We start from the raw sequence: 50,435 nt of genomic DNA, 5'->3' as shown, positions 1-50,435 counted from the left end.
CCGCCTCAATCACGCCACGGCGCATCAAGGCCACCGGCAGGTAGGCGTGGTCCGAGCCGATATCGGCCAGCCGCGCGCCCCTCGGCACCTGCGCGGCCACGCGCTCCAGGCGCATGGACAAGGTGTGTTCGTTCAACCTGTGTTCCTTTTTATTCGCCGGAAAATCGATCCCGGCTGTTGGTCAGATGCAACACCATCGCCGCCCTTGCGGCATCCGGGTCCTGGCGCTTGATCGCGTTGAAGATCGCCTCATGCTCCAGGTTCGCCAGTTGCCCGAGCTTGGCAAAGTCCGCCCCGCCGCGCTCGTCACCCTTCACCTGGGTACGCGGAATCATCGCATTGCCCAGGTGCTGCATGATCTCGGTGAAGAACGTGTTGCCGGTGGCTTCGGCGATCAACTGGTGAAAACGCTTGTCCTCTTCCACGCAGCTGTCGTTGTTGGCCAGCGAGGCCTGATAGTCGTCGAGAGCGGCGCGCATGTGGGCCAGCTGCGTGTCGGACCTGCGCACGGCGGCCAGCGCCACCGCCTGCACTTCCAGGCCCAGGCGCAGCTCGAGCATGTTGCGCACGCTGGCGACGGTGTCCACATGCAGGCGCAAGCCTTGCTGGGCCCGTTGCGCCAGCACAAAGGTGCCGATGCCATGGCGCGTCTCCACCAGCCCCGAGGCTTGCAGCTTGGACAGGGCCTCGCGCACCACGGTACGGCTCACCCCATGCTCGAGCACGATGGTGGATTCGGAAGGCAGTTTTTCACCGGGCTTCAACTGCCCAAGCAGGATGCGCTGGGTCAGGGCGTCGAGCACGCCTTGGGCCAGGTTGTTGGAGCGTCTACGGACGGGAGGTCCGCTTTCAATGGGCATAGTTACGAATCCACGGGGTTGGGCAGGAGCGAGCTTAACATCCCGCCCCACGGCGTAACCCCACTGTAGGAGCGAGCTTGCTCGCGAAAAACCTGAGGGCGCCGCGTTTATCCAGGATGCCCGCATTATCGTTGACGTTTTTCGCGAGCAAGCTCGCTCCTACAGGTTAGGGCGCGAGTGAAAAAAGCGCCAAACTTGTATGACAACTAATATTTATGGCCGCCAGCCCCACCCTTTCCAGAAGCCTCCTCAACCTTCTTAAAAACCCACAAAGACCCGCAAAATAACCAGATCATCACTAAAACCTGGCCCTTACAAACACAAAAACATCATCACCGCATTGCGAATCTAAGAAACTCACTTGTATGATGTCTATCAACAAAACACGCAAACCCGCATAAAAACAATCAGGGGGAGTTTTGAATTGTGAACAATTCAAGCCATGCATCTGCCGCACCAGAAAGTGATCCGGTCCTCGCGCGCGCCGTGAGCAAAGTGAAGGGCCATGTGCTCCCACTGTTCGTGATCATGTTCATCCTCAACTACATCGACCGGGTCAATATCGGCTTTGTGCGCACGCACATGGAACATGACCTGGGCATCGGCGCCGCGGCCTATGGCTTCGGTGCCGGGCTGTTCTTCATCGGCTACGCGCTCTTTGAAGTGCCCTCCAACATGCTGCTGCAAAAGGTCGGCGCGCGCATCTGGCTGACCCGCATCATGTTCACCTGGGGCATCGTCGCCACGCTGATGGCGTTCATCCAGAACGAAACCCACTTCTACATCCTGCGCTTCCTGCTGGGCGTGGCCGAAGCCGGGTTCTTCCCTGGGGTGATCTACTACTTCACGCGCTGGCTGCCGGGGGTTGAGCGCGGCAAGGCCATTGCGATTTTCCTCAGCGGCTCGGCGGTGGCCTCGCTGATCTCCGGCCCGCTGTCAGGCGCGCTGCTGCAGATCGAAGGGTTTGGCTTCCACGGCTGGCAATGGATGTTCGCCATCGAAGGCCTGGCCTCGGTAGTGATCGGTTTCTTTGTGTGGTTCTGGCTCGATTCCAAGCCCCACGACGCCAAATGGATGACCCGCGAAGAACAGGATGCGCTGGTCAACGCCATCGACCAGGAACAGCGCGAGCGTGAAGCCCTGACCAGCGTCAAGCCGACCCTCGGCAAGCTGCTCAGGGACCGTCAGATCCTGCTGTTCTGCGCCCTGTACTTCTGCATTCAATTGACGATCTACGCGGCGACGTTCTGGCTGCCCAGCATCATCAAGAAGATGGGTGACCTGAGCGATGTGCAGGTGGGTTTCTTCAACTCGATCCCATGGCTGATCTCGATCATCGCCATGTACGCCTTCGCGACGCTGTCGGGCAAATTCAAGTTCCAGCAGGCCTGGGTTGCGGCTGCGCTGTTGATTGCCGCAGCAGGCATGTTCATGTCCACCACCGGCGGGCCGATCTTCGCGTTCGTGGCGATCTGCTTTGCGGCCATTGGGTTCAAGTCGGCGTCTTCGCTGTTCTGGCCCATCCCACAGGGCTACCTGGACGTGCGCATCGCCGCAGCCGTGATTGCCTTGATCAACTCCATCGGCAACCTGGGTGGCTTCGTTGCACCGACCACCTTCGGCTTTCTGGAGCAGACCACCGGCTCGATCCAGGGCGGCCTCTACGGCTTGGCCGGCACCTCGGTGCTCGCCGCTATCCTGGTGTTCTTCGCCAAGACCTCGCCCGCTGCCGTATTGGCCTCGCCGGGCGCCGTGCCCACCGGCGCTGCCATCAGCAAATCTCTCTGAGCCTCTTTAGGAATTAGCCATGAATACTCCCGTCATCACCCACTTCCAGGTCATCCCGGTGGCCGGTCACGACAGCATGCTGCTCAACCTCAGCGGCGCCCACGGCCCTTACTTCACGCGCAATATCGTGATTCTCAAGGACAGCAGCGGCAACACCGGCGTCGGTGAAGTGCCCGGCGGCGAACGCATCCGCGAAACCCTGGAAGACGCGCGCAGCCTGGTGATCGGCCAACCCATCGGCCAGTACCAGCGCGTCCTCAACCAGATGCGCAGCGCCTTTGCCTCACGGGATTCGGCGGGCCGTGGCCTGCAAACCTTTGACCTGCGCATCACCATCCATGCCGTCACCGCCATGGAAGCCGCCCTGCTCGACCTGCTGGGCCAGTTCCTCGAAGTGCCGGTGGCCGCCCTGCTCGGCGAAGGCCAACAGCGTGATGCAGTGAAAATGCTCGGCTACCTGTTCTATGTCGGCGACCGCAGCGCCACCGACCTGGCTTACCGCAACGAAGCCGACAGCGACGACGCGTGGTTCCGGCTGCGCCATGAACCCGCCCTGACCAGCGAGGCCGTGGTGCGCCTGGCCGAAGCCGCCAACGCCAAATACGGCTTCAACGACTTCAAGCTCAAGGGCGGCGTATTGAGCGGCGACGCAGAGATCGAAGCCGTCACCGCCCTGGCTGAACGCTTCCCCGATGCGCGCATCACCCTCGACCCGAACGGGGCCTGGTCATTGAAAGAAGCCATCCGCCTGTGCCGCGACCAGCACCACGTGCTCGCCTACGCCGAAGACCCATGCGGCGCCGAAAACGGTTACTCGGGGCGCGAAGTCATGGCCGAATTCCGCCGCGCCACGGGCCTGAAAACCGCCACCAACATGATCGCCACCGACTGGCGCGAAATGGGCCACGCGATCCAACTGCAATCGGTGGACATCCCCCTGGCCGACCCGCACTTCTGGACCCTGCAAGGCTCGGTGCGCGTGGCGCAGATGTGCCATGAGTGGGGGCTGACCTGGGGCTCGCACTCCAACAACCACTTCGATATTTCCCTGGCCATGTTCACCCAAGTGGCCGCCGCCGCCCCGGGCGACATCACCGCCATCGACACCCACTGGATCTGGCAGGACGGCCAACGCCTGACCCGCGAACCGCTGAAAATCGAAGGCGGCTATGTGAAAGTGCCGGCCAAGCCCGGCCTGGGCGTGGACATCGACATGGACGCCGTGGCCAAGGCCCACGAACTGTACAAAGGCATGGGCCTCGGCGCACGGGATGACAGCGTGGCGATGCAGTTCCTGATTCCGGGGTGGCGTTATAACAACAAGCAGCCTTGCCTGGTGCGCTGAAGCGCTGGGTTCTGGGGGCGGCTCGGTCTCCAGAACACTATCAATCCAATGTGGGAGGGGGCTTGCTCCCGATTGCGGTGTGTCAGCCAGCCATGTATCGACTGACACTCCGCCATCGGGGCAAGCCCCCTCCCACATGGGTCCTCGGTGTTTTACAAGGGTTGTGGTCGCTCGCTAAACCGCGCGTCAGGGTTTACCGGCCAAAGCCCGCTTTGCTCTTGCAGTTTTCTTGACTGCCACCGCCGCAATCGGCTGCACAGTCAGTTCCACGCCTAACGCCAGCATCAACTTCTGAATCGTCTCATAGCGCGTTTTAGAACCGCCTTTCAGCGTCTTATACAGGCTCTCGCGATTAACCCCCGCAGACTCCGCCACCTTGTTCACGCCCTGGGCCTTGGCGACCTCGGCAAGCGCTTTCATGAGCACCTGCGGGTCTTGAGATTTCATGCTCTGCGCCAGATAAGCGCTGATGGTTTCCGGGCTATCGAGGAAGCGCGACGCTTCATAGACGCTGGTACCGGAGGTATCAAGATCGAGGATCGGCATGTCCTCTGGTTTGAATTTCGATTCGCTCATTTCATCTACCTCTCAGGGCATCAAGGATCTCTTTTGCCCGTTTGATTCCTCTGTTCTGGTCGGTTTTATCACTGCCCCAGAGCATCAGGTAAGCAGTGATGCCCGTACGCACAAAGTAAATTCTGTAGCCGGGCCCGACAAACACACGCATTTCACTCACCCCATCGCCTACGGGTGCACAATCGCCGAAATTGTTTTCCTCGGCTCGGTCTAACCGTGTGAGAACAGCGGTTTTTCCATAAATATCGCTCATGCCGTCGAGCCATGTATCGAACTCCGGCGTCCTGCCGATCAGATTGGTCACAGAATTTTTTGTAGCCTACTGGCTACTCCTTGTCGATGCCAGTGAATTTTGAGTCCGGAATACTCCGGAAGAAAAATCCTAGTCCAGCGCTCGCATGAGCAGCCGATCGATACTATTAGCGCCTGTGTCTAACCTTCACCACACCTCAGCACCTGCGCATTCGCCCGCTATCACGGTGGCTGACACTCCGCCATCGGCGGCAAACTGAGGCGGCAAATGATAGAGATGAAGCCCAAAGAAAACGTCCTGCACAGCCGCTTCACTTTGCGTAAAATGCGAGCCGTTCTCGATCAGGAAAACTCAACCCAGGAAGGGTAACTCGATGCTTGCCTTGAAGTATTCCGAGACGCAGGAAGGCGTTTACTGCCCCAAGAAACGTATGTTCACCCCATTCCATCGGTGCGATTCAGAGCGGATCACGCTCACCACACTGGATGGAGGCACACGCTTCACAGGCCCCTATTTCAAGCTGAAAGCGCTGTCGGCCACGCAACTTGCTGATGCGCCCGAAGCGCAAGAAACCGACCTCACGCCACCAACGGTGCACGTCTGATCAATTACGCGGGTTCCTGCCTCGGTATCGGAACGCACCACTGAGTCCGTGAGGCCGTCGCGCCGCCACTGCGGACCTCAAACGCAAGGAAACCAGGACATGGCAACAGCAAAAACCAAAAAGGCGTTTGTGTATTCGGCATGGGGGCTACTGTTTTTGAGCCTGGTCGGGGTTTTAGTCATACAGGCCTTCCAGGAAACACCCCAGCCCAGTAAAACCACCTTCCTCAGCGACCTCATCATCGTGACCGCGCGAACGACGCCCGGGAATCGAAAGATCGACGAGCATCTAACCTTCGTTCGCGCGGAAGCGGCCAACAGTCACGCCCTCAAGTTCTATTACACGTTGGTCGATTACGATACCCATCCCGAGGACGTTGACTTGGGCGTGATGAAATCAAGCATCACCAAGGCTGTCTGCGCCGCGCAAATGCCAAGGGACCAGTCCATCATTTCATTGGGTGGCACCTTCATTTACATATTCGGCAGCAAAAACGTAAAAGAGGTTGGGCGGTTCGAAATCAACAAGCAGAGCTGTAATGGCTAATGAGCTGGCCCCCTTCAACCAACTCGCTCGAACCGCCGCCGCTTCAGGAACAACCCCACCCCCAACGCCACCGCAAAGATCGACAGCAACCCCAGGTCAGCCCCCCATGGACGGACCTGGCTCGCCGCCACGCAGCCAACCACCCCCGCCACCACCAGCAGCCCCCCCAGCCACGTGCGAAGCAGGTACGGTTTAACAAACCGATCGAGCAGAAAAAACAGCGCCAGGGCCAGGACCAGCTGGGTAATGTCAGACATATGCTTCTCCCGTCAGGTCTTGATGATCAGTGTCGAGGCGCTGCGTTGCGGGCCGATGCCGCCGTTGACCTGCGCTTCGATGCTGACCAGTACGTCGCCGGCATGATAGGTGGGCAGGATTTCATTGGCATACATGCGCACACCCGCGCCAACAGGAACACCCACGTAAGGGGAAGCCACAGCAGAAGTGGCGCCAGCGAAGGCACTGGCGGCCAGGTTAGCGATCCTGGTGCGCTGGGCATTGAGGGCGTCGCCCTGTTGCCGCGTCAGTGGCTTGGAGATGCCGATCATCATCACGCACGGCAGGCTCTTGGCCAACATCTTGTCGTACACCTCGACGACCTTGCTGTTGACCTCGTAGTGGGCACTTTTCGCCTCGCCAAAATGCAGCTCGCGCAGGCGTCCGCGTTCACTATCGGTAAGGGTGATCTGCGAAACGTTGAACACGATCCCGTGATTGCCCATGTATTGGAACGTCCCTTCGAACTTCATCGCACGCATCCTTTCGAGCCAAAGGCGGGGATTCTCTAGAAGGCGGGCAGTGGATTCAAGGCAAAAGAAACGAAATGAGGAAATGGGGGGCAGGCCGACCTCCCCTGTCGCGACCTTTCCCCCCGCCGCTACTCACGCTCACGCCCGCGTGGGCAACTTCCAATTCGGCCGGATGAAGTGGCAGGTATACCCGTTCGGTATCCGCTCCAGATAATCCTGATGCTCCGGCTCCGCCTGCCAAAACTCCCTGGCGGGCTCAATTTCCGTGACCACAGGCCCCGGCCACAGGTTGGAGGCATCCACGTCAGCCGCGGTAGCTTCGGCAATCTCCCGTTGCTGTTCGCTCAGGTAGTAAATCGCCGAACGATAGCTTGGCCCCAGATCATTGCCCTGCCGGTTCGGCGTGCTCGGATCATGGATCTGGAAAAAGAACTCAAGGATCTGCCGGTAGGAAATCACCGCCGGGTCAAACACGATCTCAATCGCTTCAGCATGGTTGCCATGGTTGCGGTAGGTGGCATTCGGCACATCGCCACCGGTATAGCCGACGCGCGTGTGCAGCACGCCGGGGTAGCGTCGCAGCAGGTCCTGCATGCCCCAGAAGCAGCCGCCGGCGAGGATGGCGGTTTCGGTTGGGTTGGTCATGGTCTGTCCTTGCGGTTAATGGAGACAGGGATAGTTATGGGGCAATGCTGGGCAATACCAAGTTCAATCAAAGAAAAACTGCCCCCCTATCGACTCAAGGTTTATTCCTGGAACGAAACGCCGCCACCTTCATCCGGTTACCGCACGTCGCCATGCTGCACCAGCGGCGGCGGTGTGATTTGCTCAGGTCATGGAACAGCAGCACGCAGTCGTGGGCCTCGCACTGGCGGACGAATTCAAACTTATCGTTCGTGACCAAGCCCACCAGCGACTCGGCCACCGGCCCAAGCAGGCTGGCCGGGCTGCTGTCCCGAGGATGCGTGGCAAGCCGAAATGCCTTCGTCTCCTGCGCCCATTCCAGCCTGCTCACCGGGCGCCCCGCTTCAAGCACCTGGTTGATCACCGCGAGATCGACGGGAACGCCTGTCATTGCCGCATTCACCACCGCCCTTGAACTCGCACGAAGCGTACGAGCGAGGGCCAGCAGCCCACTCGGCGCCTTCGGGTCAAGCTGCTCGGGCAACAGGCCCGCCTGGGTCAGCCAGCTCATCACGCTGTGATCATCGGTGAAGCAGTCATGGCGCTGATCCCCCACCCCGTACTCGGAGTTGATGAAATCAAGGGCCAGGTTGTCGGCTAGAAAAAGTGCGCCTGCGGCAGTGCTGTTCGGATTCATGGGCGGTCAGTAACCAATAAAATATGTTTGACAGGTTACCAAACCCAGGCATAACCTTCAAACACCAACTTTAACGGTTACACAGGAAGCCACATCATGACCACGTCCAACGCCACGGCCGCTGCCGGACTCACCGCCGCCTTGCTGATCAGCAGCGCGGCCCATGCAGACAACACAGTGCATTACCGCTACGAGCAGGTCGGCGACGTAAAGGTGTTCTATCGCGAGGCGGGCGACCCCAGCGCGCCGACCGTGTTGCTGCTGCACGGCTTCGCCGCCTCATCCTTTATGTTCCGCGAACTCATGCCCGAGCTTGCCGACCGCTACCACGTCATCGCGCCGGACCTGCCGGCATTTGGCTTCACCGAAGCCCCACCACGCGGCGAATACGCCTACACCTTCAGCCAACTGGCGAAGACCATCGGGCAGTTCACCGAACAGCTCAAACTCGATAAATACGCACTGATGGTCCACGACTACGGCGCCCCCGTAGGCTGGCGCATGGCCGTCGCCCATCCGGAGCGAGTGACCGCGATCATTTCCCAAAACGGCAACGCCTACGAAGAAGGCCTGGGCGCCGGCTGGGCCCCTATCCAACGCTACTGGCACGCCCCGACCCAACAAAACCGCGACGCCCTGCACGGCTTCCCCACCCCCGCCTCGATCAAGTGGCAGTACCTGGAAGGCGTGGCCGACAAAAGCTCGGTGTCACCCGATGGCTACACGCTGGAAGGGCTGCAAATATCCCGGCCAGGCAATGCCGACATCCAGCTCGACCTGGTGCTGGACTACGCCTCCAACGTCGCGATGTACCCGGCCTTCCAGTCCTACTTCCGCCAGTACCAGCCACCGCTGCTCGCAGTGTGGGGAAAGAACGACCCGTTCTTCCTGCCGGCCGGCGCCGAGGCGTGGAAGCGCGATATTCCCAAGGCGGATATTCGTTTTTATGACACCGGGCACTTTGCGCTGGAAACCCATGGGAAGGCGATCATCCCGGTTATACGGGCGTTCCTGGACAAGAACCTCCAGTAATCGACGCAACCCTATGTAGGAGCGAGCTCGCTCGCGAAAAACGTCAACGATAACGCCGCGACTCCGGTTTCACGCAGCGCTCCAAGACTCTTCGCGAACAAGCTCACGCCTACCTGTAGACAGGTCCTACAGCAAGCTTCACCACCTTGCTCCGTTACCTACAGTTGCGTCAGAATCCGCCGGCTTGTGCGCTTGAGTGGGCGTCTCTAAGGTGGCCCGGTCGCTGACAACTCAGTGATCGGGTTTAGTAGCCCGAGGGTCAATTACACTTAGTGCATGAGCTTCATCTATCAGACGTTCCTGTCTGTACCTGATGGTGGCTGTGCGTAGGGCGCCTTCGGGTGCGCCGGCTTTGTGTAATTCCCCGGTCTACTAACCTGCGTACAGCTGCCACCCTTCTTGTGTAGTAGCGAAAGGGTGTCAGCCTCATTCAGGAATTACACCATGTCCAAAATAACGCCTAATCCTCCGAACGGCCCCGACCTGAAACTGAATCAGGCGGCGCATCGTGCGATTGATCACTACCTCAACGCGGGCGCCGAACCGCCCGGGCCGCCTCCTCCACCTTCGACTACGCTGTTCAGCGTTGCGGACGATGTCAGCAGTGAAGTGCTGATTGCCAATAGCTATGAGACTTTTTCTTCGGTGACTGCGTTGTTGCTGGACCTGTCGGATGAGCTGACGGGGAAGCAGCGGGATGTGGCGTTGGCGATTCATCAACTGAGTGAGTTGGGGGTTTTGTTGGTGGATAAGTTGATGGAGCGGGAGGGGGCTGGAGCTGGTATTTAACCTTCCAGCGCTTTCCCTTGATAGATCGCCGGTCGTTGTAACCCCCTAACGACGAACCGGTGATTTATAGCATAGATGTTTTGTAGCGACGAATATACAAATATATGCTATTCCGAGCGGAGTATTCATACACATGAAAAAAGTAGTCTCTTGAAGGACTGCTGTCCGCAGCGAAAATCCATATACCGACCAACAATAGATACTTTATAAAACAATAACCCAACAGAGGTTATGACCCATTAACCAAATTGCGCTTATTATTTAATACGCGAATAGTACTTACCACTAAGTACGTCTCGTACTTGCCGGTCATTAGCCCCAACCAAATTTGCTATAAGATCAGAGTCAAACCCCCAATCAGCACCGTACTTACGGATAGAACGTATCTGCTCTCGATTTAAGGTGTTACTGCGTTTGAATATGACCTGCTCGTAAAATTCATCATTCATCCACTTTTCTTTTATCCATGGAGCGAAGCGTGGCCCTGCAGCTTTGTCGAGTAGATAATTCGACGCAGCCTTATCCCGCTCGTCTATCGAGACCTTTTTGCGACTAAGAAAACCAAGCTTATGAAGGAATTGAAGTCCCGCAAACCCGCCCGGAATCATGTTCAGGCCTTTTGGATAAAGAGTACGCTCGACCATCTTCTCTTCGATCTGCATAGCTTCCTCGTAGGACAGATTTACATACTGCAACTCTGAAAGAAAGACCGCCCCCTTCCTAACCAACTCAAAATTTCCGAGCCCGGCCTGTATAAAACTATCGCAGTTAAAAATTTTACGCAGAGAAGTATGAAATATCAGTTCACTGCCGGTTAACGCATCACGCTGATGCTCCTTATATCTTGTTTGCCAGTTACGGGAAGTAAGACCTACGTAGCTAGCTGCCTCGAACTGCTGCTCAGAAAAGTCCATGGCCGAAATATTGTGTTCATAAATCATATGACCACTCTCAACATTTCCCCATCCGTTCAAAACGCACTGCACCGGCACAGAAAAGATCCGCCGCGACTGAACATATACTCCCGGAGGTGCACCAAAACCACTTAAAGGTGGCTTACCGGTGACCCGATCAAAATAGCACATTAACATTGGTGCTTGCGGGGTACCGTGTGTACTTGCTTCCCAAGAGTAGAAGCATTGGTCAGGGTCTTCTTGTTCATCGAAAATCATGAATCGAAAAATAATCAATAGATCATGCTTTCTACCGGCCCTTAATCGTCCCCAAGCCTTATGATTATGTCTAGTTCTCTTATTGATTTTAATCAGGTCGACAAGGCAGTCTTTGGCTCCGCCGTGCATACCAGCATTCATCTCTCTGAATGATGCCTCAAGTTGATAACTACTATTCCTCGGAATGGGCAGTAGCGCCAATGTGTTCCGCTCATCCAAGAATTTGAAACTCATAAACGGCTCGCTACCTAAAACATCATAGATCGGACCCGACGACGATTTTGCCAATGCTCAACCGTGGTCTTCCCCAAGCTTTGGCAATAATTACTCGTCTTCAGCAAAACTTATGAAAACCCGTACTGAGCATGAAATTGTATTACTGAACTAGAGGATAAATACCGTACCATGCACTTGCGACCCACATTGCTCCTGATATAAGGCCCGTAACGCCAGCCGTCACCCTAGTGAATTTATCAGGCGCTCGTATATTGTCTCCTGCTTTCGGGGGCGAAAAATATTCACCAGCAACACATGTAATAGCAGAAATCGCTAATAGTCCCGCACCGAGATTTAGCCAACCTGATGTTGTGTTTGTTTCAGGGAAAGACTTCACGCACGCCCCGACAAAGGCTAAAGACGATAGAGCGATTGAAAGCAACGCTATTTTTTTTGAGTTCTTCACGAACGATCCTTACGACATAAACAACTGCATTACCTGCCTATCATCAAAGGCAAATTGCAGAAACCGGGAAGCAACGCGACTTAAACCAAAACTTAAAAAATATTCAAAAATAGCTAATTCCAATTCTGCTTCGTTAATTTAGTCATTCAGTTTACCCAGGGCGACTAGTGGATATTTAAAAACTTACGATACGATGGATGCAAAGACCACTTTACGTTATTTCTGCGATTTTCCGTCGAACGATATAAATCAGGATCATCGGTAAAGTGAGTAAATTCCTTCCCATCCAGATGGATGTGAGAGACCAAGCCTAACTTATATAAAAAATCTGCAAGATCCTCCACACCCGCGTAGGGTTTCCCGTCGACGGTAGAAATATCATCCTTAGTTCGGCCGCGTAGAAAATTAAGCTCTAAGGCCTCTTCTAAGTCAGAGCATGAAAATTCTTTTTTTGTAGCCCTCAATGCGTCAATAAGATGATTAAGCTCATCAAATTGGTGAACATGCTCCTTAATCAAATCATCTCTGCGGTTTGCCCCAAAGTCAGACAATATGTAGTTGATGTGTTCAAGAGTTATTTTTCGAGTTAAGGGCTTTTCCTTAGCTTTCTTTGCTGCCATACGGCACAACTGCCCCATCCAACGAGGCCGTCTATTAGAGAATGCAGATATGGCATCGAATAACTTGGCCTCTTTATTGTTGGCCCATTCGATTGGAGATGTAAACACCATATCTAATATTTTATTGTAGTCCGTAGCCAGCTTGAGTTTGGCCTCTGGCGAGTTGGGATGATTATTGACAATATAAACAAGGACTTTCTGTGCAAGCATGTCGCGCATCTGACGCTTAGTCCAAAAAATATTGATTATGTACTGTTGTAGTTTGTCTAGATCTTCGAGATGCCTCAGGCACGACCATACATCGCTTCGAACTGTTGTGCGTATATTCAGCCCTTTATAGTCAAATGCAAGAGAGCGAATCGCACTAAAAAACGACCCTACTCGCGCTTGGCTTTCGGAGTTATTCTGAAACTTTGCATCAATGTCATCTATAAGGAGCCATACGTGCTTTCTTTCCTCAGACTCCTGATAGCGCTTCAGCAAACTCTCACTATTAGCAGGAAGAGATTTTTTTAGCTCAACACCCAATAATGGTATTTTTCCTAAAGTCCTAGATACTAGCGCACCTATAATATTTTTGCTCTTTAATCCGTCTAACTCCGCAAGCTCAACCATTGACATAGTATCATCGGTTAATGCCAAATTTATACGCACGCCAATCTCCATAAGAATTTTCTTACAGATTATTTGCTTCCAATAGTTCTCTAAAAACGAATGATCGCAACCACTAAAGTTACCTAACCCGAGCAATTCATTTCCTTTAACTCTAATTATTATTGGATCACCGTACAAATCATCATTATTCAATTTATAATAAAGTCTCGACAAGAGCGCAGACTTACCCATCCCCTTTCTAGCACTTACAATAGACAGCTTTTCCTCAGCATCATAAAACTCATCAAAATCATTATTTTCAATGTAGTACGCATTCAGATGATCAAGGTCTTCATCCTCACCAGCTTCATTTCCAAATAATTTTTTATCACGAAGATTTATTGAAATCATTTTTATAATACCCGCACACCCAATGAATTAGTCAGCACCTAAACTATCGGCGAGACCAAATCCCAAATTTGTAACTTCATAAATTTCACCTTTAGAACCTCGGACTGTGACCAGCCCAAACTCCAACAACTCTTCCAGTGCTGACTCCCATTTTGCAACATCTCTACGATCACTAGAACCTATGAGATTTCTTCCATTCGTTTGTATATCAGTTCCACCAATATAGCGTATATGCATTATTGTGCCGTGCGAGTCTTTTGATGCTTCTCTTAATAATGTTACTGCTTCATAAGATAAGTCTGGAATATTTTTTTTAGCGAGTGAAACCTCTTTAAAAACAACGGCATCGTCGACTTTAAATATCTCGCTTTCATTAATAGTAATTTGCAACTGCCGTGAAAACTTATTGCGGAAATCTGATAAATCTTCGTATCCTTCGTACAAACTGCGCTGCTGACAAGTTCTCTTAAATTCTGTCAAAAGTTTGTACTGATCATGATCCACTGTATCTAAAGCAGCAGGTTGGTTAGAGAAATACAACATGGCCGGCCTGCCGGCATCTACGTGTTTTTCAATTTCCTCTACCGTGCCACTCGCGTACTCAGTAGTAGCAGTTCCGACTCTCGTCCAAAAAACGCCAATCAACAAATCACATTTTTCTAGAATTTGTCTGTTTATAATTTCCTGTGGTCCCGATCCCATTTCAGGAGCAGAGTGCGTTTCCCATCCAGTGGGTAGAAGAACAATCTTCCGAGACCTAGAGTGTACGGCGTTCCACTCATGAATCACCTCTCTGACCTGCGTTCGCTCCGCTTTAACATCACCGGGGGAAGCAATCATGACATTAAAAACTTCTGCTTCGTAACTCATGGTCAGTCCTTAGTCCAGTGCAAATTAGATAGCAACATGACATCAAAGGTGTCACAAAGTCTTGCCGTCGTCCAGCATTCCAGAGGAATGCGTATTGGCACTTGTGTCCCGAAACTCTTTGCTCATCGAATTAACAGTTGGTAAATCATTAGGCTCTGAGAAGTTTTAGCGGTGTCTCCTTCCTAGGCTGCGCGACTCGCTGTGACTTTTTCACCTAGATTCAACTACCGCTATAGGTCGCAATCACTAAGCTGTGGCAGCTCTTGCCCCAAACGAGTCCATCTGTCGCCCTCCCCCTCCAGCCCCCACCCAACCTGCCGATAACCCTACTAATCACATGCCTACCCCCGCATCCCCACCCGACCGAGCCCACCCCATGAATCCACTCTCCCTCCTGAAAAAATCCCGGCCCGCTCGCCAAGGCACCACCACCCTCACCAGCACCGCCAACAATCTGGACGCCGCCCTCACCGCCCTACGCATCAACCCCTCCCTGATCACCGGCTTCATCTCCCCCCACCTGGACATCGACGCCATCGCCGCCAAGCTCAAGCGCCGTTTCCCCCAGTCCACCCTCAGCCTGTGCACCACCTCCGGCGAGCTCTGCAATGCGCCCGGTTCGCTGTATTGCGCCACGGGCGAGCGCTGGGACCGGGTGGTGTTGCAGTTGTTCGACGACAGTCTGATCGCCTCGGCCGAGGTGGTGATGGTGCCACTGGAGTGTGAGGACATTCGCGGTGGCGGCACTCGCCTGGGGATGCAGGAGCGGATTGCCAAGTTGGTGGCGAATATCAAGCGGGTGCAGGTACGTACGTCGATCGATCATCGCGATACCTTGGCGTATGTGGTGTTCGATGGGTTGTCGGCGTCGGAGTCGTTTTTCATGGAGGCGCTGTATGAGTCGGGGCGGTTTCCGTGTTTGTTTGTAGGGGGATCGGCCGGGGGTAAGTCGGATTTCCAGAAGACGCTGATTCATGACGGCCAGCGCAGTTATCAGAACCATGCGCAGATTGTGTTCCTGAAGACGGCGGCCCATGTGCGGTTTGGGGTGTTCAAGAGCCAGAACTTTAAACCGGCGGATTTGACCTTCAGTGTGCTGACGGCGTCGGTGGAGGACCGCACCATTGACCAGGTGATCGACAGCAGCGGCAATATCAAGAGCATGGTGCAGGCGCTGTGTGATGCGTTCAGTTGCGCGCCACAGGCGTTGGAGTCGAAGCTGGCGGATTATTCGTTTGCGATTCGGGTGGGCAGTGAGTTGTTTGTGCGGTCTATCGCGCGTATCGATTATGAGCAGCAGATCGTGCAGTTGTTTTGCGACGTGGCGCCGGGCGAGGAGTTGGTGATGGTGCGGCGGACGCCATTGCGGGAGGCGACGCGCCTGGATTATGAGCAGTTCCTGCGCGGCAAGGGTGGCCAGCCGGTGGCGGGGATTTTGAATGACTGCATTCTGCGCCGGCTGAACAACGGCTCCGAGCTGGGCAGCATGGCCGGCATTTTTGGAGATGTGCCGTTGGCGGGGTTTTCGACCTTCGGGGAGATTTTGGGCCTGAACCTGAACCAGACGCTGACGGCGATTTTCTTCTTTCGGGTGGCCAAGGGTGCGAGTTTCAGTGATGAGTACGTGGACAATTTCATCGCCCATTACGGCGAGTTCAAGGCGTTTTTCCTACGGCGTCAGGTGAAGAAGCTGGCGGGGTTGAACCATGTGGTGGTCAAGCAGATTACCGCGTTCAAGAACAATGACTTCACCGACACCTTGAATACCCGAGGCCTGGACCGCAATATCCTGCCAGTCTTCGAAGGCCTGGCCGACTTGGGCCTGGTGTTGGCCCAGGCCGAGCGTCAGCAGGAGGACATCGCTTCGCAGCTCAAGCATTACTCCGGCGAGTTGCACGCCTCGATGGATGAACTGGTGGGCACGATTGGCCAGCAGAACAGCGTGTCTGCCCAGGCCGGGGCCACGGTGGAGGGGCTGTCGAGCCAGGCGGATGTCGCGGTGCAGGGCGCACGTACGCTGGCGGGGTCGAGTTTGCGTATTCAGTCGATTGTGCAGGTGATCCAGCAGATCGCCGGGCAAACCAATTTGCTGGCGCTCAACGCGGCCATTGAAGCCGCGCGCGCCGGCGACCTCGGCCGCGGCTTTGCGGTGGTGGCAGACGAGGTGCGCAAGCTGGCGGAAATCACGCGCAAGAATGCGGCGGAAATTGGTGTGGATATCGACTTGTTGTCGAGTGAGATCCAGCGGGTGGCCCAGCAGATTGAAGACCAGTCCACCGGGGTGGGTGCGCTGCGGGAGATGCTGGATGTGCTGGAGGCGTCGAGCCGCGCCACCGAAGGCACGGCGCAACGGACCAAGACCATTGCCGATACGTTGACCGGGCTCACCCATGCGTAGGCGCTAGCAGCAGGTAAAAAAACGGCGCGGGGCTCATGGCACTGAACGGGGAATTCAGTGCATGATGCGTCGCTCATATCAAGGACGATAACAACCGTGAAAAGCGCCCTCGCCGCCCTGCTATTGCTGTGCCTGACCGCTCCCGCCTTCGCCGCCGAAAACCCCGTCGGCTTCAAGACCGTCACCCTGCCCGATACGCAAGAAAACCGACCACTCGAACTGGTCGTCTGGTACCCCGCCACCACCACCGCCAAACCCACCCTGATCGCCGACAACGCGGTGTTCATCGGTGCCCTCGCCGTACCCGACGCCCCGCCGGCTGCCGGTGAGCATCCGCTGGTGGTGCTCTCCCACGGGTATGGCGGTAACTGGGGCAAGCAGGTGTGGCTGGCCAGTGCGTTGGCGCATCAGGGCTACATCGTGGCGGCGGTCAACCACCCCGGCACCACCACCAAGGATCGCAACCTGCAAACCGCCGCGCAGTTATGGCAACGCCCGGCCGACCTGAGCCGCGTGATCGACGCGGTATTGGCCCAGCCGAAGCCATTTGGCGCGGTCGCGAATGGCCAGATTGCCGCCGTGGGCCATTCCCTTGGCGGCTGGACCGTGCTGGAAATCGCCGGGGCGCGCTTCGACCCCGAGCTGTTCAGCCGCGACTGCAGCGCCCACCCCAAGCTCGGCGGCTGCATCGGCTATCAGGAGATGAATCCCGCTGGCACGCCAGAAGGTAAAGCGCGCTTGGCGGCGGATTTGAGCGACAAGCGCGTCACCGCCATCGTGTCCCTGGACCTGGGCCTGTCGCGCGGCTTCACCGACGCCAGCCTGGCTGCGCTGCCGGTACCGGCGCTGGTGATTGCGGGGGGTGTGCCGTCGGAAGATATGGACCCGCAGTTGGAGTCCGCTGATATGGTCAAGCGCCTGCCTGAAGCAACGACGAAGTATGTGGAGATCAGCGACGCCACCCACTTCAGCTTTATGTCGATCTGCAAGCCGGGCGGCATGGCGTTGATTGAGGAGAGTTCGCCAGGCGACGGCATGATTTGCCGCGATGGTGAGGGGGCTCGGCCACGGGCGGTGATTCAGCAGCAGGTGGTGGGGCTGATCAGTGAGTTTTTGGGGCGCAAAGCGCCTAACTAAAGAAAAGGCTATTCAAGAAAAAACGAATCAAATACGATGCAGAAGTGTATTAACCCTCACAAATGCATTGTATAGGATGCAAACACTGTGGACGATTTAGGTTTCCTGATCAAAAACCTGCGAAAGGCAGCTGGCCTTTCCCAAAGCCAGCTCGCACTTCGGCACGGTATGAGTCGTGCAACCATCTCCGGAATCGAGAACAACACCATCCCCGAAGTGGGAATTCGCAAGGTGGCTGCGATCCTTGAAGGGTTAGGGTACGAGTTAACCGCGACACCTAAGCGTCGACGCAAAACGCTGGATGAACTGAAAGCAGAAAACGTCCATGACTAGACCAAGCGATCGGCTGCACATCGGCACCAGCGGAGTGCCTGCCGGAATACTCGGGCGCGGCGAAGAAAACCAGCGCGATTCGGTGTTTTCGTATAACCCGGCAGTCACCGAAAAGAACGCGGTTTCCCTGACCATGCCGGTGCGCCTGGAGAGCTACATCTGGGCGTATGGCATCCATCCCCTGTTTGAGATGCATCTCCCCGAAGGCCACCTGAAAGCGGAGCTTGTGCGACGTTTCAGCAAGTCAGTGCAAGGCTTTGATGACTTCACATTGCTGGGTATCGTCGGCCCCCATCAACTGGGCCGCATCAGCGTCGCCCGAGCCACTGCGGATGAATTACTACCTGAAATAAAACTCTCCGAGCTGCTCGTGTATGACGGGGCGAAAGATCTGTTCGACGACCTGATGAAAACCTACGCAGCCTACTCAGGCGTTTCGGGCGTTCAGCCGAAGGTACTGGTGCGCAACGTTGACGATACGAATCCTGACGTTGCGCGTCTCACCCATCGTGGCGCTACGCACTTGGTGAAGGCCTTCAATGATTCAGACTTCGCGCAACTGGCCGCCAATGAGTTTTTCTGCATGCGCGCGGCATTTCATACAGGCCTTGAAGTGCCTGAATGCCAGTTGAGTCAGCAGGGTAAGTTTCTGGTGGTCAAACGGTTCGACATCGGTGAAAGCGCCTACCTTGGTTTTGAAGATATGTGCGTTTTATCCGGATGGGGGACAGATAAAAAGTACGACGGTAGCTACCAGGGTTGCGCGAAGTTGATCAAGACTTACGTCTCTCCTTCTCTTGTGACCAAGGCACTTGAGGACTTTTTTATGATGGTGGCGCTCTGCGCCGGCATACAAAATGGAGACGGGCACTTGAAGAATTTCGGCCTGCTCTATGAGAACTGCGCAGAAGACGCCGATATTTGGCTCGCGCCAGCTTACGACCTTGTGACGACCACGGTGTATCAAGTCAACGACATTATGGGTCTGTTGCTCGGCGGTTCAAAGGCTTGGCCAAAACGTAAGATGCTGGTCCAGTTCGGGCGCAGTTCGTGCAGTTTGACAGAAGCCCGTTGCAATGAATTGCTCGCCAGAGTCCACAGCGGTATGAGCCGTGCAATGGTGGAGCTTTCGGAGTATCGAAGCACCCATCCGGAGTTTGATGTTGTTGGGGAAAAGATGACCGCTGCATGGGCAACAGGGCTGGCGAGGAGTATTGAACCGGCGTGATTGTGCTTGCTTGGTATAGGGCGGTGATTCAGCAGCACGGCTGACTATTTATCGTTTTAACTTTATTGAACGGCGGAGCGAACATGCAAGAAAGTAAACCACTGAAGGGACTGGGCGGTTGGCTGATCGTGGTTGGGTTGGGCCTGTTTATAGCCTTGGCGCGTCTGGGTTATGCCCTTATCGCGGTGTATTACCCGATATTCGCAGATGGCGCGTTTAGTACCCTCACCTCATCCGGCCCGACGATGACTAACGCCCTGTGGGGCGCGATCCTGATTTCAGAAACCCTCGTCAATGCAGTCTTTATCGCGGCCTTTGGTTATTTGGTTTACCTGTTCTTCTGCGAACATTATTTATTCCCCAAGGTTTATATCGTCACGCTCATTGCCTCGGCTGTTTACGTTCCACTTGATGCATGGTTCAGCTCGCTTGTTCTGGTGGATGAACCCATATTCGACTACAACACGACCAAGGAAACCGTCCGCGGATTGGTGTCCACCTCGATCTGGGTCCCCTACATACTGTTCTCCAAAAGGGTCAAGGCAACGTTTGTCCAACGCCGGCCGGTTGCGGCGCAAGCGCCTGGCCCCGTCAGCCTTTGACGCGGTGAGCATCGAGCGCCTGCCCGATGACCGGCTGGCGCTCACCGGCAAAGAAAAACGCCACCACCAGCCACACCCTGCCAGGCAGGCTGCCCCCATCACATCGATAGCACTGATGATTACTATCGAACCTCTCGCCTAGCGTTGCCGAGCCCGATTCCTATAATAACCTTCTAATTTTTCACCCTCGCCTGGCCTCAGGCGACATCCCCCCTTGGAACCCAGCATCATGCCAAGCGCCCTCCAGGCCCCCAGCGGCCGTCCCGAACATAATCAACAAAGCGTCAAACAGCAGTGGCTGGCGATTCTCTCGGTCGCGGTGGGCGCCTTCGCCCTGGTGACCAGTGAATTCCTGCCGGTGGGTGTACTCAACGACGTCGCCGCCGACCTCGGTATCAGTGCCGGTCGCGCCGGGCTGATGGTGACGCTGCCGGGCATCATGGCTGCCCTCGCCGCGCCGTTCCTGTCGGTGAGCATTGGCGCCATGGACCGTCGTTACCTGCTGATCGGCCTGACGCTGATCATGATCATCGCCAACTCGGTCGTGGCCTTTGCCAGTGACTTCAACCTGCTGCTGTTCGGCCGCGTATTGCTGGGCATCAGCATCGGCGGGTTCTGGGCCACGGCCATTGCCCTCAGTGGGCGGTTGGCGCCCAAGGGCGTGGGCGTCGCGAAGGCCACCTCGATCATCATGATGGGCGTGACCCTGGCCACCGTGCTCGGCGTGCCCGTCGGTACCTGGCTCAGCGGCCTGATGGGCTGGCGCATGACGTTCCTGGTCACTGCGTTGCTGGGCGTGCCGGTGCTGCTGGCGCAGGTGTTCCTGCTGCCGCGGCTCACCCCGGAGAAGGCCATTCGCATCAGTGACCTGCCGGCGTTGTTTATCAACCCACAGGCGCGGATCGGGTTGATCGCGGTGCTGTTGATCGGCCTGGCGCACTTTGCGGCCTATACCTATGTCGCGCCGTTCTTCAAATACAGTTCCGGCTTCGACGGGCCGACGATTGGTTCGCTGTTGCTGCTCTTCGGCGTGGCCGGGGTGTTCGGCAATATCTTTGCCGGTTTCGCCGCCAACCGCAGCGTGCGTCACACCCTGTTGCTGGTGGCGCTGATGATCGGCACCAGCACCGCGCTGTTCCCCCACTTCGCCACCGGCATGACCGGCGCAGCGATGCTGATCGGGCTGTGGGGCTTCGCCTTCGGCGCCTTCCCGGCCTGTGCCAGTATCTGGATGTTTGTGGTGGCGCCCAAGGATGTCGAACGCGGCATGCCGCTGTTTGTGGCCTTGTTCCAAGTAATCATTGCCTTGGGCTCGTTCTTCGGTGGGCGGATCGTCGACCAGTTGGGCAGCTCGGTGCTGTTGAGCCTGGCCACGGCGCTGCTGGGCTGCGGTTTTGTCACCGTGCTGGTGTTGGGGCGCAACGTCAGTAATAGCCTGGCGACCCAGCCTGGCTAGGCCTGTGCGGCGGCTACGTGGGGAGCTGTCGCCATTTTTAAGCTGGTATCATCGCGGCCTGTCCAACCCGGGTACAACCTATGAATCGCCAGAAAAAACTGCAACAGCTGTTCAAGGCCAAAGCCAAAAAGGCCAGCGCCAAATTGGCACCGAAATCCAAGGATAAGTACATCAGCAAGGCCGAGCGGGAAAAGCTGGCGGCTGAGGCCGCCCAGGCGCCAGACATGTCCCCCGAGGGTTAACTCAGCAACCGCTCAGCGCTTCGGGCCGGCGCTCACCGGCAAAGAAAAACGGCCGCAGGCGCACGCCCACGCCGTTGCCGATAAACGCCGCCACCAGCCACACCCAGCCATGCAGGCTGCCCGAGGCGATGCCGCTGAAGTACGCGCCGATGTTGCAGCCGTAGGCCAGGCGCGAGCCGTAGCCGAGCAGCAGGCCGCCGATCACTGCGGCCAGCAGCGAGCGGGCCGGGATCTTCAGGCTGGGGGCAAAGCGTCCGGCCAGGCCGGCGGCCAACAGCGCACCGAGGACGATACCGATGTCCATGACGCTGGTGATGTCTTCCCACACCGGCGCAGCCAGGGCCTTGGCGTTGCCCGGCATTTGCCAGAACGTCCAGCTGGCCACGTCCACACCCAACCCGTTTGCCACCTTGGCGCCCCACAGCGCGAAGGCCGAGGTAATCCCCCACGGCCGCCCGGCCAGCGCCAGGGTGGCGTAGTTGAGCAACGCCAAACCAATCGCGCCCCATACCAACGGCCATGGCCCACGCAGGAATCGGCGCAGGCCTTGGTGTTCGCTGGTCACGCCTTCTTCAAGCTGGCCGTGGCGGCGCTTTTCCAGGCTCACGGTGACGGCCGCGATGAGCGCAAACATGGCCAGGCTGGCAAGCAACGCGGGCACTACGCCGAAGCTCTTGACGATGGACACCGCCGGGAACGCCGGCAATGCAAACCACCAGTCCACATGGTGGGTGGCGATCAGCGAGCCGCAGATAAAGAACAACAGCGTCACCAGCATGCGCGCATTACCGCCGCCCACCGTGAACAGCGTGCCCGAGGCACACCCGCCGCCCAACTGCATGCCGATGCCGAAAATAAACGCGCCGAACACCACCGACACCCCGGCCGGCGCCACCAGCCCGACCACCGGTTGCCCGAACAACGTGCCCGCCCCCAGCGCCGGGAAAAACAGCAGCACCGCCAGCGCGAGCATCACCATCTGCGCCCGCAGGCCAGCGCCACGGCGATCATTGATAAACACGCGCCAGGCAGAGGTGAAGCCGAAGGCAGCGTGGTAAAGGGTCAAGCCCAGCGCGGCGCCAACCACCAGCAACAGCACCTGGCGCGAACCGACGCTGTTTTGCAGGAACAGGGCGCCCAGCACCAGGATGACAAAGGCCACCAGCGGCGCGACAGGCTTGCGCGCAGGGGTGAGGGAAAGAGAGGTGCTCATGGGGTATCTCGGTTTGATTTGAAGGGGTGATTGCGAAGGGGCGAGTATAACCTGTGGGCGTTGTCGATCTTCAGCGAGGCTGCGATAGCGATGTGTCAGGCAACGTAGATGCAAGCGATGCCACCGCCAGCGCAGCCTCGCCAGGGCTCGATAACCCATCTAAAATTCAACATAACCAATTGATTTTTAAGGATTAAAACTTAACAAAAAAGTCTTGAGTCTTGCATAAACAATTTCAGGCTGACCGAATTCCTGTGGTGAGCGGGCTTGTCCCGCGTTGGGGTGCGAAGCGCCCCTGATGAAGATGAATGTGGTGTATCAGGTACTCCTCCGCGCCTGGTTTTGGGGCTGCTGCGCAGCCCAACGCGGGACAAGCCCGCTCACCACAGGGTCCCAGTTGGCTACACAACAGCCTCTCGCTGCGGTCACCTTGTATAGGGGGGTGGGGTATGACACACTCCGCCGCACTATAGGTAGGGGGGGTATACCGTGGGCCATATCGCAGCCAACAAAGACAGCCTGATAAAACGGGTCAAGCGCATCGCCGGGCAGATTCAGGCGGTGGAAAAAGCCCTGGCGTCGGACGCCGACTGCGCCAAGACCCTGCACCTGGTGGCCGCTACGCGCGGCGCCATCAACGGCTTGATGGAAGAAATCATCGAAGAACACGCCAGGGCGCACGTGGCCGATCCCTCCCTCAGCGAGGAAGAACGCAGCAAGGGCGTCGAAGAACTGCTCGAAGCCATCCGGCGCTACGCCAAATGACGCCCACGACCCACCACGCCCACGACCATGTGTTCCTCGGCGCCGCCCACGACGAGAACGCCAGGCGCACCCTGTGGGTGGTGATGCTGACGGTGGTGATGATGGTGGCGGAAATTGCCGCCGGCTACCTCACCGGCTCCATGGCCCTGCTGGCCGACGGTTTTCATATGGCGACCCATGCCGGTGCCTTGGGCATTGCCGCCGCAGCCTATGCCTATGCCAAACGCCATGCGCGCAGCCCGCGCTACAGCTTCGGCACCGGCAAGGTGGGCGACCTGGGTGGCTTCGCCTCGGCGCTGATCCTGGCGCTGGTGGCCCTGGGCATTGGCGTCGAGTCGGTGATCCGCCTGCTGAAACCCACCGAGGTGCAGTTCGGTACCGCCACCCTGATTGCCGTCGTGGGCCTGGTGGTGAATATCGTCAGTGCGCTGTTGCTGGGCCACGGTCACAGCCATGAGCACGATCACGAGCACCACCACGGCAGCGACAACAACCTCAAATCCGCCTATGTGCATGTGCTCGCCGATGCGCTGACCTCGGTCCTCGCCATCGCCGCCTTGCTGGCCGGGCGTTACCTGGGCTGGGTGTGGCTGGACCCGGTGATGGGTATCGTCGGTGCCATCGTGATCGCGCGCTGGGCCTGGAGCCTGATGGGGGTGACCGCCGGTGTGCTGTTGGATCAAACCGATGAGCACGTCGCCGCCGAGATCCGCGAGTTGGTCGAGCAACCCGGCGACGCCAGGATTACCGACCTGCACGTGTGGCGCGTGGGCCCCGACGCCCACGCAGCGATCGTGAGTGTGCTCGGCCAGGCGACCACGGATGCCGACACCCTTCGCGAGCGTCTCAAGGCGGTGCATGAAGTGAGCCACCTCACCATTGAGTTTCGTTCGGCGTAAGCCTTTACCCCCCCCAGGTGACCCCTTGGCTAAAGACATCGAAAACCCCTGCGTCTCCACCTGCCAGCTCAGCGGCGACCTGTGCGTCAGCTGTGGCCGCAGCAAGGACGAGATCCGCAAGTGGAAACGCATGAAACGCCCCGAGAAAATGGCCGCCGTGCAACGTGCAACCCAACGCTTGAAAGCGTTGAAAAAAGCCAGGTAAGCCGCTTGATCAGGAGCGCCCCACCGACCCCGATACCGGAAGGTTACCCAGCAATTTGAGCCCGGTGCTTTTCACGAAGGTGTCGTAGTCCATCGGCTTCTGGATACGCGTTTCGGCGTTGGGCAGCACGTAGGCCCAGGCGCGCTGGCTGGAGGCGTCGTACACCAGCTTGAACAGGCGCGTCGGCACCCAGATCTTGTTGGCGCCGATGGTGCTGTAGCCCGGGTCGAACAGCGGCCCGGTGAACACATACACGTCACCGCCCGCGCGCACCGCGAACTTGCGCACGTCGGCCTCGACCTTACTCCAGATCTTGCGGTTGTTGGTGGGGTCCTGAGGCACCATGTTCGACAGCGCAAACGACTGGGCCATGGCCTTGGCATCGGGGGCATCGGCGGCCGGGGATTGATGGCCGCGATCCATGGCCGGTTGCTGGCCATGGTAGTCGCTCAACTCGGCCCGCGCGCCCTTGGGAATGCGCGGGTCCGCGTAGAAATGGTTGGTCCGTTCCTCGCCTTTGGCGTCCTTGAGCTGGCGGGCGTTGAGGCGCTCGACCACCACCAGCGGCGTCTTGCTGGTTTGCGAATACAGCACGGCGAAATGGTCGGAGCACAGCGCCAGGGGTTTCATGCTGGCGGGGATGGTTGCGGTTTTGATCGGCGTCGCGCCAGGGAATACATCGGCACAGCTGTCGAACGACAACTGCCGTTCCTGAGTGGAATAAAGGTCTATCGCACCACGGGCATGTGCCCCGGCCGAAAACAGGATAAAGGCCGATAGCCCAACTGCAATGTTGCGTAGGTACATGGATTGAATCTTCGAAGGAAAGTGAAGCGGCAGGCTCCGCGTACGGAGCCAAGTGAATGATATTTCGAGGATTATGGACTAGCAGATGTCAGATTAGTGCCCGAGCGACGCCGGCTTTCCCGCACCCCGCGCGCCCGGCTTGAAGCCATGGGCGCTGGCCACCCAGGCAATGGCAAACGACACGGCCACCAACAGCAGCATCGCCCACGCAAATGCGCCCACGCCCCAGGTGTCCAGCAGCACGCCACCGACCACGCCGCTGCCGGCAATCGCGCTGTTCCACGCCACCACGTTCAGCGACAGCGCCACATCCGCGCCCTCTCCCGCCGCATCCGCCAGGGCGGTTTGCAGCAAGGTCGCGGCGCCGCCGAAGCTCAGGCCCCAGACCGCCACGCCGAGGTAAATCACCTGCGGCATCGTTCCCAGTAAGCCGAACACCAGGCTGATGAGCGCAAAGCTCGCCAGGCTTGCCAGCACGGTGTTGCGCAATAACGGCTCAACCAGCCTGGCCGTGAGCCAAATCCCCGCCAGCGCAGCGATCCCGAAGACCAGCAACACCAGGTCCACGCGCTCGGCCAAACCGGCCGGCGCCACGAACGGTGCGATGTAGGTGTACAGAATGTTGTGCGCCAGCATCCAACTGATCACCACCGCCAGCACAGGGCGCACGCCCGGCGTGGTCAGCACCTTGCCCAGCGACAGGCGTTGATGGGCGGGCTGCGGCGCGTAGTCCGGGACTTTTACCAGCACCCAGGCGATCAGTATCAGGCTCACCGCCGACATCAGGCCGAAGGTGGTGCGCCAGCCCACCAGGCCACCGACCCAGGTGCCCAGCGGCACTCCCAACGACAGCGCAATCGGCGTGCCGACCATCGCCAGCGCCAGTGCCTTGCCCTGTTGGTGGGGCGCAACCATGCGCCGGGCGTAACCGGCCAGCAGGCTCCAGGCCAACCCCGCCGCCACCCCGGCAAAGAAGCGTGCCACCAGCGTCACGCCATAGTGGGACGACAACGCAGTGATCGAGTTGAACAGCAGGAAACCGACGATGGTCAGCAGCAGCACATTGCGCCGGCGCCAGCCACGGGTGGCGATGGTCATGGGGATCACCGCCAGCACCGAGCCCAGCGCATACGCGGTGACCATCTGCCCGGCCATCGACGGCGAAATCGCCAGGCCATCGCTGATCAACGGCAACAGGCCGGCGGGCAGGGTTTCGGTGACGATACAGATGAAGCCCGTCATCGCCAGGGCGAGCAAGGCACCAATGGGCAGGCGCTCGGAGGCGGCCGATAAAGTGAGTGAGGGGGTCACGGGAAACTCCTTGGGCAAGACTTAGATACTGATCGATATAAATGTTGCGGGCGATTGGTGCGCGTTGTCAACGACTTATGTATCGACTAGTATTTATCTCGCTTTCCCACCGGAGACCTGACATGGCACAAATGGGCCGCCCCCGCACCTTCGACCGCGAACACGCCGTGGAACAGGCCATGCACCTGTTTTGGCAGCATGGCTACGACGCCACTTCCCTGGCTCAACTCAAGGCGGGCTTGGGTGGCGGGATCTCCGCGCCGAGTTTCTACGCGGCGTTCGGCTCCAAGGAGGCGTTGTTCGACGAGTGTGTGCAGCGCTACCTGGCGACCTACGCCCAGGTCACCGAATGCCTGTGGGACGACACCCTGCCCCCGCGCCAGGCCGTCGAAACCGCGCTGCGCCAGTCGGCGCGCATGCAATGCGAAGACGGGCACCCCAAAGGCTGCATGGTGGCGCTGGGCGTGATGAGTGCGCCCAGCCCGGAAAATGCGCGGGTGGCCGACGGGTTGACCCAGTCGCGCCTGCGTACGCGGGCGGGGATTGTGGCGTGCGTGGAGCGCGCGGTTCGGTTGGGCCAGTTGCCGCAACAGACCCAGCCCGCCGTGATGGCGAGTGTGTTTGACAGTTTTTTGCAGGGGGTGTCGATCTTGGCGCGGGACAACGTGCCCCATGCCACCCTCGACGCGGCGATCAGCCAGTTGCTGATGAGCTGGGATGTTGCCGCGTCAACGGTACCTCCCCGTAGCACACCTTCGAAATAACCGCCTTCCATGGGGGGGATAACCCAGCGGATGTTCAGCCCCGGCGATATAAATACGGCGCTCCCTGCGGGCCACGCTTGCTTTCGCTGATGGCACACCGCTAATCTTGCGAATAATTCTTATCCGCAGACGTATCCTTCCATGTCGGCAAGCAACCTTCCCTTGAACCAGGCTGTCCATGCGCTCTACACCGAGCACCATGGCTGGCTGTTCGGCTGGCTGCGCAAAAAGCTGGGTTGCCCCCATAACGCCGCGGATCTTTCCCACGATACGTTTGTGCGAATCCTCGCCTCCCGCGATGCCCTCGGTGGCATGCGCGAGCCCCGGGCGTTTCTCACCACAACGGCGCGCCACCTGATTATCGACCGCGCACGCCGCCGCCGGTTGGAAGAGGCCTACCTGCGGGAACTGGCGCAGACCGTCGAGATGATGGAGCAATGCCAACAGTCGCCGGAACAGATCCTCGTCACCCTGGAAGCGCTGGAGCAGATCGCCTTCGTGCTCGACGGCCTGGCCCTGAATGCGCGGCAGGCGTTCCTGCTGTACTTCCTCGAAGGCCTGCGCCAAAGCGACATCGCCAGCCGCCTGGGGATTTCCGAGCGCATGGTGCGCAAGCATTTGATGAACGCACTGATGCACTGCAACCACGCGTTGGACGTATGAGCAGCGACCTCGACCAGCAGGCCGCCAACTGGGTGATTCGCCTGAATGAAGGCAACCTCAGCGAGCGCGAGCAACAGCAATTCGAACGCTGGAAGGCCGCCGACCCACGGCACGTGGCGGCGTTTGAGCGCTTGCAGGGTTTTGTCGGGCGTTTGCAGGCGTTGCGCCCGCAACAGGCGCCGGTGCAGGCCGCGCTGGAAGCGGCACGGGTACGTCGGCGCAACCCGGCCGGCCGCGTGCTGCTGGGCCTGTTGCTGGCGTTGCCGGTGGCCCTGGCACTGCGAACCTACCCGCCCGGTTACTGGCTGGCCGACCAGCGCACCGCCCCGGCGCAATGGCAGCGGGTCGACCTGGAAGATGGCTCGCAATTGACCCTCGGCGGCAACAGCGCCGTCGACCTGACTTTCAACGGCCAGCAGCGCCAGGTGCGCTTGCTGCGTGGCGAAATCCTCGTGCAAGTGGCCCATGATGCGACGCGGCCGTTTACGGTGGTGACCGACGACGGCCAGATGCGTGCCCTCGGCACGCGCTTCACGGTCAAGCGCGAAGCACCGGGCACACTGCTGGGTATGCTCGAATCCACCGTCGCCGCCACCGACGCCAGCCGGCATGACGCCGTCCAGGTCAGCGCCGGCGAACAGGCACGCATCACCCCGGACGCGGTCACGCTGTTGGGCAAGATCGACCCACGCGCCACGGACGACGCCTGGAAACACCATCAATTGGTGGTGCAGGACCGGCCGTTACCGGAGGTACTCGACGAACTCGCGCGCCAGTACGGCGGCCACGTGCAGTTCGATCGCCAGCAGTTGGCCGACCTGCGCGTGTCCGCGGTGTTGCCGCTGGATAACCCGCGGCGCGCCCTGCAATTGATTGCCGACGGCCTGCCGGTGCGTATCCGCGCATTCAGCCCGTTGTGGTTGCAGGTCGAACGCCTGGAAAAATAGTTTCGCCTGCCGGGTTCCGCTTTTCACGCCTGCCCCGTCAAGGAAGAAAGCACCTCAATAACAGGAATTTCTTCCATGCCCCGCCACCTCAAGCGTTCTCCCATACCCCTCGCCCTGGCGATCAACCTGGCCAGCCTGGCTGCGCTGAGCTTAGGCGTGTGCAGCCCGGTGGCGGCGCAGGAGGCGGCGCGTTATGCCATTGCCGCCGGCCCCCTGGGACCTGCGCTGAATCTGTTCGCCCAGCAGGCCCATGTGGCGCTGTTGTTTGACAGCACAACTGTCGCCGGCCTCAACACCACCGGCCTGCAAGGCGACTTCCCGGTGGCCCAGGGTTTTGCCCAGTTGCTGCGCGGCAGTGGCTTGCGGGCGGTGCAAGGCGCCAATGGCTACGTGCTGGTGCCGATCGACACCACAGGCTCCTTGGAACTGGGGCCCACGTCGATCACCGGACGGATCGAAGAGAGCAGCACCGATCACGTCCAGGGCTATGTCGCCACGCGCAACCTCAGCGCCACCAAGACCGACACGCCGATCATCGAAACCCCACAATCGCTGTCGGTGGTCACCAGCGACGAGATCCGCGACCGCCAATCGGAAACCCTGTCGCAGACCCTCGACCTGACCCCGGGCTTCACCAGCCAGCCCACCAGCTTCAACCGCACCTCGGACCGCTTCCGCATTCGCGGCTTCGATGTGGAATCGGCCACCGGCGGCTCCCTGCGCGACGGCCTGCGCTTGCAGAACAACTCCTACGACGGCGTGCAGGAACCCTATGGCCTGGAACGTGCGGAAGTGATTCGCGGCGCGGCGTCGGTGCTGTATGGCCAGCTGTCGCCGGGCGGCCTGATCAATACCGTGAGCAAGCGCCCCAGCCAGACGCCCTACCACGAGATCAACCTGCAAGCCGGGCAGAACGACCGCAAGCAACTGTCCGCGGACTTCACCGGCCCGTTGGGCGACAGCGACACCTTGAGCTACCGCCTGACCCTGCTCGATCGCAAGAGCGACACCGCCGCCGACCATATCAACAACGATAAGATCTACGTGGCCCCGGCCCTGACCTGGCGGCCCGACGACGACACTTCGCTGACCCTGCTGTCGTTCTACCAGAAGACCGAAACCGGCTTCTCCGCGCCCCTGCCCTATCAGTTGACCAAAGGCGTCGGCGAAGGCCGGTTCCAGATCGGCCGCCACGACTTTATCGGCGAGCCGGACTACGACGAAATGAACGGCGAGATGTCGGCGCTGGGCTATGAGTTCGAACATCGCTTCGATGAACACACGCGCATCAGCAACAAGCTGCGTTACTACCAGTCGGATGTGACCTGGCGTTACCTGCAAGTCAACATCGCCGGCACCAACATCGGCACCGCACAAACCACCGGCCTGCTGCGACGCCAATACAGCGACCGCCAGGAACGCTCGCGAGGCCTGGCCAGCGACACCAATATCGAGAGCAAATGGCAGTTCGGCGACTGGCAGCACACCTTCCTGCTGGGTTTCGATGGCTACGACACCAGTTACGATTCGCACAACTTCCGTGGCAACGCACCGTCGCTGAACCTGGCGACCTACAACTACGGCCAGCCGGTGGTGGTCAATAAAAACCCCGCGACCGACCGTGGCTCGCAGATCGATACTCTGCAAAAAGGCATCTACTTCCAGGACCAGATCAAGTTCGACGAACGTTGGATACTGCTGCTCGGTGGCCGTCATGATTGGGCGGACCAGCACACCGAACTGTTCCGCAATGGCGCCGACAGCGGCAAAAGCGATGAAGCCACCACCTGGCGCGCGGGCCTGGTGTACAAGGCCGACAACGGCCTGGCGCCCTACATCAGCTACAGCGAATCGTTCTTCCCGGTGGCCGGCGCCAACAAGGCAGAGCAAAGCTTTGTGCCCACCGAGGGCAAGCAATATGAGATCGGTATCCGCTATCAACCCGAAGGCAGCGCCACGCTGCTGAGTGCGGCGGTGTACCAGTTGGAACAGCGCAACGTGTTGAGCCAGGACCGCACCGACCTCAATTTCTCGGTACAGGTCGGCGAAGTGCGCTCCCGTGGTTTCGAGTTGGAAGCCAAGACCGAAGTCACCCCCAACCTCAGCCTGATCTCGTCCTACGCCTACATCGACGCACGCATCACCAAAAGCGATATCGCCAGCGAAATCGGCCAGCGCAGCGAAGACACCCCCTACCACCAGGCCGCCCTCTGGGCCGATTACCGCCTGGCGGCGCTCGGCATCCCGCAACTGCGCATCGGCGGCGGCGCCCGCTACAAAGGCACTACCCAGGCCTCCGGCGTGCCGTCATCGATGCCCGCTTATACCCTGTACGACGCCCGCGCCAGCTACGAGATCGACCCGCATTGGGAAGTCGCGCTGAACGCCAATAACGTCACCAACAAGCGCTACACCTACTGCGAATTCGCGATTTGCCGCTATGGCGATGAGCGACAGTTGGTCAGTTCGTTGACGTATCGCTGGTAAGGCGCACCGGCAGCGGCTCGGCAATGTTCAGCCTGGGTCCGCAGCCAGGCTGAGCGCGTGGATCTTGTCGACAATCTGCCGTGAAGCCTTACGGATCGCCGTCGTCGTGCTGCCGGCGATATGCGGTGTCAGTTGGGCGTTGCCGATGCCTGCCAGTGGCGAATCAAAGCGGTCTTTTTCGTGGACAAAGGTATCGATGGCAACCGCTTTTATATGCCTGGGAAACGCGGTCATGAAGCTTGCCAACTGGGCTTCGTCGACGATGCCGCCGCGAGCGGTATTGATCAGTATCGAGCCTTGGCGCATCTGCCTGAACTGGGCAAGGCCGAACAGGCCTTGGGTCAGCGGTGTCAGCGGTACGTGGATAGACACCACGTCGGCCTCCCCCAGCAATTGCTCGAGGGTTTGCCGTCGCTCAAGCCCAAGGCTGTGCGCGACCTGCTGCGTAAAACGCTCTGAACCGCTGGCGATGACCTTGATACCGAGCGATCCCGCTTTGCGTGCGACGGCTTGGGCAATGCTGCCGGTACCGACCAACCCGAGCGTGAGTTCACCGAATTCGCGGCCTGGCGCCAGGGTGCCCTTGGCCCAGCGACCGTTATGCGTTTCGGCGTTGTAGTGGTCCAGGTCCCTGGATAAAAACAACGCCTGGGCGATGACGTATTCGGCCACCGCCGCCGCGTTGGAGCCCGGTGTGTTGAGTACGCTCACGCCCCACCGTTCAGCCTCTTGCCGGTCGATATGGTTAACGCCTGTACCCGCCTGGGCGATGGCGCGCAGCGGCGTTGGCAGGGCCGGTGATGCAGCGGCGCGGATCAGCTCGCGCTCAATGGGAATATTCAGGCGCGTCTTGAACACGCTATACCCCCCGGCCTGGGTCACGGCGTCGATGAAAGCGTGCCTGTCGTGGCCATTGATCTCGGTGTACCAGATGCGTTCGCCATAATGCTCGCGGATACTGTGTTTATCGGTGAAATAGTAGAGATTCAGGGTAACGACCAGGCCCAACTCAAGGAATCGGTCGACTTCCTCGAACAGCAACGGCGGGCCGGGTGCATCCAGTATCAGGGTGGTGAATGCCATACCTGTGAGCCTCTTTAAAGGGTGTTCAACCGCACCAATACACTAGCATCGCGCCACACTTGCTCTAAAACAACAATCGCGAAAAATCGCAGCACTCCTGCGCCATCCGCGCCACGTCCTGGTTCAAGCCGAACTGTCGATCCACGCGATGCAACGCTACATACTGGATATTCGGCAACTCCGGCTGCGTGACCAGCGCGCGTAATGCACCGTGCTCGATCAGGTGCGACAAACACGCCTTGGGCAAATAACTCACGCCGATCCCCGACAGCGCCAACCCCACCTGCACCAGCAGGTTATGGCTGGTGAGGGTGCGCGGCATCTGCACATTGTGCGCGGCCAGCCAACGCTCGTAGATCAGGCCGGTGCCCGACTGCGAACCCTGGGTCAGCACGGTGTAATCGGCCAGCACTTCCAGGCTGACGGGGTCGGGGTGCGGGATCAGGCCAGGCGCGCAGATCCAGGCGTTTTCCACGCTTTGCAGGACGGTGCTGTGGAAGCGCGGGTCGCTGTAGACGTCCGGCACAATCACCAGGTCGAGTTGGTCGCTTTCCAGCTTGCGAAACAGTTCGCTGCTCAGTTCCACTGACGGTTCGATCTGCACCTTGGGGTAGGCCTGGCGCAACGCTTCCACCAGCGCCGGCAGCCAGGTCAAGGCGGTGAGTTCGGTGACGCCGAGGCGAAAACGGCGCACCAGCACCTCGCGGGCGCTGACCCGTTCGAGCAGTTGGTCGCGGCTGTCGAGCAGGTCGCGGGCATAGTCGAGCAGCTCACCGCCCTTCTCCGTCAGCCGGGCGTTGCGCTTGCTGCGGTCGAAAATCTCGACGTCGAAGGTGTCTTCCAGCTCCTGGATGCGCTTGGAGATGGCCGACTGAGACATGTTCAGCTTGTTCGCCGCCGCTTCGAAGCTGCCGAGTTCGGCGATCCAATACAGCGCATCGATTTGCTTGAAGGTGATCATGGCGGCCAACTCATGAAAAAAAGCGATGCTATCACATCATAAAATATCGCTAAAACTCTCCCGTCATCACTCCTAAGATCCGGCCATAGCCCATCGCTATCCAACAATTCTGGAGATTTGCCATGTCCTTGCCCGGTTCACGCATCCTTCCCAACGCGCCCATGGCGCCGGCCGAACTGGTCGAGGCGTTTGCCCATGTCGTCACCCCGCATATCAGCGACAACCTCGGCCGCCATATCGGCGCCCGCGGCCTGACCCGCTACAACCGCAGCGGCAAGCTGGTGGGTACGGCGATCACGGTCAAGACCCGCCCCGGCGACAACCTGCTGATCTACAAGGCCATGAGCCTGCTGCAACCCGGCCATGTGCTGGTGGTGGACGGCCAGGGCGACACCAACAACGCGGTGATCGGCGAGTTGATCAAGCTGTATGCCCAACAGCGCGGTTGCGTGGGGTTTGTGATCGACGGCGCGATTCGCGATGTCGCCAGCTTTGAGCACACCCCCTGCTACGCCCGCGCCGTGGTGCATACCGGCCCGTACAAGACCGGCCCCGGCGAAGTGAACGTGCCGGTGTCCATCGGCGGCATGGTGATCAACCCCGGCGACCTGCTGGTGGGTGATGAAGACGGCCTGGTCGCGTTCTCCCAGGCCGACGCCGCCGAAGTGCTGCGCCGTGCCGCACAACATGCCGAACATGAAGAAGCGGTCAAGGCAGAGATCGCCAGCGGTGCGGTGCGCCAGAGCTGGATCGACAAGGCCCTCAACAACGCCGGCCTGGCGTGAAGGAGTCCGAGATGAGCACTGCATTTTTGTCGGACCGCGTCCTGGGCATCGCACCCTCCCCCAGCATCGCCGCCAACGCCCTGGTCACCGAGTTGCGTGCCCAGGGCCGCGACATCGTCAACTTCACCGTGGGCGAGCCGGACTTCGACACCCCGGCGCACATTCTCGAGGCCGCCAGCCAGGCGATGCGCAGCGGTGACACCCATTACACCGCCACCACCGGCACCCTCGCGCTGCGCCAGGCCATCTGCCTGAAACTGCAGCGCGACAATGATCTGGTGTATGGCCTGGACGAAGTCGTCGCCGGTTGCGGCGGCAAGCACATCATTTATCACGCGTTGGCCGCCACCTTGAATCGCGGCGATGAAGTCATCGTGCACACGCCGTATTGGGTGTCGTACCCGGACATCGCACGGCTCAACGATGCCACGCCGGTGATCATCCCGGGCGATGAAAGCCTGGGTTTCAAGCTGTCGCCCGCCGCCCTCGAAGAGGCGATCACCCCACTCACCAAATGGGTGATCCTCAACAGCCCGAACAACCCCAGCGGCGCGGTGTACAGCGAAGCCGAGCTGCTGGCCCTGGCGCAGGTGCTGCGCCGCCACCCCCATGTGCTGGTCATGGCCGATGAGATCTACGAACACTTCGTCTACGGCGATGCCCAACATGTGCCGCTGACACGCCTGGCGCTCGACCTCAAGCCACGCACGCTGATCGTCAACGGCGCGTCCAAGGGTTATGCGATGACCGGTTGGCGCCTGGGCTTTGGCGCCGGGCCGGCGTGGCTGATCGCGGCCATCGCCAAGCTGCTGTCGCAGACCACTACCTGCCCCAGCTCAGTGAGCCAGGCCGCCGCCGTGGCTGCATTCGCCGGTGACCAGGCGCCTATTGCGGCGATGCGCGAAGAATACCGGCAGCGTCGTGCCCTGATGCTGGAGCGACTGGCGGGTATTCCAGGCCTGGGCATCATCCCGCCCGATGGCGCGTTTTATGTGTTCGCCAACGTCAGCGGCCTGATGGGCAAGCTCACCCCCCAGGGTGATCGCCTGGACAGCGACACCCAACTGGTGGACTACCTGCTGCGCGACTACGGCCTGGCCACGGTCAGCGGCGCGGCCTACGGCATGTCGCCGTATGTGCGCCTGTCGTTCGCAAGCGCCCTGGACGTGATCGAAGAAGGGTGCCGTCGCCTCAAAGACGCATGCCATGACCTGCGCTGACGGCCACCCGTAACACCCGGCGACCAGCGGACGGTCGCCTTTTGACTGCCTAGAACAACAACTTAAAAATCATTGATCTCAAATGAGGCATTCCCATGCACACGCCCCGTATCGCGCTGGTCTGGCAAATCATGATCGGCTTGCTCGCCGGTATCGCCATTGGTGCCCTGCTGCACCGCTTTCCCGAGTCCCGACCGTGGCTGGTGGACAATCTCCTGCAACCGGCGGGCGATATCTTTATCAAGCTGATGAAGATGATCGTGGTGCCTATCGTGTTTGCCTGCATGGTGGTGGGCATTGCCGGCCACGGTGACGGCAAATCCCTGGGCCGTATCGGGGTCAAATCCCTGGGCTATTTTTTCTGCATCACCACCCTGGCGATCATCATCGGCCTGGTCATGGGCAACCTGCTCAAGCCCGGCGCCGGCACTGAACTGTCCAGCCTGCACGCGGCGAATATCACCCTGCCCACCAGCAACGGCGCCGGTCATAGCCTGGGGCAGATCATCGTCGGCATCATCCCCGACAACGTGGTCAACGCCATGGCCCAGGGCAGCCTGTTGTCGGTGCTGTTTTTTGCGGTGATGTTCGGCCTGGGCGTGGCGCGCCTGCCCGCCGAGCGCAAGGACCCGGTCATCGCGCTGTTGCGTGGGGTCAGCGACGCGATGTTCAAGGTCACCTCGATGATCATGGCCTACTCGCCCATCGGCGTGTTCGGCATGATCGCCGTGACCGTGGCCAACTTCGGCTTCAGCTCATTGCTGCCGTTGGCCAAGCTGATCATGGTCAGCTATGTGGCCATCGCGTTCTTTGTGCTGGTGGTGCTCAACCTGGTGGCGCGCGTGTGCGGGATCAACCTGTTCGCGCTGATGCGCCATATCAAGGATGAGCTGGTGCTGGCCTTCTCCACCGCCAGCTCGGCGGCGGTGATGCCGCAACTGATGAAAAAACTCGAAACCTACGGCGTACCTCCTTCGCTGGTGAGCTTTGTGGTGCCGGTGGGTTACTCGTTCAACCTCGACGGCGCTTCCCTGTTCCTCGGCATCGGCACCCTGTTCGTCGCGCAGTTGTACGGCATCGACCTGAGCCTGGGCGATCAGGCCTTGCTGGTGGTGACCATGGTGCTCACCTCCAAGGGGGCCGCCGGAGTACCGGGATTCATGTTCGTGATCCTCTCGGCCACCCTGGCCAGCGCGGGTTTGCCGTTGGAAGGCATCGCGTTTATCGCTGGGGTGTATCGCTTGATGGAGATGCCGACCACGGCGCTGAATGTGCTGGGCAATGCGCTGGCGCCGTTGGTGATTGCCAAGTGGGAGGGGCGTGAGGGGCGGGCTGGGCATGAGTCGAGTGGGAGAAATCTTCCCTCGCTATAATATGAACGCTACGAATAAAGGCGCTCCGAAGAGCGCCTTTATTCATTCCAGCCTTACTGCTCGCTGATGGATTTCACCTCGGCCTTGGCAGCACCGCCAATCGCAATGCGCTTAGGCTTGGCTTCCTCCGGTACCACCCTGAGCAGGTCGATGCTCAGCAACCCGTTGGCGAGTTGTGCGCCCTGCACTTCAATGTGGTCGACCAGGCGGAACGACAAACGGAACGCGCGCTGGGCGATGCCCTGGTGCAGGTAGGTGATGCCCTCATCGTGTTCGCGCTTGCCGCCGGCGACGGTCAACACGCCTTTTTCCACCTGGATCTCCAGGTCATCCTCCACCAGGCCTGCCGCCGCGATGACGATCCGGTAGTGATCTTCACCGTGCTTCTCGACGTTGTGAGGTGGGTAGGTGGTACCGGCCTCGCTGCGAAGCGCCGATTCAAAAAGGTCATTGAAGCGGTCAAAGCCGACGGAATGACGGAACAGTGGGGCCAACGAAAGAGTAGTAGCCATTGCAAAATCTCCTGAGTTTTCTCCAAGTGATTTGACACGCGACCCGTATTCGGCATCGCGTAAAACCTAAGTAGGTTCAGGGGAAAAAATTTCAAGCAGCGCCAGCAAAAAAATTTATCCGCTGCTGTGATTGCGTGCAGACAGGCTGACGCAATGAGCATCCCCCTAGGTCGAACAATCACTCAACGCCACATAGCGAAACGACAATTGTTGACTAGACTCATGGGCGCACTGCACTGGCAATGGGAATCGCTGCATGAGTGAAACAAACGCGCGGGCAGGGATGTTTTCCAGCCCGTGGCGACACAGGGAGTTGTTGTTTTCCATGGTCCAGCGGGAAGTGATTGGGCGTTATCGAGGCTCCATCATGGGGCTGTTGTGGTCGTTCCTTAACCCGCTATTCATGTTGCTGGTCTACACCTTCGTGTTCAGCGTGATGTTCAAGCTGCGCTGGCCCGCGGGCGACGGTTCGCGCACCGAGTTCGCGCTGCTGGTATTTGCCGGCCTGCTGGTGTTCAACGTGTTCGCCGAATGCGTGGGGCGTGCGCCGGGCCTGATCATCGCCAATGCCAACTACGTCAAGAAAGTCGTGTTCCCCCTCGAGATCCTGCCGTGGGTGGTGCTGGGCGCCGTGTTGTTCCACACCCTGGCCAGCCTGGTGATCTGGCTGGTCTTCCACCTGGTGTTTTTCGGCTGGCCGCCCCTGACCAGTGTGTTGCTGCCCCTGGTGTTATTGCCGCTGGCGCTCTTCACACTGGGAGTCACCTGGCTATTGGCAGCGCTGGGGGTTTACCTGCGTGATGTCGGCCAGGTGGTGGGCGTGCTGACCACGGCATTGATGTTTGTCTCGGCGATTTTTTACCCGACCAGCGCATTTCCGCCGGCCTACCAGGGCATCCTTCACCTCAACCCGCTCACCCTGGTGGTCGAACAGGCCCGTGACGTGCTGTTCTGGGGCGTGATACCGGACCCTTTCACCTGGGTCTGCGGCCTGCTGGTGGCCGGGGGTATCGCCTGGCTGGGGTTCACCTGGTTCCAGAAAACCCGCAAAGGATTTGCCGATGTGCTCTGACATCGCCGTACAAACGGCCCACCTGAGTAAGAGCTACCACATCTACGACACGCCCAGGGATCGCCTGTGGCAGCTGTTGTCTCGCGGGCAAAAGCAGTTCTATCGAGAATTCTGGGCACTGCGGGACGTGTCGCTGCAACTGTGCAAAGGTGAAACGGTAGGGATCATCGGTCGCAACGGCAGCGGCAAATCGACGCTGCTGCAACTGATCTGCGGCACGCTCAGTGCCACCTCCGGCAGCATTGAGAGCCATGGCCGCGTGGCGGCGTTGCTGGAGCTGGGCTCGGGCTTCAATCACGATTTCACCGGGCGTGAAAACGTCTATATGAACGGTGCGGTATTGGGGCTCAGTCACGCGGAAATCGACGCCCGTTTTGCCCAGATCACCGACTTTGCCAATATTGGCGACTTCATCGACCAACCCACCAAGACCTACTCAAGCGGCATGCTGGTGCGACTGGCCTTCGCCGTCGCGGTGTGCGTGGACCCCGACATCCTGATCGTCGATGAAGCCCTGGCAGTGGGCGACGCGTCCTTCCAGTTCAAGTGCCTCAATCGGCTGGAAGCACTCACCCAGCAAGGCACGACGCTGCTGTTCGTGTCCCATGACATGGCCATGGTCAAGCGCTTTTGCAATCGAGTGATTTACCTGCGCGAAGGCCAGGTGCGTGCCAGTGGCTCTCCCGAAGAAATGGCCGAACTCTACCTGCTGGAAATGCGTGACGAACAGCGTCGCTGGGCCAGCGGCGGCGCGGTGGCGGTCGCCCCCAAGGCGTTTCTTGCCCAACAGGCTGGCATCGCCTTTGGCACCGATGAGGGGCATATCGTTGCGGCCTGCTTTACCAACACGGACAGCCTGTATTCAAGCTTTGTGTATGGCGAGACCATCCAGCTGCGTATCGAAACCCGGGTACGCGAAAGCATCGACCTGCCGACCCTCAGCGTGACGATCCAGGAGGCCCGGCTGCTGGTGATCGGCGGCGCCAACCTGCCGCTTCACCTGGAGGCAGCGCACGAGGGCTGGCGCAAGGCGACGCTCAACGTCCGCTTCCCCGCCAACCTTGCGGCGGGCAAGTACCACATCACGCTGAAACTGATGAACGGCCACCTCGAAGAAACCGCGCAGCTTATCGAGAAGCAGGTCGCGCTGCTGGCGTTCGACACCTTGCCGGGCCCCCGGGAATTCCTTGGTTTCGTCGATCTGGGAATAGAGGCCGGTCCTGCCCCTCACACGAATGAACCGGGGGTGCTGCAATGAGCCGAGAGTGGCAGGTCGGGATCTTCGGCACATTCGATGTCGCCAATTATGGCGACTTGCTGTTTCCCATCCTCGCCGAGGCGGAATTGACCCGGCGCCTGGGCACGATAACGCTGCACCGGTTTTCCTATCACGGGAAAACGCCGTCCGAATGGCCGTACGAGGTCACCTCACTGAGCCGTTTGCCGGACATCGCCGGTCAGTTGGATGGAGTATTGATCGGCGGTGGTTTCATTGTGCGTTTCGACAAGCTGGTGGCAAGCGGTTATTACCCCCCGGATGCCGCCATTCACCACCCCACCGGCTACTGGCTGACGCCCGCGCTGATCGCGCTGCAACATGGCATCCCGTTGATCTGGAATGCGCCGGGCATGCATTGCAACGACATCCCGCCGTGGGCCGCACCACTGGTGCAACTGACCCTCGAACACAGCCCGCACATCAGGGTACGCGATGCGCTGTCCCAATCGGCCCTGGCCCAACTGTCACCGACGGCCCAGGTCGAGGTGCTTCCCGACACGGCCTTTGGCCTGCCACGCCTGCTCGACCCTCAATCGCCTTCTGCCCCGTTCCTGGAGCTGTGCAGCAGCGCCGGCCTGACCCAACCCTATCTGGTGGTGCATGCGATGTGGGGGTTGAACAGCTTCCTGCAGCTGTGGCAAACCCATGCCGGGCAGTTCGAGGACGTGCAACTGCTGCTGCTGCCCATAGGGCCAGTACTGGGTGATCACGAATCCGTACTGGGCGACGGCCTTGCGCGCGCGCGTTGCCTGCCCTTCTGGCCAGAGCCCCTGCTGCTGGCAGAACTGCTCGCCCATGCCGAAGGAGTAATCGGACACAGCTACCACCTGGCGATCAGTGCATTGGCCTTTGGTGTGCCGATCTTCTGCTCGGCGGACCTGGGCACCGGCAAATACACTGCGCTGCCGAGCCATGGACGAATATTCCAATTATGCCGGGACCAGCCGATTGATCCGCAGTGGTTTCGCGCACAGCTGGGCAAGCAACCGGTGTCCCAGGTGACCGCCGACGCGATGGTACAGATCGACGCACATTGGGACCGCGTGGCCGAGTTGATCCGCGAAGGTCGCAGGCCCACGCAGCCCGCGCTCAACCGCTACTGGCAAGCCTTGCCGGGTGTTCTCGAAGACCTGCACTCACTCCTCGAAAGCCAGGCCGCCGAGCGGCAACACGAACGCGAGCAACATCAACAGGCACTGGAAACGCTGTACCGCTCCAACTCGTTCAAGCTGACGGCGCCATTGCGCCATCTGCGCCGAACCCTGAACAAATGGCTGGGAGCCCTTCGACATGATTGACCTGAGCAAACTGACGGCCCAACGCCTGCAGACCGTGCCTTTTTCCTGGGCGCAAATCGGTGCGCTCTACACCCCCGACGATGCCAAGGCGCTGGCCGAAACCTACCCGCACGACCACTTCAAGACGGTCTCCGGCTACGGCGGGGCCAAGGACTACGAATACGAGGCGCGGCAATTGATCGCCATGGGCAGCCACGAAGTGGTCAATCCACAAGCCTTGAGCCCGCAATGGCTGGCACTGGCCCACAGCCTCTGTTCGCCGCAGTACCGCCAGGCCCTCTCCGCGCTGACCGGGGTGGACGTGACCGAGGTCCCCATGGAGGCCAACCTGTTCCACTACGGCCCCGGGGCCAACCTCGGGCCGCACCCGGACCTGGACGACAAACTGGTCACGCACATTTTGTACTTCAATCAGACCTGGGACCCCGCCGATGGCGGCTGCCTGCAGATCCTCGGCTCTGCCAGGCCCACCGATATCGTCGCGCAAGTGACGCCCGAGGTCGGCAACTCGGCGATTCTGGTGCGCGCCGACAACTCCTGGCATGCGGTTTCACGGGTGGTCGAGGGTTGTCGTTCTTCCAGGCGCAGCGTGACGGTGACGTTTTACCGCCCCGGCTCTACCAGCTCGATGTGGCCGGACAACGACCCGACACCTCTGCACGCTTACGGCGAACAGCACAACACAAGGTTTTCATGAAGGACGGCATCATGGATAAGGACACTCTGGCCACCCTTGAGCGCGAAAGCGTTCGCATGGAACGCGATGCGGCCATCAGGGAGCGAGACGCGGCGCTGGCCTACATCGCCATGTTGAAAAATACCCGCTCGTGGCGGATCACCAAGCCCTTGCGGGCGCTGCTGCATTGGTTGAGGTATCGGGCGCCGCACACAGAAGCCGACACGCCCGACTTCCTGCACGGGCAATATCTGCCGTTGCACACTGCATCGAAAAAAACACTGTCGCCATCGGCTGATTCAGCATCACCAGAGGCGCGCTTCGACATCCTCTGCTTCGCCAACATCGACTGGGCCGCACGCTTCCAGCGGCCCCAGCAGTTGATGAGCCAGTTCGCCCGTCACGGCCACCGCGTGTTCTACATCATGCCCTCCCGCAGCGCCGAGCCTGGCCAGGCCTACAGCACCTTGGAAGTGGCACCCGGGGTATTCGAGGTGACATTGCAGCGCGACGAGTTCGTAGACTGCTACACCCAGCGCATGTCGGAAAAACACCTGCAAACCTACGCCAACGCAATCGATGCGCTGGCCAAGGATTGGCGCATAAAAACCGCAGTCAGCGTGGTGCACCTGGCGTTCTGGTCTGCGCTCGCGCATCGGTTGCGCGGCACCCACGGCTGGAAAATCCAGTACGACTGCATGGATGACTGGGTGGGCTTTCCGGGGATCGGCGCGACGTTGCTGGAGGAAGAGCACACCCTGGTCCGAGACGCCGACCTGGTGACGGTCACCGCCGCCCTGCTGCAGGAAAAATGGGCCGCGATGAGCCGCAACTGCCTGTTGCTGCGCAATGGCGTGGATGTCGAGTTCTTCGAGCGCAATTGTGTGCCCAACCCCTTGATGGCGGAGATCGAGCGGCCGCTGATCGGCTTCTACGGTGCCCTGGCCGAATGGGTCGATTTGCCCTTGATCGCGGGCATCGCCCGGCTGCGGCCGGACTGGAACTTTGTGTTGATCGGCGACATTTTCGTCAAGGACCTGGCCGGGCTGGACCGCCTGCCCAATGTGCATTTACTCGGCAGGAAGCCCTATGCACAGATGCCGTTGTACCTCTACCACTTCAATGTCTGCCTGATCCCGTTTCGCCTGTATAACGTGACCCATGCGGTCGACCCGGTGAAGTTCTACGAATTCATCAGCGCGGGCAAACCGGTGGTGTCGGTGCCACTGGAAGAAATGCAGATCTACGCGGATTTCGTGTATTTCGCCAGCGAACCGCAGGCCTTCATCGAGCAGATCGAGCGCGCCCTGAACGAAACCGATACCCAGGCCGCCAGCCGGCGCGTGGCACTCGCCAGCGCCAATGACTGGCGCCACCGCTTCGACGCCAACCTCAGTGCGCTGAAGTCCTTGCACCCGAAAGTGTCGATCGTGATCGTCACCTATAACAATGTCGAACTGACCCAGGGCTGCATCCAAAGCCTGTTGCGCAACACCACGTACCCCGATTACGAACTGATCATTGTCGACAATGCGTCCTCGGACGACACGCGCAACTACCTGCGTTACCTGGGCCGCACCCACGCGAACGTCACCCTGGTGCTCAATGACCGCAACCTGGGCTTCGCCGCCGCGAATAACCAAGGGCTGCGCCTGGCGGCCGGGGAATACCTGGTGCTGCTCAACAACGATACCGTGGTGCCCAAGGGCTGGGTCGACCCGTTGCTGCGCCACCTGCAAGACCCGCAGATTGGCCTGGTCGGCCCGATGACCAACTCGGTAGGCAACGAAGCGAAAGTGCTCGTCGACTACGTCGGCCTCGAACACATGGAGGCCTTCGCCGATCAACACGTCGCGCGGCATCGCGGTCGCACCTTCGATATCAGCATGCTCGCCATGTTCTGCGTGGCCATGCGCCGCGAGGTGCTGGAACGCATCGGTTGGCTGGATGAGGCGTTCGGCATCGGCATGTTCGAAGACGATGACTACAGCCGGCGCATCCAGGCGGCCGGCCTCAGGACCGTGTGTGCCGAGGATGCCTTTATCCACCACTACGGGCAGGCGTCCTTCAAGAAGCTGATTGCCAGCGGCGAGTATCAAGCGCTGTGGGACAAGAACCAGGCGTACTTTGAAAGCAAATGGGGCACATGGACGCGCCCTGAACCGCAGCGCAAATCGGGTAACCCTTGACCAACCAAAGGAAGACACCGTGTTCAAGCGAATCATGCACAAGCTCAACGGCAAGCGCGAAGGGATCGGCGCCGACAAGCAAGTCACAGCGGATCACTGGTCAGAAAACATGGCCGGCTCCGACGCCTTTTCTGCGGATGTCTATTGGCTGGCGGTACCGACCGTACAACGCCGCCATCAGCACAAGGCAACGGCGGGCAGCGGCCATCCGGGCTGGGTGCAGTACTGCCTGAAGGAGTTTCTCGGCAACCCGGCGCCAGGCACACGGATGCTGAGCATCGGCTGCGGCACCGGCACCCTGGAGCGCGAACTCTACAGGCTCAAGGCGTTCGAGCACTGTGACGGCGTGGATATAGCGCCTGCCGCCCTCGAGGTGGCCAGAGCCGAGGCGCTGGCGATGGGCGCGTCGACGATCCAGTACGCCCTGTGTGATATCGAACGCACTGACCTGCCAGGCAATCACTACGACGCAGTCTGGTTCAATGGCTCACTGCACCATATCCGCGAGCTGGAAGTGGTCTGCCAGCGGGTTCGCCATAGCCTGAAACCCGGCGGCTGGCTGTTTTTCAATGAATATGTCGGGGCCAATCACTTTGCCTTTGATGCCCAGCAAAGGGCGGCCATCAGCCATGCGTTCGGCTTGATTCCCGAGCATTTGCGCCGCTCATTCGTGAAGGGTTCATACGGCCAGGTTCAACAGGTCGTGCCACTGCCCGACCCCGCCGAGGTGGTGAAAGTCGACCCGTCGGAAGCCGTGCGTTCGGCAGATATTCTGCAGGTGGTGCAGGAGCACTTTGATGTGCGTGCGCTGAACCTCTGCGGCGGTTCGCTGCTGCAGTTTCTGCTGCACGGTATCGCCGGCAACTTCACCGCGGACAACCCGCAGTCCCTCAGGGTGCTGCAGATGTTGTTCGACATCGAAGACGGGCTGATCGAGTCGGGCACGCTGAAAAGCGACTTTGTGGTGGTCGCCGCATCGCCGAAAACGTCAGGATGAGGTCGCCCCGCCCATGCTGATCGAGCGACGCCCATCTGGCCGGCAGCGCTGGCGCGCGGTGTATCACCGGCTGCCGTTGCCGGCCAGCGCGAAAAAACTCCTGGCAGTCATCTACCGACGTGCACTGCTGCCCGCTGCGCGCGCATTGCGCGGCGTACTGCAACCGATGAAAACCTTCGCCGACCCAGCGCCGTCGTCTCAGCCTGCGCCTCAGCCACAACAGGCCGGACTGGCGGATTACATTATCTGGGGCGCTATCGACTGGGACTTGCGCCACCAGCGCCCGCAGCAACTGGCCCAGGTGCTGAGCGCCACCGGGCGGCGGGTCATCTACGTATCGGCCTCGTTGATACACGCCCCCCAGGCCGGCTTTGAACTCGAGTCGCTGGACCAGACCCAGCGGTTGTTCCAGGTCAAGCTGTTTGCCCGTGGTGCACCGTTTATCTACGCCGCAGCGCCTGACGCCGCACTGGTTCGGCAGCTGTGCCGCAGTATTGGCGAGGTACTCCTCTGGGCCGGTTCCGCCCGGGTCATTTCACTGGTGCAGCACCCTTTCTGGTGTGACATTGCCGGTGAATTACCCAACAGCCGATTGATCTACGATTGCATGGACCATCATCAAGGCTTCGGCGACAACGGCCCAAGCATCCTGCAGCTGGAGCAACGGCTGGTGCGCAACGCGGACGTTCGGCTGTTCACCTCCGATTGGTTGGCCGAGCAATGGCCGGCCCAGGCCAATGAAACTCGCGCCATCCTGCGCAATGCCGCCGACTTCACCCAGTTCTGCACCCCACCTGTCTCGATCTACCGGGATCGCTTGCAACGTAAGGTGATTGGCTACTACGGCGCCATTGCACACTGGTTCGACCAGGCACTCGTCGCCCGCATCGCCGAGGCGTTTCCACAGCATGTGGTGCTGCTGATCGGCGCCGATACGGTGGGCGCGCGGGCGCAATTGAGTGGCTATGCGAACGTAGAATTCACCGGCGAAGTGCCCTATGCCACCCTGCCCTATTACCTGCATGGCTTCGATGTGGGCATCGTGCCGTTTCACATCACGGCACTGACGCTCGCTACCAACCCGGTCAAGGTCTACGAGTACCTGAGTGCCGGGAAACCGCTGGTCTCGGTCGACCTGCCAGAAATGCAACAATTCGGCTCCCTGGTGCAGGTTGGCCGCGACGGCCCGGCGTTCATTGCCGCAATCACGCGGGCATTGCTGCCAGCGACGACCGAACAGATTGCCCAGCGTCAGGCGTTCGCTGCCCGGCAAACCTGGACACACCGCGCCGATGCGCTCATCACCCTGGCCGAACGCCGCGACCACGCGGCATGCATCAGCGTGATCGTCGTGACCTACAACAACCTGGCGCTGACGCGGGCGTGCCTGGACAGCCTCGAGCACGACAGCGAGGGGCCTGAACTGGAAATCATCGTGGTGGACAACGCATCCAGTGACGGCACCGCTGAATTTCTCTCGCAATGGGCGGCCGACAGCGGCCAGACGATCGTACTCAACACCGACAACCGCGGTTTCGCCGCCGCGAACAACCAGGGCCTGGCGATCGCCAACGGTGAGTACCTGGTGCTGCTCAATAACGACACGCAGGTTACCAGCGGCTGGGCGAGTACCTTGCGCCGGCATTTACAACGCAATCCCGAGCTTGGCCTGATTGGCCCGGTGACCAACAACATCGGCAACCAGGCCAGGATCGACATCGACTACACCAACCTCGCAGACATGCCACAAGCGGCTCGGCGCTTTACCTGCCGCCACCTTGGCGAGGTGATCCGGCTGCCGACCCTGGCGTTCTTCTGCGTGATGATGCCGCGCAGTACCTACACGCGAATCGGCCCGCTCGACGAAGTGTATGGCCGTGGATTCTTCGAGGATGACGACTACTGCCGACGTGTCGAACACGCCGGCCTGGTGAATGCCTGCGCCCGCGATGTGTTTATCCATCACCAGCTTTCGGCATCGTTCGCGCTCATGAACCAGGATGAACGCCAAGCCCTGTTCGAGCGCAACAAGGCGATCTATGAAGCCAAGTGGGGCCCGTGGGAGCCCCATGAATATGAGTAACTAACGCAGGTCGTCCTGTGACAATAAAAATCCCCTGGGCGCGAAGCCAAGATCACGGGCAGCCTCGGTATGCTCGAACACCAGGTCCTGGTTCATGCGCTGCGCCATCGCCGCCGACCAATGGCGGTAGCGTGGCAGTACTCGCAACAGCCACAACGTCATCCGGAACACCCAGAGCGGCACCGTGAGAAAACGCGGGCGGCGCTTCTGCGCGGTGAACACGCGGGAGACCATCTCCCGATAGGGCAATGTTTCTGCGCCGCTGAGGTTGTAGGCATGGCGGCACACCTGGGGTGCCTGCAACGCACGCACACAGGCGCTCGCCACATCCTCGGCATGCACGGGTTGACGCAGCCCCATCGCGCCACCCAACAGCGGGAAAAAGCCGAAGCGCCGAATAAAGCGTGCGATCTCGGTGATGTTTTTGTCGCGGCCCTGGCCGTAGATCAAGGTCGGACGCAGGATGCCCCAGTGCACCCCGTGGTCCTGCGCCCACTGCTCAACACGCGCCTCGGCATCGCCCAACAGGTTGGCGAGGCGCCGCTCTGCGGAGTCGACGGAGTGGCTTTTGCTAAAGCGACTGGTGGAAGACAAGGCCACGACTTTGCGCGCTCCGCAGGCCTGCAGCAGCGCAAAATGCTGCGGCAGCGTCCAAATCGGTGCCACGCAGATCCAGTAGGGAATCGGCGCGGCATACGCGCTTACACCCGTCTCAGAAAGCCGTTGCCAACTGACCGTGTCACTGTCGCTGCCGTGCCGGGGCTGGCGGGAAAAAGCGACGACCTTGAACTGTTCGCGCACAAGCAACGCAAGCAGGCAGCGGCCTACCAGGCTACTGGCCCCCAGCACACCGACCGTGACCTCAGGCATGCCCACCCCGGGATCGTCCCAGCAACCAATTGAATCCATGGTAGATGCAGACCAAACCGAAGCGCAGCCACACCCCCAGGACCACCCACCACCACAACCCCTTGGGGTAGTTGACCCTGAAGAACTTTGCGTAGAACCGCACCATCCCTCGGTGTTTGTGCCACTCGACAAAAAACGGTCGATTCCGGCTACAGGCGCCCCGCCAGTGCATGACGCGCGCCTGTGGCACAAACACGACGCGCCACTGTTTCAGCTTGAAGCGCATGCACCAGTCCAGATCCTCGCAATGCAGAAAATAGCCTTCGTCCCAGAGGCCCACAGACTTCAACGCTTCACGCTTGACCAGCATGCAGGCACCGGAAATGGCTTCCACCGCGGCGGGCTCGGTGGGCAGCGGCTCACGATGCAACAGGAAGTCGGCGCACAGCGTGGGAAACACTCCATCCAGGCGCGATAAGCCAAAAGCCCGGACGAATGCTCTCCTGGGGGTCGGAAACACCCGACGCCCGCCCGGCTGTTCGGACCCATCGGGGTTGCATAGAAAGCCCCCCACCATGCCCGTGGCGGCATCCGCGTGCAGCGCTTCCATCATGCCCTGCAATGAGCCCGGCAGCAGGACACAATCCGGGTTCAGGAACAACAATGCGCCGGCACTCGACACCCCCACACCGGTATTACAGGCCGAGGCAAAGCCCATATTCCGCTGATTCCGGATGATGCTCAGGCGCGTATCGGCCAGGCACCCATCCAGGTACGCCAGGCTGCCGTCACTCGAGGCGTTGTCCACCACAATCACCCGCCGCGCGCCTTCCCTGAAGGCCGACGCCACGCATTCGCCGAGCAGCGTGCCGACGTTGTAGTTGACGACGATCACGTCGCAGTCATGGATGAAGCGTGGCCGCATCAAAACGCGCTTCCCATGAGTGTTGCAGTGCAAATGCACGGGCTTGATCCGCATTGCGCTCACACTGCAAGGCGGCCTCGGCCAGCCCGGCAATATCGCTGTGCGAGTGACTGATGAAAACACCCGGCAGCCCTGAACGGCCATGCATCTCGCCGAAGTCAGTCGAGATCACCGGCAATGCCAGGCCGCGGTATTCGTAGTACTTGATCGGATCGACCGACGCGGTGAGCAGGGTCTTTTTGAAAGGAATCAAGCCCACGTCGAACTCGGCCATGGCGGCCAACGCCGCGCCATGATTATCGGCAGGCAACACCACTACGTTGCTAGGCAAGTGCGCGGGCACGGCGCCGAAGATCGGCCCCATCAAACGAATTTCATCGTTGGGCCTGGCTTCGGCCAAAGCCGCCACCCAGGCCCAGTCAAACCAGGTGGCCAGGGTGCCCACGTAGCCAAAAACCTTTCGACTCGATGACGTCGACGCCCGCTTTACGGCAGAGATCGCCGCTAAGTCCAGGCCGTTCAGCACCAGGCACACCTCGTTGCGATAACGCCGCCACTGCGCGTCGAGCACGGAACTCGACGTCCAGATGACGTCCACGCGCTGGACGATCAGCCGCTCACGGCGCGCCAGGGCCGATCGCGAGAGGCCGGTATAAAACGCCGGGAAATCGTCCATCGCGTCATACAAGGACGCGCAGTGACGAAGCCGCTGCAACAACAGATGTGCCAGGACCGAGGGCTTGCCGACCACGAGCAAGGCTGGGGAGGCGTGGGTGAATTGATCGATCCTGCTCAATGCATGCCGCCAGCAAAAGCGGTTCACCCAGCCCGAGCCCGGTAGAGGTTCTATCGGTAGACCGCCAGGCTTGATCAACGTGAGCCATGGCGGCGTACCGCTGGGTGGACTCGTTTGCGCGCAGGGCGCAGCCGTCTTGAGATCGCTCCATCTGGGCAGCCGCGTGGGATAAGGATCGACCCAGAGCACCGACGCCCCTGTGCGGCTGTGCACCCAATTGACAAACTTGTGCGGCCGCTGGGCGAAGCTGTGCCAAGGCAACGGCGAGAGAAATACCAGGCGCTTCAAGAAAAGTGCTCGCGCAGGACCTTCACGATACGCCCGGCAGCCTGCCCATCGCCGTAGGGCGAAACACCTCGTACCATGCCACGGTAGGCCGACTCATCGTCAAGCAGGCGCTGCGCCTGCTCGATGATACGTTCATAGTTGGCCCCCACCAGCTTGACGCTGCCCTGCTCCACCGCTTCCGGGCGCTCGGTTTCATCCCGCATGACCAGCACCGGCTTACCCAGCGCCGGCGCCTCTTCCTGGACGCCTCCCGAGTCGGTCAGGATGAAATACGCCGCTTTCATGGCGGCGATGAACGCCGCGTAACCCAGCGGCGCGCACAGCCTGAAGTTCGGTATACCTGCCAGGCACGCCTGTGCGACGCCCTGGATATTCGGGTT

52 protein-coding genes and 2 pseudogenes (1 of these 54 cut by a window edge) are annotated in these 50,435 nt (G+C 59.8%); 31 read left to right on the top strand and 23 right to left on the bottom strand.

Annotated elements, in window-relative coordinates; genetic code table 11:
- From BFP99_RS15505 to BFP99_RS33880, 3 genes and pseudogenes are all read right to left on the bottom strand, one after another.
- The coding region (locus tag BFP99_RS15505; RefSeq protein ID WP_141690785.1) for an SAM-dependent methyltransferase at window positions 1–136 on the bottom strand (136 nt) is incomplete at its 3' end.
- Between the two features lie 13 nt (window positions 137–149).
- Window positions 150–860, bottom strand: coding sequence for a FadR/GntR family transcriptional regulator (locus BFP99_RS15500; protein WP_065925051.1), 711 nt, complete (start codon window positions 858–860; stop codon window positions 150–152).
- Window positions 861–921: 61 nt separating this feature from the next.
- Window positions 922–1,011 (bottom strand): annotated as a pseudogene (locus tag BFP99_RS33880) (outer membrane lipoprotein carrier protein LolA); the annotation flags it as partial.
- Window positions 1,012–1,286: 275 nt separating this feature from the next.
- On the opposite strand from BFP99_RS33880, the gene BFP99_RS15495 reads away from it, so the two are divergent.
- Window positions 1,287–2,648: an MFS transporter gene (locus tag BFP99_RS15495; protein WP_065925050.1), complete on the top strand. Its 1,362-nt coding sequence runs from the start codon at window positions 1,287–1,289 to the stop codon at window positions 2,646–2,648.
- A 19-nt stretch (window positions 2,649–2,667) separates the two neighbouring features.
- The gene (gudD, locus tag BFP99_RS15490; protein WP_065947638.1) at window positions 2,668–3,993 is read left to right on the top strand and encodes a glucarate dehydratase; all 1,326 of its coding nucleotides are present in this window, start codon (window positions 2,668–2,670) and stop codon (window positions 3,991–3,993) included.
- Between the two features lie 186 nt (window positions 3,994–4,179).
- On the opposite strand, the gene BFP99_RS15485 is transcribed toward gudD, so the two are convergent.
- Both BFP99_RS15485 and BFP99_RS15480 read right to left on the bottom strand, forming a co-directional pair.
- A complete protein-coding gene (locus tag BFP99_RS15485) occupies window positions 4,180–4,569 on the bottom strand; it encodes an addiction module antidote protein (RefSeq protein ID WP_065925048.1) in 390 nt (129 codons plus the stop codon).
- A gap of 1 nt (window position 4,570) precedes the next feature.
- Window positions 4,571–4,873: a type II toxin-antitoxin system RelE/ParE family toxin gene (locus tag BFP99_RS15480; RefSeq protein ID WP_065947637.1), complete on the bottom strand. Its 303-nt coding sequence runs from the start codon at window positions 4,871–4,873 to the stop codon at window positions 4,571–4,573.
- Window positions 4,874–5,195: 322 nt separating this feature from the next.
- On the opposite strand from BFP99_RS15480, the gene BFP99_RS15475 reads away from it, so the two are divergent.
- Window positions 5,196–5,426 (top strand): hypothetical protein, encoded by a 231-nt coding sequence (locus BFP99_RS15475; protein WP_065947636.1) that lies wholly within the window; start codon window positions 5,196–5,198, stop codon window positions 5,424–5,426.
- A 99-nt stretch (window positions 5,427–5,525) separates the two neighbouring features.
- Window positions 5,526–5,972, top strand: a complete 447-nt coding sequence (locus BFP99_RS33650; RefSeq protein ID WP_065925046.1) for a hypothetical protein — start codon at window positions 5,526–5,528, stop codon at window positions 5,970–5,972.
- Between the two features lie 14 nt (window positions 5,973–5,986).
- Here the strand turns inward: BFP99_RS33650 and BFP99_RS15465 are convergent, their stop codons facing one another.
- The 4 genes from BFP99_RS15465 to BFP99_RS15450 all read right to left on the bottom strand — a co-directional run bounded on the left by BFP99_RS15465 (window position 5,987) and on the right by BFP99_RS15450 (window position 8,042).
- On the bottom strand, window positions 5,987–6,229 hold the full coding sequence (locus tag BFP99_RS15465) for a hypothetical protein (protein ID WP_053132633.1): 243 nt from the start codon (window positions 6,227–6,229) through the stop codon (window positions 5,987–5,989).
- Window positions 6,230–6,241: 12 nt separating this feature from the next.
- Entirely contained in the window at window positions 6,242–6,721 is a 480-nt protein-coding gene (locus tag BFP99_RS15460) for a hypothetical protein (protein WP_065925044.1), read from the bottom strand.
- A 138-nt stretch (window positions 6,722–6,859) separates the two neighbouring features.
- Complete coding sequence (gene msrA / locus BFP99_RS15455) at window positions 6,860–7,366, bottom strand: peptide-methionine (S)-S-oxide reductase MsrA (protein WP_065925043.1); 507 nt, start codon at window positions 7,364–7,366, stop codon at window positions 6,860–6,862.
- 94 nt (window positions 7,367–7,460) lie between these two features.
- The gene (locus BFP99_RS15450) at window positions 7,461–8,042 is read right to left on the bottom strand and encodes a CGNR zinc finger domain-containing protein (RefSeq protein WP_065947635.1); all 582 of its coding nucleotides are present in this window, start codon (window positions 8,040–8,042) and stop codon (window positions 7,461–7,463) included.
- Between the two features lie 96 nt (window positions 8,043–8,138).
- Here BFP99_RS15450 and BFP99_RS15445 point away from each other — a divergent pair, with 96 nt between their 5' ends.
- A complete protein-coding gene (locus BFP99_RS15445; RefSeq protein ID WP_065947634.1) occupies window positions 8,139–9,074 on the top strand; it encodes an alpha/beta fold hydrolase in 936 nt (311 codons plus the stop codon).
- Window positions 9,075–9,518: 444 nt separating this feature from the next.
- Complete coding sequence (locus BFP99_RS15440) at window positions 9,519–9,863, top strand: DUF6124 family protein (protein ID WP_065947633.1); 345 nt, start codon at window positions 9,519–9,521, stop codon at window positions 9,861–9,863.
- Between the two features lie 257 nt (window positions 9,864–10,120).
- Here the strand turns inward: BFP99_RS15440 and BFP99_RS15435 are convergent, their stop codons facing one another.
- From BFP99_RS15435 to BFP99_RS32160, 4 genes are all read right to left on the bottom strand, one after another.
- Complete coding sequence (locus BFP99_RS15435; RefSeq protein WP_256098146.1) at window positions 10,121–11,269, bottom strand: hypothetical protein; 1,149 nt, start codon at window positions 11,267–11,269, stop codon at window positions 10,121–10,123.
- Window positions 11,270–11,411: 142 nt separating this feature from the next.
- Complete coding sequence (locus BFP99_RS32870) at window positions 11,412–11,717, bottom strand: hypothetical protein (protein WP_141690784.1); 306 nt, start codon at window positions 11,715–11,717, stop codon at window positions 11,412–11,414.
- 164 nt (window positions 11,718–11,881) lie between these two features.
- Window positions 11,882–13,342, bottom strand: coding sequence for a P-loop ATPase, Sll1717 family (locus tag BFP99_RS15430; protein ID WP_065947631.1), 1,461 nt, complete (start codon window positions 13,340–13,342; stop codon window positions 11,882–11,884).
- 27 nt (window positions 13,343–13,369) lie between these two features.
- Window positions 13,370–14,212 carry a DUF4062 domain-containing protein gene (locus BFP99_RS32160; protein WP_083221196.1) on the bottom strand — a complete coding sequence of 281 codons (843 nt, stop codon included), beginning with the start codon at window positions 14,210–14,212 and terminating at the stop codon, window positions 13,370–13,372.
- A gap of 337 nt (window positions 14,213–14,549) precedes the next feature.
- Here BFP99_RS32160 and BFP99_RS34095 point away from each other — a divergent pair.
- The 8 genes and pseudogenes from BFP99_RS34095 to BFP99_RS15395 form a co-directional block, all read left to right on the top strand.
- Window positions 14,550–15,743, top strand: a pseudogene (locus BFP99_RS34095) (FIST signal transduction protein); the annotation flags it as partial.
- Between the two features lie 372 nt (window positions 15,744–16,115).
- The gene (locus BFP99_RS34090) at window positions 16,116–16,610 is read left to right on the top strand and encodes a methyl-accepting chemotaxis protein (protein WP_370671240.1); all 495 of its coding nucleotides are present in this window, start codon (window positions 16,116–16,118) and stop codon (window positions 16,608–16,610) included.
- A gap of 96 nt (window positions 16,611–16,706) precedes the next feature.
- Window positions 16,707–17,747, top strand: a complete 1,041-nt coding sequence (locus tag BFP99_RS15420; protein ID WP_065923878.1) for an alpha/beta hydrolase family protein — start codon at window positions 16,707–16,709, stop codon at window positions 17,745–17,747.
- 87 nt (window positions 17,748–17,834) lie between these two features.
- Window positions 17,835–18,080, top strand: coding sequence for a helix-turn-helix domain-containing protein (locus BFP99_RS15415; RefSeq protein WP_027604011.1), 246 nt, complete (start codon window positions 17,835–17,837; stop codon window positions 18,078–18,080).
- Complete coding sequence (locus BFP99_RS15410) at window positions 18,073–19,308, top strand: type II toxin-antitoxin system HipA family toxin (RefSeq protein ID WP_065947629.1); 1,236 nt, start codon at window positions 18,073–18,075, stop codon at window positions 19,306–19,308. The genes BFP99_RS15415 and BFP99_RS15410 overlap by 8 nt, the downstream gene beginning before the upstream one ends.
- 83 nt (window positions 19,309–19,391) lie before the next feature.
- Complete coding sequence (locus tag BFP99_RS15405; protein WP_065923880.1) at window positions 19,392–19,910, top strand: DUF2569 domain-containing protein; 519 nt, start codon at window positions 19,392–19,394, stop codon at window positions 19,908–19,910.
- Between the two features lie 229 nt (window positions 19,911–20,139).
- Window positions 20,140–21,366: an MFS transporter gene (locus tag BFP99_RS15400; RefSeq protein ID WP_065923881.1), complete on the top strand. Its 1,227-nt coding sequence runs from the start codon at window positions 20,140–20,142 to the stop codon at window positions 21,364–21,366.
- 80 nt (window positions 21,367–21,446) lie between these two features.
- Complete coding sequence (locus BFP99_RS15395) at window positions 21,447–21,608, top strand: DUF2986 domain-containing protein (RefSeq protein ID WP_065923882.1); 162 nt, start codon at window positions 21,447–21,449, stop codon at window positions 21,606–21,608.
- Between the two features lies 1 nt (window position 21,609).
- Here BFP99_RS15395 and BFP99_RS15390 read toward each other — a convergent pair whose 3' ends face one another.
- Window positions 21,610–22,821, bottom strand: coding sequence for a YeeE/YedE family protein (locus BFP99_RS15390; RefSeq protein WP_065947628.1), 1,212 nt, complete (start codon window positions 22,819–22,821; stop codon window positions 21,610–21,612).
- A 489-nt stretch (window positions 22,822–23,310) separates the two neighbouring features.
- On the opposite strand from BFP99_RS15390, the gene BFP99_RS15385 reads away from it, so the two are divergent.
- Genes BFP99_RS15385 through BFP99_RS15375 form a run of 3 tightly spaced genes read left to right on the top strand, consistent with a single transcriptional unit; the run spans window position 23,311 to window position 24,690 of the window.
- Window positions 23,311–23,586 (top strand): metal/formaldehyde-sensitive transcriptional repressor, encoded by a 276-nt coding sequence (locus BFP99_RS15385; protein WP_027604004.1) that lies wholly within the window; start codon window positions 23,311–23,313, stop codon window positions 23,584–23,586.
- Entirely contained in the window at window positions 23,583–24,485 is a 903-nt protein-coding gene (gene dmeF, locus BFP99_RS15380) for a CDF family Co(II)/Ni(II) efflux transporter DmeF (RefSeq protein ID WP_065923884.1), read from the top strand. Before BFP99_RS15385 ends, dmeF begins: the two co-directional genes overlap by 4 nt.
- Window positions 24,486–24,510: 25 nt before the next feature.
- Complete coding sequence (locus BFP99_RS15375) at window positions 24,511–24,690, top strand: DUF1289 domain-containing protein (protein ID WP_027604002.1); 180 nt, start codon at window positions 24,511–24,513, stop codon at window positions 24,688–24,690.
- 9 nt (window positions 24,691–24,699) lie between these two features.
- On the opposite strand, the gene BFP99_RS15370 is transcribed toward BFP99_RS15375, so the two are convergent.
- Together BFP99_RS15370 and BFP99_RS15365 are read right to left on the bottom strand one after the other, a co-directional pair.
- Window positions 24,700–25,497, bottom strand: a complete 798-nt coding sequence (locus tag BFP99_RS15370) for a DNA/RNA non-specific endonuclease (protein WP_065947627.1) — start codon at window positions 25,495–25,497, stop codon at window positions 24,700–24,702.
- A 93-nt stretch (window positions 25,498–25,590) separates the two neighbouring features.
- Complete coding sequence (locus BFP99_RS15365) at window positions 25,591–26,808, bottom strand: MFS transporter (protein ID WP_065947626.1); 1,218 nt, start codon at window positions 26,806–26,808, stop codon at window positions 25,591–25,593.
- A gap of 122 nt (window positions 26,809–26,930) precedes the next feature.
- Here BFP99_RS15365 and BFP99_RS15360 point away from each other — a divergent pair, with 122 nt between their 5' ends.
- The 4 genes from BFP99_RS15360 (at window position 26,931) to BFP99_RS15345 (ending at window position 31,669) form a co-directional block, all read left to right on the top strand.
- Window positions 26,931–27,572, top strand: coding sequence for a TetR/AcrR family transcriptional regulator (locus BFP99_RS15360; protein WP_065947625.1), 642 nt, complete (start codon window positions 26,931–26,933; stop codon window positions 27,570–27,572).
- A gap of 141 nt (window positions 27,573–27,713) precedes the next feature.
- A complete protein-coding gene (locus tag BFP99_RS15355) occupies window positions 27,714–28,235 on the top strand; it encodes a sigma-70 family RNA polymerase sigma factor (protein WP_065923888.1) in 522 nt (173 codons plus the stop codon).
- A complete protein-coding gene (locus BFP99_RS15350; protein ID WP_065923889.1) occupies window positions 28,232–29,182 on the top strand; it encodes a FecR family protein in 951 nt (316 codons plus the stop codon). The genes BFP99_RS15355 and BFP99_RS15350 overlap by 4 nt, the downstream gene beginning before the upstream one ends.
- Window positions 29,183–29,257: 75 nt before the next feature.
- The gene (locus BFP99_RS15345; protein WP_065923890.1) at window positions 29,258–31,669 is read left to right on the top strand and encodes a TonB-dependent siderophore receptor; all 2,412 of its coding nucleotides are present in this window, start codon (window positions 29,258–29,260) and stop codon (window positions 31,667–31,669) included.
- 27 nt (window positions 31,670–31,696) lie between these two features.
- Here the strand turns inward: BFP99_RS15345 and BFP99_RS15340 are convergent, their stop codons facing one another.
- Window positions 31,697–32,752 (bottom strand): NAD(P)-dependent oxidoreductase, encoded by a 1,056-nt coding sequence (locus BFP99_RS15340; protein WP_065947624.1) that lies wholly within the window; start codon window positions 32,750–32,752, stop codon window positions 31,697–31,699.
- A gap of 64 nt (window positions 32,753–32,816) precedes the next feature.
- Window positions 32,817–33,713, bottom strand: coding sequence for a LysR family transcriptional regulator (locus tag BFP99_RS15335; protein WP_065947623.1), 897 nt, complete (start codon window positions 33,711–33,713; stop codon window positions 32,817–32,819).
- Between the two features lie 122 nt (window positions 33,714–33,835).
- Here BFP99_RS15335 and BFP99_RS15330 point away from each other — a divergent pair, with 122 nt between their 5' ends.
- From BFP99_RS15330 to BFP99_RS15320, 3 genes are all read left to right on the top strand, one after another.
- Window positions 33,836–34,498, top strand: coding sequence for an RraA family protein (locus BFP99_RS15330; protein WP_065947622.1), 663 nt, complete (start codon window positions 33,836–33,838; stop codon window positions 34,496–34,498).
- A gap of 11 nt (window positions 34,499–34,509) precedes the next feature.
- A complete protein-coding gene (locus BFP99_RS15325) occupies window positions 34,510–35,718 on the top strand; it encodes a pyridoxal phosphate-dependent aminotransferase (RefSeq protein ID WP_065947621.1) in 1,209 nt (402 codons plus the stop codon).
- Window positions 35,719–35,813: 95 nt separating this feature from the next.
- Window positions 35,814–37,091, top strand: a complete 1,278-nt coding sequence (locus BFP99_RS15320) for a cation:dicarboxylate symporter family transporter (RefSeq protein ID WP_065947620.1) — start codon at window positions 35,814–35,816, stop codon at window positions 37,089–37,091.
- Window positions 37,092–37,144: 53 nt separating this feature from the next.
- Here BFP99_RS15320 and BFP99_RS15315 read toward each other — a convergent pair whose 3' ends face one another.
- Window positions 37,145–37,603: an Hsp20 family protein gene (locus tag BFP99_RS15315; protein ID WP_027603994.1), complete on the bottom strand. Its 459-nt coding sequence runs from the start codon at window positions 37,601–37,603 to the stop codon at window positions 37,145–37,147.
- Window positions 37,604–37,859: 256 nt separating this feature from the next.
- Here BFP99_RS15315 and BFP99_RS15310 point away from each other — a divergent pair, with 256 nt between their 5' ends.
- From BFP99_RS15310 to BFP99_RS15280, 7 genes are read left to right on the top strand one after another with little or no spacing between them, the layout of a single operon-like run.
- Window positions 37,860–38,675, top strand: coding sequence for an ABC transporter permease (locus tag BFP99_RS15310; RefSeq protein ID WP_065947619.1), 816 nt, complete (start codon window positions 37,860–37,862; stop codon window positions 38,673–38,675).
- A complete protein-coding gene (locus tag BFP99_RS15305; RefSeq protein ID WP_065947618.1) occupies window positions 38,665–39,933 on the top strand; it encodes an ABC transporter ATP-binding protein in 1,269 nt (422 codons plus the stop codon). Before BFP99_RS15310 ends, BFP99_RS15305 begins: the two co-directional genes overlap by 11 nt.
- The gene (locus BFP99_RS15300; protein ID WP_065947617.1) at window positions 39,930–41,252 is read left to right on the top strand and encodes a polysaccharide pyruvyl transferase family protein; all 1,323 of its coding nucleotides are present in this window, start codon (window positions 39,930–39,932) and stop codon (window positions 41,250–41,252) included. Before BFP99_RS15305 ends, BFP99_RS15300 begins: the two co-directional genes overlap by 4 nt.
- Window positions 41,245–41,949 carry a 2OG-Fe(II) oxygenase family protein gene (locus tag BFP99_RS15295; RefSeq protein ID WP_065947616.1) on the top strand — a complete coding sequence of 235 codons (705 nt, stop codon included), beginning with the start codon at window positions 41,245–41,247 and terminating at the stop codon, window positions 41,947–41,949. Before BFP99_RS15300 ends, BFP99_RS15295 begins: the two co-directional genes overlap by 8 nt.
- Before the next feature lie 11 nt (window positions 41,950–41,960).
- Window positions 41,961–44,117, top strand: coding sequence for a glycosyltransferase (locus tag BFP99_RS15290; RefSeq protein WP_065923922.1), 2,157 nt, complete (start codon window positions 41,961–41,963; stop codon window positions 44,115–44,117).
- Window positions 44,118–44,136: 19 nt separating this feature from the next.
- Complete coding sequence (locus BFP99_RS15285) at window positions 44,137–45,114, top strand: class I SAM-dependent methyltransferase (protein WP_242001093.1); 978 nt, start codon at window positions 44,137–44,139, stop codon at window positions 45,112–45,114.
- 13 nt (window positions 45,115–45,127) lie between these two features.
- The gene (locus tag BFP99_RS15280) at window positions 45,128–47,197 is read left to right on the top strand and encodes a glycosyltransferase (protein ID WP_065947615.1); all 2,070 of its coding nucleotides are present in this window, start codon (window positions 45,128–45,130) and stop codon (window positions 47,195–47,197) included.
- Here the strand turns inward: BFP99_RS15280 and BFP99_RS15275 are convergent, their stop codons facing one another.
- The 4 genes in view from BFP99_RS15275 to wecB are tightly spaced (each overlapping or abutting the next) and all read right to left on the bottom strand, a layout consistent with a single transcriptional unit that may run on beyond the window.
- On the bottom strand, window positions 47,198–48,067 hold the full coding sequence (locus BFP99_RS15275) for an NAD(P)H-binding protein (RefSeq protein ID WP_065947614.1): 870 nt from the start codon (window positions 48,065–48,067) through the stop codon (window positions 47,198–47,200). It abuts the gene before it with no gap.
- The gene (locus tag BFP99_RS15270; RefSeq protein ID WP_065947613.1) at window positions 48,060–48,971 is read right to left on the bottom strand and encodes a glycosyltransferase family 2 protein; all 912 of its coding nucleotides are present in this window, start codon (window positions 48,969–48,971) and stop codon (window positions 48,060–48,062) included. Before BFP99_RS15270 ends, BFP99_RS15275 begins: the two co-directional genes overlap by 8 nt.
- Window positions 48,949–50,055 (bottom strand): glycosyl transferase, encoded by a 1,107-nt coding sequence (locus BFP99_RS15265; RefSeq protein ID WP_065947612.1) that lies wholly within the window; start codon window positions 50,053–50,055, stop codon window positions 48,949–48,951. Before BFP99_RS15265 ends, BFP99_RS15270 begins: the two co-directional genes overlap by 23 nt.
- Window positions 50,052–50,435: the 3' portion of a non-hydrolyzing UDP-N-acetylglucosamine 2-epimerase gene (gene wecB / locus BFP99_RS15260; RefSeq protein ID WP_256097648.1), read on the bottom strand. 720 nt of this gene lie beyond the right edge of the window; the window shows 384 of its 1,104 coding nt (coding positions 721–1,104); the start codon falls outside the window, past its right edge — the gene reads right to left on this strand; its stop codon occupies window positions 50,052–50,054. Before wecB ends, BFP99_RS15265 begins: the two co-directional genes overlap by 4 nt.

This window comes from Pseudomonas sp. 1 R 17, from assembly GCF_900067035.1.
Classification (GTDB): domain Bacteria; phylum Pseudomonadota; class Gammaproteobacteria; order Pseudomonadales; family Pseudomonadaceae; genus Aquipseudomonas; species Aquipseudomonas marginalis.
Note: the sequence above shows the minus strand (reverse complement) of the source record. Positions and strands in the feature narration are given on the sequence as shown.

Excerpts from the sequence above, each read along its gene's own strand:
- dmeF (WP_065923884.1), top strand. The coding sequence starts at position 23,583 with ATGACGCCCACGACCCACCACGCCCACGACCATGTGTTCCTCGGCGCC.
- BFP99_RS15440 (WP_065947633.1), top strand. The coding sequence starts at position 9,519 with ATGTCCAAAATAACGCCTAATCCTCCGAACGGCCCCGACCTGAAACTG.
- BFP99_RS15500 (WP_065925051.1), bottom strand. The coding sequence starts at position 860 with ATGCCCATTGAAAGCGGACCTCCCGTCCGTAGACGCTCCAACAACCTG.
- msrA (WP_065925043.1), bottom strand. The coding sequence starts at position 7,366 with ATGACCAACCCAACCGAAACCGCCATCCTCGCCGGCGGCTGCTTCTGG.
- BFP99_RS15410 (WP_065947629.1), top strand. The coding sequence starts at position 18,073 with ATGACTAGACCAAGCGATCGGCTGCACATCGGCACCAGCGGAGTGCCT.
- BFP99_RS15405 (WP_065923880.1), top strand. The coding sequence starts at position 19,392 with ATGCAAGAAAGTAAACCACTGAAGGGACTGGGCGGTTGGCTGATCGTG.
- BFP99_RS15335 (WP_065947623.1), bottom strand. The coding sequence starts at position 33,713 with ATGATCACCTTCAAGCAAATCGATGCGCTGTATTGGATCGCCGAACTC.
- BFP99_RS15320 (WP_065947620.1), top strand. The coding sequence starts at position 35,814 with ATGCACACGCCCCGTATCGCGCTGGTCTGGCAAATCATGATCGGCTTG.
- BFP99_RS15395 (WP_065923882.1), top strand. The coding sequence starts at position 21,447 with ATGAATCGCCAGAAAAAACTGCAACAGCTGTTCAAGGCCAAAGCCAAA.
- BFP99_RS15295 (WP_065947616.1), top strand. The coding sequence starts at position 41,245 with ATGATTGACCTGAGCAAACTGACGGCCCAACGCCTGCAGACCGTGCCT.
- BFP99_RS15300 (WP_065947617.1), top strand. The coding sequence starts at position 39,930 with ATGAGCCGAGAGTGGCAGGTCGGGATCTTCGGCACATTCGATGTCGCC.
- BFP99_RS34090 (WP_370671240.1), top strand. The coding sequence starts at position 16,116 with ATGGATGAACTGGTGGGCACGATTGGCCAGCAGAACAGCGTGTCTGCC.
- BFP99_RS15330 (WP_065947622.1), top strand. The coding sequence starts at position 33,836 with ATGTCCTTGCCCGGTTCACGCATCCTTCCCAACGCGCCCATGGCGCCG.
- BFP99_RS33650 (WP_065925046.1), top strand. The coding sequence starts at position 5,526 with ATGGCAACAGCAAAAACCAAAAAGGCGTTTGTGTATTCGGCATGGGGG.
- BFP99_RS15270 (WP_065947613.1), bottom strand. The coding sequence starts at position 48,971 with ATGCGGCCACGCTTCATCCATGACTGCGACGTGATCGTCGTCAACTAC.
- BFP99_RS15355 (WP_065923888.1), top strand. The coding sequence starts at position 27,714 with ATGTCGGCAAGCAACCTTCCCTTGAACCAGGCTGTCCATGCGCTCTAC.
- BFP99_RS15325 (WP_065947621.1), top strand. The coding sequence starts at position 34,510 with ATGAGCACTGCATTTTTGTCGGACCGCGTCCTGGGCATCGCACCCTCC.
- BFP99_RS15340 (WP_065947624.1), bottom strand. The coding sequence starts at position 32,752 with ATGGCATTCACCACCCTGATACTGGATGCACCCGGCCCGCCGTTGCTG.
- BFP99_RS15350 (WP_065923889.1), top strand. The coding sequence starts at position 28,232 with ATGAGCAGCGACCTCGACCAGCAGGCCGCCAACTGGGTGATTCGCCTG.
- BFP99_RS15445 (WP_065947634.1), top strand. The coding sequence starts at position 8,139 with ATGACCACGTCCAACGCCACGGCCGCTGCCGGACTCACCGCCGCCTTG.
- BFP99_RS15310 (WP_065947619.1), top strand. The coding sequence starts at position 37,860 with ATGAGTGAAACAAACGCGCGGGCAGGGATGTTTTCCAGCCCGTGGCGA.
- BFP99_RS15485 (WP_065925048.1), bottom strand. The coding sequence starts at position 4,569 with ATGAGCGAATCGAAATTCAAACCAGAGGACATGCCGATCCTCGATCTT.
- BFP99_RS15315 (WP_027603994.1), bottom strand. The coding sequence starts at position 37,603 with ATGGCTACTACTCTTTCGTTGGCCCCACTGTTCCGTCATTCCGTCGGC.
- BFP99_RS15275 (WP_065947614.1), bottom strand. The coding sequence starts at position 48,067 with ATGCCTGAGGTCACGGTCGGTGTGCTGGGGGCCAGTAGCCTGGTAGGC.
- BFP99_RS15370 (WP_065947627.1), bottom strand. The coding sequence starts at position 25,497 with ATGTACCTACGCAACATTGCAGTTGGGCTATCGGCCTTTATCCTGTTT.
- BFP99_RS15465 (WP_053132633.1), bottom strand. The coding sequence starts at position 6,229 with ATGTCTGACATTACCCAGCTGGTCCTGGCCCTGGCGCTGTTTTTTCTG.
- BFP99_RS15430 (WP_065947631.1), bottom strand. The coding sequence starts at position 13,342 with ATGATTTCAATAAATCTTCGTGATAAAAAATTATTTGGAAATGAAGCT.
- BFP99_RS15475 (WP_065947636.1), top strand. The coding sequence starts at position 5,196 with ATGCTTGCCTTGAAGTATTCCGAGACGCAGGAAGGCGTTTACTGCCCC.
- BFP99_RS15290 (WP_065923922.1), top strand. The coding sequence starts at position 41,961 with ATGGATAAGGACACTCTGGCCACCCTTGAGCGCGAAAGCGTTCGCATG.
- BFP99_RS15305 (WP_065947618.1), top strand. The coding sequence starts at position 38,665 with ATGTGCTCTGACATCGCCGTACAAACGGCCCACCTGAGTAAGAGCTAC.
- BFP99_RS15435 (WP_256098146.1), bottom strand. The coding sequence starts at position 11,269 with ATGAGTTTCAAATTCTTGGATGAGCGGAACACATTGGCGCTACTGCCC.
- gudD (WP_065947638.1), top strand. The coding sequence starts at position 2,668 with ATGAATACTCCCGTCATCACCCACTTCCAGGTCATCCCGGTGGCCGGT.
- BFP99_RS15460 (WP_065925044.1), bottom strand. The coding sequence starts at position 6,721 with ATGAAGTTCGAAGGGACGTTCCAATACATGGGCAATCACGGGATCGTG.
- BFP99_RS15450 (WP_065947635.1), bottom strand. The coding sequence starts at position 8,042 with ATGAATCCGAACAGCACTGCCGCAGGCGCACTTTTTCTAGCCGACAAC.
- BFP99_RS15280 (WP_065947615.1), top strand. The coding sequence starts at position 45,128 with ATGCTGATCGAGCGACGCCCATCTGGCCGGCAGCGCTGGCGCGCGGTG.
- BFP99_RS32160 (WP_083221196.1), bottom strand. The coding sequence starts at position 14,212 with ATGAGTTACGAAGCAGAAGTTTTTAATGTCATGATTGCTTCCCCCGGT.
- BFP99_RS15390 (WP_065947628.1), bottom strand. The coding sequence starts at position 22,821 with ATGAGCACCTCTCTTTCCCTCACCCCTGCGCGCAAGCCTGTCGCGCCG.
- BFP99_RS15360 (WP_065947625.1), top strand. The coding sequence starts at position 26,931 with ATGGCACAAATGGGCCGCCCCCGCACCTTCGACCGCGAACACGCCGTG.
- BFP99_RS15345 (WP_065923890.1), top strand. The coding sequence starts at position 29,258 with ATGCCCCGCCACCTCAAGCGTTCTCCCATACCCCTCGCCCTGGCGATC.
- BFP99_RS15400 (WP_065923881.1), top strand. The coding sequence starts at position 20,140 with ATGCCAAGCGCCCTCCAGGCCCCCAGCGGCCGTCCCGAACATAATCAA.